Source organism: Pseudomonas kermanshahensis (genome assembly GCF_014269205.2).
Taxonomy (GTDB): Bacteria; Pseudomonadota; Gammaproteobacteria; order Pseudomonadales; family Pseudomonadaceae; genus Aquipseudomonas; species Aquipseudomonas kermanshahensis.
The window spans coordinates 1,937,837-1,995,507 of record NZ_JABWRY020000001.1 but is presented as its reverse complement, the minus strand read 5'-3'; the positions used below and the strand labels follow the sequence as shown (position 1 = coordinate 1,995,507).

Annotated in this window: 42 protein-coding genes and 1 pseudogene (1 of these 43 cut by a window edge); 21 read left to right on the top strand and 22 right to left on the bottom strand. The window is 63.1% G+C overall.

What is annotated here, in order from left to right; genetic code table 11:
• The 9 genes from HU764_RS09330 to HU764_RS09290 all read right to left on the bottom strand — a co-directional run.
• Positions 1-225, bottom strand: the start of a protein-coding gene (locus HU764_RS09330; RefSeq protein ID WP_186704219.1) for a 5-guanidino-2-oxopentanoate decarboxylase. 1,383 nt of this gene lie to the left of the window's left edge; 225 of the gene's 1,608 nt are visible here — the first part of the coding sequence; it begins with the start codon at positions 223-225; the stop codon falls past the left edge of the window.
• Positions 218-2,335: an acetate--CoA ligase family protein gene (locus tag HU764_RS09325; protein WP_186704220.1), complete on the bottom strand. Its 2,118-nt coding sequence runs from the start codon at positions 2,333-2,335 to the stop codon at positions 218-220. The genes HU764_RS09330 and HU764_RS09325 overlap by 8 nt, the downstream gene beginning before the upstream one ends.
• Before the next feature lie 18 nt (positions 2,336-2,353).
• On the bottom strand, positions 2,354-3,514 hold the full coding sequence (locus tag HU764_RS09320; protein WP_099453726.1) for an acyl-CoA dehydrogenase family protein: 1,161 nt from the start codon (positions 3,512-3,514) through the stop codon (positions 2,354-2,356).
• Between the two features lie 27 nt (positions 3,515-3,541).
• Complete coding sequence (locus tag HU764_RS09315; RefSeq protein WP_186704221.1) at positions 3,542-4,336, bottom strand: enoyl-CoA hydratase/isomerase family protein; 795 nt, start codon at positions 4,334-4,336, stop codon at positions 3,542-3,544.
• 229 nt (positions 4,337-4,565) lie between these two features.
• A complete protein-coding gene (locus HU764_RS09310) occupies positions 4,566-5,975 on the bottom strand; it encodes an amino acid permease (protein WP_027593672.1) in 1,410 nt (469 codons plus the stop codon).
• 196 nt (positions 5,976-6,171) lie between these two features.
• Complete coding sequence (locus HU764_RS09305; protein WP_186704222.1) at positions 6,172-8,424, bottom strand: ATP-binding protein; 2,253 nt, start codon at positions 8,422-8,424, stop codon at positions 6,172-6,174.
• Complete coding sequence (locus HU764_RS09300) at positions 8,421-9,194, bottom strand: substrate-binding periplasmic protein (protein WP_027593674.1); 774 nt, start codon at positions 9,192-9,194, stop codon at positions 8,421-8,423. The genes HU764_RS09305 and HU764_RS09300 overlap by 4 nt, the downstream gene beginning before the upstream one ends.
• 5 nt (positions 9,195-9,199) lie before the next feature.
• Positions 9,200-9,916: a response regulator gene (locus HU764_RS09295; RefSeq protein WP_186704223.1), complete on the bottom strand. Its 717-nt coding sequence runs from the start codon at positions 9,914-9,916 to the stop codon at positions 9,200-9,202.
• Positions 9,917-9,990: 74 nt separating this feature from the next.
• Positions 9,991-10,635 (bottom strand): TetR family transcriptional regulator C-terminal domain-containing protein, encoded by a 645-nt coding sequence (locus HU764_RS09290; RefSeq protein ID WP_027593676.1) that lies wholly within the window; start codon positions 10,633-10,635, stop codon positions 9,991-9,993.
• Between the two features lie 130 nt (positions 10,636-10,765).
• On the opposite strand from HU764_RS09290, the gene HU764_RS09285 reads away from it, so the two are divergent.
• The gene (locus HU764_RS09285) at positions 10,766-11,512 is read left to right on the top strand and encodes an enoyl-CoA hydratase (RefSeq protein WP_186683226.1); all 747 of its coding nucleotides are present in this window, start codon (positions 10,766-10,768) and stop codon (positions 11,510-11,512) included.
• A 308-nt stretch (positions 11,513-11,820) separates the two neighbouring features.
• Here the strand turns inward: HU764_RS09285 and HU764_RS09280 are convergent, their stop codons facing one another.
• From HU764_RS09280 to HU764_RS09270, 3 genes are read right to left on the bottom strand one after another with little or no spacing between them, the layout of a single operon-like run.
• Positions 11,821-12,882 (bottom strand): lipocalin-like domain-containing protein, encoded by a 1,062-nt coding sequence (locus HU764_RS09280; protein ID WP_217835004.1) that lies wholly within the window; start codon positions 12,880-12,882, stop codon positions 11,821-11,823.
• Entirely contained in the window at positions 12,872-15,334 is a 2,463-nt protein-coding gene (locus HU764_RS09275) for an ABC transporter permease (RefSeq protein WP_186703183.1), read from the bottom strand. The genes HU764_RS09280 and HU764_RS09275 overlap by 11 nt, the downstream gene beginning before the upstream one ends.
• Positions 15,331-15,999 (bottom strand): ABC transporter ATP-binding protein, encoded by a 669-nt coding sequence (locus HU764_RS09270; protein ID WP_186703184.1) that lies wholly within the window; start codon positions 15,997-15,999, stop codon positions 15,331-15,333. Before HU764_RS09270 ends, HU764_RS09275 begins: the two co-directional genes overlap by 4 nt.
• A gap of 246 nt (positions 16,000-16,245) precedes the next feature.
• Here HU764_RS09270 and HU764_RS09265 point away from each other — a divergent pair, with 246 nt between their 5' ends.
• Positions 16,246-17,313: an aromatic ring-hydroxylating dioxygenase subunit alpha gene (locus HU764_RS09265; protein WP_186703185.1), complete on the top strand. Its 1,068-nt coding sequence runs from the start codon at positions 16,246-16,248 to the stop codon at positions 17,311-17,313.
• A gap of 12 nt (positions 17,314-17,325) precedes the next feature.
• Entirely contained in the window at positions 17,326-18,276 is a 951-nt protein-coding gene (locus HU764_RS09260) for a PDR/VanB family oxidoreductase (protein ID WP_186679727.1), read from the top strand.
• 6 nt (positions 18,277-18,282) lie between these two features.
• Here HU764_RS09260 and HU764_RS09255 read toward each other — a convergent pair whose 3' ends face one another.
• Together HU764_RS09255 and HU764_RS09250 are read right to left on the bottom strand one after the other, a co-directional pair.
• Complete coding sequence (locus HU764_RS09255) at positions 18,283-18,996, bottom strand: GntR family transcriptional regulator (protein ID WP_027593685.1); 714 nt, start codon at positions 18,994-18,996, stop codon at positions 18,283-18,285.
• A 189-nt stretch (positions 18,997-19,185) separates the two neighbouring features.
• Complete coding sequence (locus HU764_RS09250; protein ID WP_186679731.1) at positions 19,186-20,517, bottom strand: MFS transporter; 1,332 nt, start codon at positions 20,515-20,517, stop codon at positions 19,186-19,188.
• A 563-nt stretch (positions 20,518-21,080) separates the two neighbouring features.
• Here HU764_RS09250 and mrdA point away from each other — a divergent pair.
• The 6 genes from mrdA (at position 21,081) to HU764_RS27935 (ending at position 26,733) form a co-directional block, all read left to right on the top strand.
• Complete coding sequence (gene mrdA, locus HU764_RS09245) at positions 21,081-22,973, top strand: penicillin-binding protein 2 (protein ID WP_186703186.1); 1,893 nt, start codon at positions 21,081-21,083, stop codon at positions 22,971-22,973.
• Positions 22,974-23,310: 337 nt separating this feature from the next.
• Positions 23,311-23,871: an FMN reductase gene (gene msuE, locus HU764_RS09240; RefSeq protein WP_186679739.1), complete on the top strand. Its 561-nt coding sequence runs from the start codon at positions 23,311-23,313 to the stop codon at positions 23,869-23,871.
• Positions 23,872-23,880: 9 nt separating this feature from the next.
• Positions 23,881-25,068, top strand: coding sequence for an acyl-CoA dehydrogenase family protein (locus HU764_RS09235; protein WP_186703187.1), 1,188 nt, complete (start codon positions 23,881-23,883; stop codon positions 25,066-25,068).
• A gap of 9 nt (positions 25,069-25,077) precedes the next feature.
• On the top strand, positions 25,078-26,175 hold the full coding sequence (sfnR, locus tag HU764_RS09230) for a sigma54-dependent transcriptional activator SfnR (protein WP_186679743.1): 1,098 nt from the start codon (positions 25,078-25,080) through the stop codon (positions 26,173-26,175).
• Between the two features lie 150 nt (positions 26,176-26,325).
• Entirely contained in the window at positions 26,326-26,520 is a 195-nt protein-coding gene (locus HU764_RS27940) for a hypothetical protein (RefSeq protein WP_186703188.1), read from the top strand.
• 27 nt (positions 26,521-26,547) lie between these two features.
• A complete protein-coding gene (locus HU764_RS27935; protein ID WP_217835003.1) occupies positions 26,548-26,733 on the top strand; it encodes a hypothetical protein in 186 nt (61 codons plus the stop codon).
• 244 nt (positions 26,734-26,977) lie between these two features.
• Here HU764_RS27935 and HU764_RS09215 read toward each other — a convergent pair whose 3' ends face one another.
• Complete coding sequence (locus HU764_RS09215) at positions 26,978-27,622, bottom strand: glutathione S-transferase family protein (RefSeq protein WP_186679751.1); 645 nt, start codon at positions 27,620-27,622, stop codon at positions 26,978-26,980.
• 190 nt (positions 27,623-27,812) lie between these two features.
• Here HU764_RS09215 and HU764_RS09210 point away from each other — a divergent pair, with 190 nt between their 5' ends.
• The 5 genes from HU764_RS09210 (at position 27,813) to HU764_RS09190 (ending at position 32,221) form a co-directional block, all read left to right on the top strand.
• Complete coding sequence (locus tag HU764_RS09210) at positions 27,813-29,132, top strand: NAD(P)/FAD-dependent oxidoreductase (RefSeq protein WP_186679753.1); 1,320 nt, start codon at positions 27,813-27,815, stop codon at positions 29,130-29,132.
• Between the two features lie 12 nt (positions 29,133-29,144).
• Positions 29,145-29,915: an NAD(P)-binding domain-containing protein gene (locus HU764_RS09205; RefSeq protein ID WP_186703189.1), complete on the top strand. Its 771-nt coding sequence runs from the start codon at positions 29,145-29,147 to the stop codon at positions 29,913-29,915.
• 213 nt (positions 29,916-30,128) lie between these two features.
• Positions 30,129-31,508, top strand: a complete 1,380-nt coding sequence (locus tag HU764_RS09200) for an MFS transporter (RefSeq protein ID WP_099453710.1) — start codon at positions 30,129-30,131, stop codon at positions 31,506-31,508.
• Between the two features lie 12 nt (positions 31,509-31,520).
• Positions 31,521-31,871, top strand: a complete 351-nt coding sequence (locus tag HU764_RS09195; protein ID WP_186679760.1) for a cupin domain-containing protein — start codon at positions 31,521-31,523, stop codon at positions 31,869-31,871.
• Positions 31,872-31,882: 11 nt separating this feature from the next.
• Positions 31,883-32,221: a RidA family protein gene (locus tag HU764_RS09190; RefSeq protein WP_027593698.1), complete on the top strand. Its 339-nt coding sequence runs from the start codon at positions 31,883-31,885 to the stop codon at positions 32,219-32,221.
• Positions 32,222-32,298: 77 nt separating this feature from the next.
• Here HU764_RS09190 and HU764_RS09185 read toward each other — a convergent pair whose 3' ends face one another.
• The 4 genes from HU764_RS09185 to HU764_RS09170 all read right to left on the bottom strand — a co-directional run bounded on the left by HU764_RS09185 (position 32,299) and on the right by HU764_RS09170 (position 48,405).
• Positions 32,299-33,354: a GlxA family transcriptional regulator gene (locus HU764_RS09185; protein ID WP_186679763.1), complete on the bottom strand. Its 1,056-nt coding sequence runs from the start codon at positions 33,352-33,354 to the stop codon at positions 32,299-32,301.
• Positions 33,355-33,456: 102 nt separating this feature from the next.
• The gene (locus HU764_RS09180; protein WP_186703190.1) at positions 33,457-36,276 is read right to left on the bottom strand and encodes an RHS repeat-associated core domain-containing protein; all 2,820 of its coding nucleotides are present in this window, start codon (positions 36,274-36,276) and stop codon (positions 33,457-33,459) included.
• Between the two features lie 81 nt (positions 36,277-36,357).
• A complete protein-coding gene (locus HU764_RS09175) occupies positions 36,358-40,695 on the bottom strand; it encodes a SpvB/TcaC N-terminal domain-containing protein (protein ID WP_186703191.1) in 4,338 nt (1,445 codons plus the stop codon).
• Between the two features lie 96 nt (positions 40,696-40,791).
• Positions 40,792-48,405 (bottom strand): Tc toxin subunit A-related protein, encoded by a 7,614-nt coding sequence (locus HU764_RS09170; protein ID WP_186703192.1) that lies wholly within the window; start codon positions 48,403-48,405, stop codon positions 40,792-40,794.
• Between the two features lie 168 nt (positions 48,406-48,573).
• On the opposite strand from HU764_RS09170, the gene HU764_RS09165 reads away from it, so the two are divergent.
• Genes HU764_RS09165 through HU764_RS09155 form a run of 3 tightly spaced genes read left to right on the top strand, consistent with a single transcriptional unit; the run spans position 48,574 to position 52,390 of the window.
• A complete protein-coding gene (locus HU764_RS09165) occupies positions 48,574-49,965 on the top strand; it encodes an NAD(P)/FAD-dependent oxidoreductase (protein WP_186703193.1) in 1,392 nt (463 codons plus the stop codon).
• 11 nt (positions 49,966-49,976) lie between these two features.
• Complete coding sequence (locus HU764_RS09160) at positions 49,977-50,945, top strand: NAD(P)-dependent oxidoreductase (protein WP_186703194.1); 969 nt, start codon at positions 49,977-49,979, stop codon at positions 50,943-50,945.
• Positions 50,942-52,390: an aldehyde dehydrogenase family protein gene (locus tag HU764_RS09155; protein WP_186703195.1), complete on the top strand. Its 1,449-nt coding sequence runs from the start codon at positions 50,942-50,944 to the stop codon at positions 52,388-52,390. Before HU764_RS09160 ends, HU764_RS09155 begins: the two co-directional genes overlap by 4 nt.
• 156 nt (positions 52,391-52,546) lie before the next feature.
• Here HU764_RS09155 and HU764_RS09150 read toward each other — a convergent pair whose 3' ends face one another.
• Positions 52,547-52,705 carry a DUF2986 domain-containing protein gene (locus tag HU764_RS09150; protein ID WP_081717545.1) on the bottom strand — a complete coding sequence of 53 codons (159 nt, stop codon included), beginning with the start codon at positions 52,703-52,705 and terminating at the stop codon, positions 52,547-52,549.
• A 59-nt stretch (positions 52,706-52,764) separates the two neighbouring features.
• Entirely contained in the window at positions 52,765-52,926 is a 162-nt protein-coding gene (locus HU764_RS09145) for a helix-turn-helix domain-containing protein (RefSeq protein ID WP_338109066.1), read from the bottom strand.
• A 9-nt stretch (positions 52,927-52,935) separates the two neighbouring features.
• Between HU764_RS09145 and HU764_RS27930 the strand changes: the two are divergent.
• Positions 52,936-53,235, top strand: a pseudogene (locus HU764_RS27930) (DMT family transporter); the annotation flags it as partial.
• Positions 53,236-53,376: 141 nt separating this feature from the next.
• Positions 53,377-55,155, top strand: coding sequence for a phosphoethanolamine transferase CptA (locus HU764_RS09135; RefSeq protein ID WP_217835002.1), 1,779 nt, complete (start codon positions 53,377-53,379; stop codon positions 55,153-55,155).
• Between the two features lie 54 nt (positions 55,156-55,209).
• Here HU764_RS09135 and HU764_RS09130 read toward each other — a convergent pair whose 3' ends face one another.
• Positions 55,210-56,421 carry an MFS transporter gene (locus HU764_RS09130; RefSeq protein ID WP_186703196.1) on the bottom strand — a complete coding sequence of 404 codons (1,212 nt, stop codon included), beginning with the start codon at positions 56,419-56,421 and terminating at the stop codon, positions 55,210-55,212.
• A gap of 103 nt (positions 56,422-56,524) precedes the next feature.
• On the opposite strand from HU764_RS09130, the gene HU764_RS09125 reads away from it, so the two are divergent.
• Both HU764_RS09125 and HU764_RS09120 read left to right on the top strand, forming a co-directional pair.
• Positions 56,525-57,112 carry a TetR/AcrR family transcriptional regulator gene (locus tag HU764_RS09125; RefSeq protein WP_027596221.1) on the top strand — a complete coding sequence of 196 codons (588 nt, stop codon included), beginning with the start codon at positions 56,525-56,527 and terminating at the stop codon, positions 57,110-57,112.
• A 58-nt stretch (positions 57,113-57,170) separates the two neighbouring features.
• Positions 57,171-57,644 carry a YMGG-like glycine zipper-containing protein gene (locus HU764_RS09120; RefSeq protein ID WP_085273138.1) on the top strand — a complete coding sequence of 158 codons (474 nt, stop codon included), beginning with the start codon at positions 57,171-57,173 and terminating at the stop codon, positions 57,642-57,644.
• Positions 57,645-57,671: the final 27 nt, after the last annotated feature.

Sequence of the window (57,671 nt, the reverse complement as noted above, 5' to 3'; positions counted from 1 at the left end):
GATGACAAAACACACGCCCGGCCTGCCGCTGACCCGGGCGTAACCATCGGCCATGAAGCCCGCGCCCTGCTCATGCCGCGTCAGCACATGGCGGATGCCACTGCCGGGCAAGCCGCGGTACAGCTCCAGCGTGTGCACCCCTGGGATGCCGAACACGGTATCCACCCCATAGTTGGCCAGCAACCGTACCAGCGCCTGGCCGGCGGTCATCGAGTGCTCATTCATGCTGATCTCCTTGCGGCTGGCCGAGGCGGATCAGCGCATCGACCGCGGTGGTGCCGTGGGCACCGACCATCAATGGGTTCACATCCAGTTCCAGCAGCTGCCCGGCGTTTTCGCAGGCGTAGTCGGCCACCGCGCGGATCGCCGCCACCAGGGCATCCAGGTCGGCAGCCGGGCGACCCCGAAAACCCTGCAGCAGGCTGGCGCTGCGCAGGCGAAGCAGTGCTGCGCGAATGGCGCTGTCGGTGGTGGGTAGCAACAGGCTGACGCTGTCTTTAAGCAGCTCCACCAGCACACCGCCCGCCCCGATCACCAAGGCCAGGGCAAAGTCGTTTTCACGCTTGATGCCGACGATCAACTCGGCCAAGGGCGGCGGCGCCATGGGTTCGAGCAAGACCTGGTCGAACGCTACCCCCGGCGCCCTGGCGCAGATGCGCTGGCGCATCTGCGCCAGGGCGGCCTGAAGCGCTGCGGCATCACGCAGGTTCAGCGCCACCGCACCGGCTTCGGTCTTGTGCGGCAACTGCGCACTGACCGCCTTGAGCACCAGCGGGTAGCCAACGCGGGTGGCATCGTTTAGCGCGTGCTCCGGGGTACTCAGCACCCCGCCCGGCACCGGCAGGCCAAACGCACTCAGGGCCTGCTTGGACTGCCATTCGTCTAGCAGGCGGCTTTCACCTGCGAGGGGCCGTGGGCACAGCGGCACCTGCGCCGCCTCGCCCTGTTCCAGCAGCCGCTGGCGGTTGCGCTGATACGCCACGATCCGCCCCCACGCTGCCAGGCCATCTTCCACGCCTTGCAGCGCGGCGATGCCATGGGCATGCAGGCGCTCACGGGCCGAGGCTGGCAACAGCTCGGGGAACGCCGAGGTGACGAAGCCGATCTTGCCGTGGCGCGCCAGGGCGTCGCAGTAAAGCGCCAGCAACAGGTCGCATTCCTTTCGCTCACCGGTGAACGCTGCGGGGTAGTCGAGCACCAGCATGGCGGCATCGGCGTCAGCGCCCAGGGTGCTGTCGAGCATCTGTTGCAGGGCCACTTCATCGCCCCAGATCGCTGTTGTGAAGTCCAGCGGATTGACCAGGTTGGCGTAGGCCGGAAGTACCTGGGCCAGTGCCCTCACCTGCCCTGGCGCCAGCGCGGGCAGGCGCAACTGGTTGCGCTCGGCGTAGTCGGCGATCAAGCCCGCATCGCCGCCCGAACAGGCCAGGGCGATCAGCCGGTCGCCGGCCGGCAAACGGCCACAGGCGGCAGCCTTGAGGGTCTCGACGAAGCTCACCGGGCCACTCACGCGGATCACGCCCAGGCGCTGGAACAGGCTGTCGTACAGGGCATCGGAGCCTGACAGCGAACTGGTGTGGCTGAGCGCCAGTTCAGCGCCGATCTGCGACACGCCGGTTTTCAGGGCAATGATCGGGGTGCCCTGTTGCAGTGCCTTGTAGGCGGCGCGGGCAAAGCCCGGCACGTTTTTCAGCCCCTCGAGGTGCAAGCCGATGGCGGTCACCCGTGGGTCGTCGAGCAGCACGTCCATCAGTTCGGCCACGCCCAACTGCGCCTGGTTGCCGACCGATGCCATGTAGGCCACCGGCAGCGAGCGGTCACTCATGGACAGGTTGTAGGCAAAATTGCCGCTCTGGGTCAGGATCGCCACGCCCTGCTCCACCTGCTTGCCGCCATGGGCCACCGGCCACAGGGCCGCGCCATGCAAGTAGTCGAGCAGGCCATAGCAGTTGGGGCCAAGCAAAGCCATGCTGCCAGCGGCCTCAAGCAGGCGCTGCTGCAACAGACGGCCTTGTTCACCGCTTTCGGCGAAGCCCGAGGCGTAGCAGATGGCGCCACCGGCACCGATGGCGGCCAGTTCCGCGACACACTGCAAGGTCAGCTCACGGTGGGTGGCGATGAACACCGCGTCTGGGGCGCATGGCAGGTCTGCCACCCGCGCCACGCAAGGGATGCCCTCCAGGCTCGCGTGTTGCGGGTTGACCAGCCACAGCGGGCCGGCAAAGCCACCTTCGGCACAGCGCTTGAGGGCACGGGCCATGCTGCGCCCACCCACGAAGGCCAGGTGCCGTGGGGCCAGCAGGCGCTTGAGGTTGTCACGATTGGAATGCGACATGCTGAGTCTCCAGGTCGATCAGCGCAGCAACGGGCGCAGCAGCTCACGGGAAATGATGTGCCGCTGGATTTCCGACGTGCCCTCCCAGATCCGCTCGATGCGGGCGTTGCGCCAGATGCGCTCGACCGGCCCCTCATCCATCAGGCCCATGCCGCCAAAAATCTGCACGGCTTCGTCAGCGACCTTGCCCAGCACTTCGCTGGCAAACAACTTGGCCATGCCCGCCTCGCCATCGGTCATGCTGCCCTGGTCCATCTTCCAGGCGGTGTGCAGGGTGAGCAGTTCGGCGGCGCGGATCTGCGTGGCCATGTCCGCCAGCTTGAACGACACACCCTGGTAGCTGCCGATGGGCTGGCCAAATTGCTTGCGGTCAGCGGCCCACTGCAGCGATGCGTCCAGTGCTCGCTGGGCCTGGCCGACGCAGTTGGCGGCGACCATCACCCGGCCAGCGGTAAGCCAGGCGTTGGCCACCTCCCAGCCTTTGCCGACTTCGCCCAGCACGTTGCTGGCTGGCACCCGGCAGTCGTCGAAGAACAGCTCGTAGGTGTGGTAGCCGCGGTTGCTCACGCACTTGGGCCCGCGGCGGATGGTCATGCCGGGGGTGTCCCGGTCGACCAGCAAGGCGGTGACCGCATTGCGTTTGCGCCCGTTGTGCTCGTAGGTGTCGGTCACCGCGAAGACGATGGCGAAGTCGGCATGCCCGGCGTGGCTGATGAAGTGTTTGCTGCCGTTGATCACGAAGTCATCGCCCTGGCGCACGGCGCGGGTCTTGATGGCGTTGGCGTCAGAGCCCGCGCCAGGCTCGGTAAGGGCGAAGCAATCGGTCTTTTCGCCCTGCACGCACGGCAGCAGGTAGTCGGTGATCTGCTGGTCCTTGCAGGCCATGAGAATCTTCGAAGGGCGCGCTACGAATACGTGCAGCGCCCAGGAAACCTTGGACAGTTCGCGCTCGATCAGCGCTTGGGACAGGTAATCGAGGCCACCGCCGCCGACTTCTTCAGGCATGTTGAAGGCATAGAACCCGGCGGCGATGGCCTTGCCGCGGATCTGCGCAGCCAGTTCCGGCGACACCGCGTCGGCACGGTCTACCGCTTCTTCATGGGGCAGCAGTTCCTTGGCCACGAAGCTGCGTACCGCATCCACCAACATTTCTTGTTCTTGGGTCAGTTGGAAATTCATCTGCGAAGGTCCTGAAGAGGTAACGGGTTATTGGCCGACGAAGTGCGCTGGGCGCCGTTCTACCGAAGCCTTGAGCGCCTCGGCGCCGTCCTGGCTGCGCCCGCATAGCAAGCCGGCCTGGCGCTCGGCTTCGAGTTGCTCGGCCAGGGTGCGCTGGGCGCCTTCGCGGATCAGCCGCTTGGTCTGCGCGTAGGCGAAGGTCGGGCCGTTGGCCAGGCGGCCCGCCAGTTCAGCGGCCACCGCAGGCAATTGCTCGTCGGCGCAGACCTCGCTCACCAGCCCTGCCGCCAAAGCCCGTTCGGCGCCCCACAGTTCGTCGAGGAACAACAGCCGTTTGGCCTGCTCGCTGCCAATCAGCCGTGGCAGGTGCCAGCTGGCGCCGGCATCGGGGCTGTAGGCCATGCTGGTGTATCCGGCTTTGAAGCGTGCCGAGGCAGCAGCGATGCGCAGGTCACAGCACAGGCTCAGGTCCATGCCGCCGCCGACGGCGGTGCCGTTGATGGCGGCCAGGGTCGGTTTATCCAGGCTGTGCAGGCGCAGCATCAGGGCGTGGGCGGTCTCGGTCCAGCCGTAGCTTTCCAGTGCCCCACGGGCCTCGGCCTCGGCCCATTCCGCCACGTCGGCGCCGGCACAGAAGCTGCGCCCGCTGCCGGTCAGCACCACCACACGGACGGCGGGGTCGCTGTTGCAGGTGTCGAGCAGGGCATGCAGTTGCTTGAGGGTGGGAATGTCCAGTGCGTTGCGCTGCTCGGGGCGGTTGAGGGTGAGCCAGGCAACGCCGGCTTCGACCTTGCTCAACACTGACGATGACGGGGTGGTCATGGGAGGCCTCGCTGTTGTTATTGGGGTGGAGGACGTGATGAAGGTGATACTAAACGAGTGTTCAACAAGGCGGGATGGGTTGTTACAACTTTGCACAACTCGGATCACAACCCTGGCGCTTCCCTTGTAGGAGCAGCCTTGTGCTGCGAAGAGGCCAGTGCAGGCTCAAAACAATGTCGATGCCTGCACCGGCCTCTTCGCAGCACAAGGCTGCCCCCAACAAGCGGCGTCAAACCCCAGGCGCACTCGGCGCAAAAGCCCCTTGCCGCCGGCGGTTCACCCCGTAATACGCCGCATAGCACAGGGCAATGAAACCAAAGCCCCAGTACAACGAGGGCCGCTGGGTCTCATCGATGGCCAAAAACACGAACAGCGAACAGCACAGGGTGATGCACAGCAGCGGCACCAAGGGGTACAGCGGCGCCTTGTACTTGAGGTCCTGCAATTGCCCGCCATCACGCAGGTACGCCTTGCGGAACCGGTACTGCGCCAGGGCGATGACGATCCAGGTCACAGTGCCCGACATACCGCTCACGGCCATCAACACCATGAACAAGGTGTCGGCAGCCACGAAGCTGGTCATCAGCGACACCAGGGCAAAGCACAGGGTGATGCTCAGGGCACGCAGTGGCACGCCGCGCTTGCTCAGCGGCGACAGGCTCTTGGGTGCCATGCCGCTCTTGGACATGGCCCAGAGGATGCGCGTGGAGGCATACAGCCCGGAGTTACCCACCGACAGGATGGCGGTGAGGATGACGAAGTTCATCAGGTCGGCCGCATAGGGAATGCCGACCATGTCGAACACCTGCACGAACGGGCTTTCCATCAACCCGGCCTGCTCGAACGGCACAATGGCCGACAGCACGGCAATCGCCAGCACGTAGAAGATCAGCACGCGGAACACCACGTTGCGCACGGCCCGGGGGATGCTCTTTTCCGGGTGCTCGGTCTCACCGGCCGCCACGCCCATGATTTCGCAGCCCTGGAAGGCGTACACCACGGTCATCATCACCGCGAACACCGCCGACAGGCCATGGGGGAACAGCGACTCGCCCACCAGGTTGTTCAGCATCGGTGCCGGCGCCCCGTTGTTCAGCGGGATGGCGCCGAAGATCACCAGCAGGCCGACCACGATAAAGCCGAGGATGGTCGCCACCTTGATCCCCGAGAACCAGTACTCCGCCTCGCCAAAGGCCCGTGTGGCCAGGGCATTGAGGCCGAACAGCACAACCACGAACAACGCCGACCAATACCAGATTGGCACCTCGGGGAACCAGCGGGTCATCAGCATGCCCGCAGCGGTGAACTCCAGGCCCACCGTGGTGGCCCAACTCATCCAGTACACCCAGCCAATCATGAAGCCCGTGGCTGGGCCGATGAACTTGGTGGCATGGGCCTGGAACGAACCGGAAACCGGCATCTGCACCGACAGCTCGCCCAGGCAGACCATCACCAGGTACATCAACAGCCCCGCCACCAGGTAGGCCAGGATCGCCCCCACCGGCCCGCCCTGGTTGATGGTGACGCCCGAGCCCATGAACAGGCCGGTGCCGATCACGCCGCCCAGCGACAGCATGAAGATGTGCCGGCTTTTCAGCGCGCGGGTCAGCTGGATTTTGCCTTCGTGGGTATCAGTCATGGTTCACCCCGCTGTAGCAGGGGGTGCAAAACGATCGTTCAAGGAGGGGCTGAGCGCTACGGCATGTCATTATTGTTATCTCCAATAAGCCTCATGGACCGCGTGCAACACGGTTGCCATCGATTATTGGAAACGGATGTAAGGTGCCGTTGTACGAACCGATCAAAGATGTAAAAAGTCGTAAGTTTTTTGTACGTCAGCTCTGGATCAAGTGTTTCAGGGTGGTGCGGGCCTGTTCCAGTTCTGCCGCTAGTGGCTCGCTGAGCGCCAGCAGCGCCTGTTCATCTTGGCCTTGGGCAGCGTCTTCGAGGCGGCGCAAAACGCCAGCCAGGCCAGCAAAACCGAGGGAATCGCAACTGCCCGCCAGGCGGTGCGCCAGGTGCGACACTGCAGCGCAGTCGCGTGCCTGCAAGGCTTCGGCCAGCGCCGTGGCGTGCTGCTCGATCGATTGGCGCAGCACTGCCAGCAGCGCCTGCAACTTCTGTTCACCCAGCAAGCTGCGGTGGGTTTGCATCAGTGACCAGTCCATGCCCGAGCCAAGAGCAGCCACCGGGGCAGGCGCAACCTCGGCCAGGGCCTGGCGCAGGTGCTCCAGGCGCAGCGGTTTGGCCAGTACCCCCTGCATGCCTGCGGCCAGGTAGTCGGGGACTTGCGCCGGTTGCACCCCGGCAGTCAGCGCCAGGATCCGGCTGCCACGGTTTGGCCCTGGGATGGCGCGGATGCGCCGGCACACCTCAACCCCGCTCAAGCCGGGCAAGTGCACATCCAGCAAGATCAGGTCGAAGCGCTGCTGGGCACAGGCTTGCAGGGCTTGCTCGGCATCCTCGGCAAAGCACACCTGGTGGCCATCGCGTACCAGCAACCCACCCGCCACCTCACGGTTCAACGCCACGTCCTCGACCACCAGGATACGCAGGCTGGCCGACGCCGAGCAGGCCGGCTCATGGGCAACGGCAGGCTGCCCACGCGCTATGTCGAGCTCGAACCAGAAGCAACTGCCCTGCCCCGGTACGCTATTCAGGCCGATGCGGCCGCCAAGTTTTTCCACCAGGTGCTTGCAGATCGCCAAGCCCAGGCCAGTGCCACCATAGCGCCGGGCCACCGCTTCGCTGGCCTGCACGAAACGGTCAAAAATCTTCGCCTGCATGGCCGGTTCGATGCCAATGCCATTGTCACTGACCGACACGCGCAGGCGCTGCCCGTTCTGATCGCTGGCCAGCACCTGCACCCTGAGTTCGACCTGGCCGTGCGCGGTGAACTTGATGGCGTTGGCCAGCAGGTTGCTCAGTACCTGGCGCAGGTACTGCTCGGCGCCATGCTGATGCGCCGCCAGTTGCTCATCGACCTCCACGTGCAGGGTGTCGCCGCGTTCCAAGGCCATTGGTTCGAGCAATGCCAGCACCTCCGTGCACAACTGGCGCAGTGAGAAACCGAGCATTTCGGCCTGGCTCTCGCCCTCTTCGAGACGGGCAAAGCAAAGCACCTCGTTAAGAATGGCCAACAGCCCTTCACCCGCCTTGTACAAAGCCTGTAGGCGTTGCCGGTCGAGCGCATCGAGCCTGGCGCCACGTAGCAGTTCAGCCATGCCGAGGATGCCATTGAGCGGCGTGCGCAGCTCATGGCTCATGGTCGCCAAAAAGCGTGACTTGGCCAGGTTGGCGGCTTCGGCCTCGTCCTTGGCCCGGGCCAGGCTCGCGGTACGCCGCTCGACCATGGCCTGCAGCTCGTCACGTTTGTCCTGCAGGGCCACGCGGTCAAGCTCGCGGCGCTCGATGTCGCTGAGGATGGCCCGGCGCATGTCGTCCAGGGCATGCGCCACGGTATCGATCTCATCGGCATGCGCCGAACGGCGGCGATCCAGGCGCAGCGGCTCCTGCCAGTGCCCGGCCCCGATACGCCGGGCAAACTCGGCCATGACTTGCAAATGGCGGGTCACCAAGCGGTAGAACAAGCCAGACAACGCGACCGCCAGGCCACACAGAAACACCCCCATCCACAACAGGCTGGCCAGGCCCGTGGCATACAGCCGCCGGTGCACCGCGCCCAGGTCGATGCTCACCTCCAGCTCGCCAAGGTGCCGTGCCGGCCCCGACGGTGGCTGGTAATCCAGCGGAAAACGCTCGATGCGCAGTGGCCCCTTAGGCTCGGCTTCACCGCGCAACAGGGTGAAGTCATCGCTGAGCAGGCGTACCCGCGCCACATCTGAAAAGTCCACCAGGCCACGCAGTTGAACATCCAGTTGCGCTTCGTCGAGGTCCCACAGGCTGCGTTCCAGGCTGGCCAGGTAACCCGCGCGGATCAACGCCATGCGCGCCTCGATGTCGCGCATCTCGCGGCGGTACTCGAAATACAGCTGCACGGAACTGGCCAGCACCGTGAAGCACAGGCTGAACAGCAGGATAAACAGCAGCAGGCGGCGCAACAGGCCGTCGGTGCGCAGGCGGATCATCGGGCATCCGCCGGCAGGTTGATCATGTCGCGGTAGGTCACTTCGCTCTGCTCCAGCCAGCGGTCGATCTCGCCAGCTTCGTGCATGCGCCGCAACTGGTGGTCGATCTCGTCCATGTGCTGGCTCAGGGAGGACTGGCGCGACACCGCCACGCGCAGGTAGTCCACGCTCAGCGCGGCCGGCAAGGCGCGGATGTCTTCGGCGCCGGGCAGGTGCTCGATGAACAGCTCGCCGGTACGCCGCTCCTGGATCACGAAGTCGATGCGCCCACGGATCAGCTTGCCGAAGTTCTGCTGGCTGGACGAGACCCGCTCGATGTTCTGGTGGCGCGCGACAAAACGGTCGAAGTCGGCGCCGTAGCTTTCACCGTAGAGCAAGCCGCCACGGTACCCGGCCAAGTCTTCCAGGTGCTGAAACTGCACGGGCCGGCGGCGATTGAAAAACACCGCCACCTCTTCACGTATCACCGGTACCGACGAAAAACGCATGCCTTGGTCACGTTGGTCGCTGTCGTAGGCCAGCACCACGTCCACCCGCCCGGCGGCAGCGTCCATCAGGCAGCGCTTCCAGTTGCCCAGCACCACGGTTTGCACCTCTCGGCCCATGCGCGCAAACAGCTCCCGCACCACCGTCGGCGCCAGGCCGCGCACCTGGTGGCCATCGCTCCAGGAAATCGGCGGGTACACGGGGTAGTCGCAGTAGCGCACCGGCTCAGCCGCCGCTGCTGGCAAGCCTGGTACCAGCACCGCCAGCGCCAGCAGGCGGCGCAGGGTGCTCACGCGGCCACGCTGGCGGTGAACAGGTAGCCGGTGCCATGAATGGTGATGATCAGTTGCGGCTCGGCCGGGTCGTCATGCAGCTTGCGGCGCAGGCGGCCGACCAGCACGTCGATGGAGCGGTCGTTGGGTACCCACTCACGGTTGCGGATCTGGTCCATCAACTGGTCGCGGCTCAGGGTGTGGCCGCTGTTGCGCAGGAAGACGCTGAGCAGTTGGAACTCGCCATGGGTCAGCAGCGTTTGCCCGCCACGCGGGTCGATCAGGCGTCGACGGTCAGTGTCCAGTGCCCAGTCGGCAAATTGCTTGAGCGAGTGCGCGCAGGCGGGCGCCGGGTGCACCTCGCGGGCATGGCGTACGCGGCGAATCAGGTTCTTGGCGCGGGACACCAGCTCGCGGGGGTTGAGCGGTTTCATGATGTAGTCGTCGGCGCCGCACTCCAGGCCGACGATGCGGTCGATGTCGTCATTGCGCCCGGTGATGAGGATGATGCCGACTTCCGAGCGCACCCGCAGCTCGCGGGTCAGGGTCAGGCCGTCCTTGCCGGGCAGGCGAATGTCCAGCAGCACCAGGTCGACGTCCTGGCTGCCGAGCAATGCCTCGGCCTTTTCTGCGGTGTCGGCGCAGTGCACGTCATAGCCTTCCTGGGACAGATAGGCCTGCAGCAAGTCACGAATAAGCGGATCGTCATCGACGATCAATACCCGAGGCGTCATTGCGTGAAGTCTCTTTTTTTATTGGTTTGTTCTACACACTCGCGACAGCAGCCTACTCGTTACTGAACAGACGATCAACAGCCCTTGGGCAGGCTGAAGCGTTGCCGACCACCGGCCTGCAAGCCATCCACCCAGGCCTCGCAGATCTGCACGCCTTGGGCCGGCGTAAAGGTGCCCGGGTTGAGGCCCGACTCCAGCCACAAGCCATCGAGCAACGCGCTCAGGCTGATCGCCGCCAGGTCGGCGTCAAAGCCCTGCCAGCCCTCTTCCACCGCCAGCGTGGCGAGCAGCCGGCTCAACTCGTTGCGGTACTCACCGTAGGAATGGTCGTGCACCTGGTTGATCGCATCGGCGGTCTTCACCGCGCCCCAGAACGCCAGCCAGGCATCGAGCAGTTGCGGGTCGAGCAGTTCGGCGCAAAACGAGGCACGGAAGAACGCCGACAGCCGTTCGCGGGCCGTGGGCGCGGCCTGGGCCATGGCTTCGCGCAGCAAGCCCATGACCCGCCCGGTGACCGCCATGTAAGCTTCGGCCACCAGTTCGTCCTTGCCCGCGTAATGGTGGCTGATCAACCCCACCGAAACCCCCGCCTCGGCGGAAATCTTGCGGATCGAAGCCCCCTGAAAACCATGGCGTTTGAGGCACACCAAGGTCGCCTCGACCAGGTTGGCTTTGCGCAATTCCGGCAGCATGCGGTGGTAGCGGGCTTCCTGGCTCATCGGCGATTCTCGGGCAGTAGACTGGGCTGAACGACTGTACAGCAAGCCGAGCGCCATGATAAACCCTAGTGGCCAATGCCCGGTGTGCACCCTGTTGCCGGGCCTGACCACAACAACAAAAGCGGCTGCCATGAACGACCTGATCACACGCGACCTGGACCAGGGCCTGCTGACCCTGACCTTCAACCGCCCCGACAAGCTCAATGCCCTGAACATCGCCATGTACCGCCAGTTTGGCGACCTGCTGCTGGCGGCGGGCGAAGACCCGCACGTTGATGCGGTGCTGATCACGGGCGGCCCCCACTGCTTCAGCGCCGGCAATGACCTGCGCGATTTCCTCGACAACCCGCCCAGCGACAGGGACAGCCCGGTGTTCCGCCTGATGCGCATTGTGATGGGCCTGGATAAACCCCTGATCGCTGCCGTCAGTGGCGCGGCGATCGGCATCGGCGCCACCCTGCTGCTGCATTGCGACCAGGTGCTGGTCAGCCGCACGGCCAAGCTGCGCATGCCGTTTGCGCCGTTGGGGGTATGCCCGGAGTTCGGCTCCAGCCTGCTGCTGCCGCGCCTGCTCGGGCACGCCCGCGCCGCCCGCTTGCTGATGGGCAACGCGTTGCTTGAGGGTGAGCAGGCGGTAGCCTGGGGCTTGGCCAGTGAGCTGCATGACGATGGCGAACAGTGCTTGGCAGCCGCCCGGCAGCTGGCGCGGCGGCTGCAAAGTTACCCGCAAGAGGCGCTGCGTATTAGCAAGCGCCTGCTCAAGGAGGGGGGGCGCGCGGAGCTGGAGGCCACTGTGGAGCGGGAGAGCCAGTTGTTTATCGAATGCCTGCGTACGCCTGAGGCCAAGGCGGCGTTACGGGGGTTGATCAAGGATTGAGGTGATCGGGTTGAGGTTTGCGGCGCTGTCGAGATCGAGCGCCGCCCGCGCGGCGCATCGCGAGCAACGCTCGCTCCTACGTTTGTTTCGGGCCAGTTTCGCCTGTGCAATTTGCGCGCGACCGCCTTGTTGGTCCGACGTAATATCGCGCCATGCACCAAGACGGTCGCGCGCGTTTGCCCCAGGAAAAATTGGCCCGAAACAAACGTAGGAGCGAGCGTTGCTCGCGATGCGCCGCGCGGGCGGCGCTCGATTTCTGGCGCCACCCCATCGCCATACACCTGGCAGCCCCACACCCTGCATACGCCCTAATACCCCGTCATCTCCAGATACCCCCGCCCGCCCGCACTCCCCTGCAACCTCACCGGCCCCTCCCAGTATGGAAACCGGGTGTTCATCCAGGCACGCGGCTCGACGGCATCAACTTGCACATCAACGCCGTACGCCAACACCCGCACTCGCCAACGTGTCGGCACCTCCTTGCCGTTTTCCTGCCGCGTCCAGGCCAACGCCTGAAGCTGAATCTGATCGCTTCGCAGCGCTACCCCCTCACCCTGGGCACTGACCCAGGTCCCCGCCCGATACGGCAAACCCTTGGCCTCGCGCACCTGAAACAGCATCAGCTTCGCGCCGCTGTCCAGGTGCAGTGAAAACCAGTCCCAGCCCGTTTGCCCGGCCGCCAGCGGCTGGCTGCTCCACTCCCGGTCCAGCCAAGCCTGCCCGGTGACCGCAATGCATAGGCCATCGCGCTCCACCTCGCCGCTGACACGGTAGAACGGCTGGCTGTAGTAATACGACGCTTGCCCCTTGCCCGACTTTTCGCTGTAGCCCTGGCTGCCGTGCAGCACCAGCGGCCTGTCACTGCGCAGATTCAGGTCGTAACCAAAGCCTTGGGCGGCAGCCTTCATGTGCAACCCTGCAATGCCCTCATCACCTTGCAGTGACCAGTCATTGATCCAGGCCCTGAACGGCTGGACTTCGACGCCTGCTTGCCCGACACCGCCACGCGCCAGGGTCTCGCCAGCGCGATGCCCACCCGGCCCTGTCAGGGCAGCATGCCCCATCCACAGGTTCGGGCTGTTCCAGTCGGCCGTTTCCGCCCCCGGGCGCAAGGCCGAACGGAACAACGTCCACTGCGCGCCCCAGTCCCGCCCTTGGGCGTCTTCAAGGTTGGCGGTGACATACCACCATTCGATGCGAAACCCCTCATGAGCCCCGTGATCACGCGGGAACACCAAGGGGTGATCGCGGGTCACCTGGCTGAACCCACTGGCCTGCTCGCCCAACCCGGCAAAACTCTGCGGCGCTGGCGCAGGCTGGTCGCAGCCGCTCAGCAGCGCGCACAGCACGACACAGGCTTTAACGTTCATCGGCAAACTGCCTCAACAGATCGCTGGGCTGGCGCCGCGCCAGTTGCCACAGCGGCCAGGCACTGGCCAGCAGGCTGGTGAGGATGCCCAGCACCGCCAGTTGCACCAATTGCCCAGGAAACACATACAGCGGCAACCGCCAGCCAAATGCCTGCACGTTCACCACCGCCACCAGGCACCAGGCCAACACGACACCGACAGGGATCGCCAGCAGCACGGTGAGGCTGCTCAGCATGAGCGTCTGGCCCAGGGTCAGCCAAACCAGTTGCGTGCGCCGCACACCCAATGCCCAAAGCGGCGCCAGCTGGCCCAGGCGGCTCTGGCTCAGGGTCAGCAGGTTGATGAACATGGCCACGCCGGCGACACCCAGTGTCAGGCTGTTGAGGGCGGCGGTGGCGGCAAAGGTGCGGTTGAACACCTCGGTCGACCAGCGCTTCAGGCGCGATTGCTCGACCACCCGGCTGTCGTCCAGGGCAAAGCGCTGCTGCAACGCAGCCTTGAGGGGTGCCAGGTGCGTGGGCGCGACATCCACGCTCAGGCCGGTCAATGTCGCCTGCGGCCAATGCCTGCGCAGCCAGTCGGCATTGACCAGCACGTGGCCCTTGGGGTTGCCATAGTCGGCATACACCCCCACCACTGTCATGGGCGGCGCAGCGTCGGCCGCCAGCATCAAAGTGTCGCCCACCGCCAGCCCTAGGCGGCGGGCCAGTTGTTCACTGAGCATCACCGCCTTGCCCGCCGCCAACTGCTGCCAGGCCTGCGCGTGCTGGTCCAGCAACGGCCAGCGGTCGCGGTAGGCCGGGTGGTCGATAACCCCCTGCACCTGCACTGGCCAACCCTTAAGGTGCGTTTCCACACGCCAGCCTGGCAGCACCGCCGTGGCCACAGGTTGCTGCTTGAGCCACTCACTGATCTGCAGGCCCTGCGCAGTGTCCCGAGGCGTCACGTAAAGGTCGGCGGACAAACGCGCATCGAGCCAGCCGATGAAGGTCTTGCGAAAGCCCTCGGTCATGCTGCCCACGCCAACACTGGCGGCCAGTGCCAGCAACAAGGCCATCAGCGCCAGGCTCAACCCGGGTAATTGCTGGCGGCTGTCGGCGACGAACCACTGCGACAGCGGCCGTCGGCGCCCACGCGCAGCCCAGGCCAGCACGCCGTCGAGCAAGGGCGGTAACAGCAACGCCGAGGCCAGCAACAACGCCGCCAGCAAGGCGAAAGCGCTGGCCAAGCCCTGGCCCAGTTGCCAACAGCCAAGCGCCACCAGCAGCAACAGCAGTGCCCCCCACGTCTGGCGCCGCAACCAACGGCCTTGCGCCAAGCGCCAGGCCTGGGGTTGAGCCAGCGCCAACAGGGGCAGGCGCGCGGCCTGCAAAACACTGCTCAGCCCCGCCAATGAGGCCCCGAGCACACTCACCAGCACCCCAGCCAACCACCACCCAGCCGACAGGTGCAACACGCTGGCGACCTGGGCGCCATACAAACCACGCAAACTCGCGGCAACGTCTGGCAACAGCAACGCGGCCAGCCCATAGCCGCCCGCCACCCCGGCCAGCCCGCCCAGCACCGCGAACAGGCCCAGCTCCAGCGCCAGGCCGAGCAACAGGCAGTGCAAACTGACGCCACAGGCCCGCAGGCTTCTGATCAAGCCACGGCGTTGCTCCAGTGCCAGGCCAATGGCGGCGTGGGCGATGAACAGCCCGACCACGAAGGCCAGCAAGCCGAGGGCGGTGAGGTTCAGGTGAAAGCTCTCGGTCAGGCGTTGCAGGCCACCGTCATCACTCGGTGTTTGCAGTTCGAGCCGCGCAGCGATGGCTGCGGGCAAGGGCGCCGAAGGCCCTGTCAGTAGAAGCCGCGACAGCTGTCCGGGTGCCTGCAGCAAGGCCTGCGCATGGCCGATGTCGACCACGATCACCCCGGGCGCCAGCTCCGGCTTGAGCACAAAGGGTGGCAGCCGCTGCCCTTCGCTGCTGACGGCCACGTCGCTAACGGTTTTGCCCAGTTGGCGCAAGGTGTCCGGCCCTACCCAGGCCTGCCCCGGCTTGCCAATAAAGGCCTGCAGGTCGAAATCGGCCACCCGCACACCGGCCACGGCAGTGGAAACTGGCAAGCTCAACGGCTCGACGCCAATCAGCCGGACAGTCACCGGCTGCTCGCCAGAAAACCGCAGCCGCCCCTCCAGTACCGGGGCAACCGGCCAGCCCAACTGGCGCAATTGCACATACAGCGCCTGCTCGAAGCGTTCGCCGTCACGCGGCACCAGTTGCGCCTGCATCGGTGCCGCCAGTACCGCACTGGCGCGGGCGTAGTCGCTGCGCGCCTGGCTGTTGAGTGCCTGGACGCCGGTCCATAACGCAGTGGCCAGCCACAACCCGGTAAAGATGCTAAGGCACTGCACGCGATGGCGCCGCCAATGGCTCAGCAGCGCCTGCAGGGTCAGCAGCAATGGGCTCATAGGCCGTGCTCGGCGCGCACACGGCCCGCCTGCAGGTAGCAACTGTGCGCTAGCCGCGCCGCCAGGCGCTGGCTGTGGGTCACCATCAGGACACTGCTGCCGGCCTCGGCGACCAGTTGCAAAAACAGGCCTAACACCTCATCGCTGCTGGCTTCGTCAAGGCTGCCGGTCGGCTCGTCTGCCAACACCCAGGCGGGGCGACCGGCCAGGGCGCGGCCAATGGCGACCCGCTGTTGCTGGCCGCCAGATAGCTGTTCCGGGTAGCGCGTCAATAACGCAGCCAGCCCCAGGCGCTCTGCCAAGTACGCCAGCCAGTGCGGGTCATGCCGGTTGGCAAGCCGGGCTTGAAACGCAAGGTTGGCCGCCACGTCCAGGCTGCTGATCAGGTTGTACTGCTGAAACACCAGGCCAATGCCATCCCGGCGCCACCGCGCCAGTGCCGTCTCCGAACGGCCATCGAGGGGTTCGTCATCAATCAAGATGCGCCCGCTGTCGGCCCGGTCCAGGCCGGCAATCAAATGCAGCAAGGTGCTCTTGCCACTCCCCGACTCCCCCATCAGCGCCAGGCTGCTGCCGCGCGCCAGGCGCAGGTCGATGCCCTGCAGCACAGGCAGCGGGCCTTGGGGTGTGATGAATGACTTGTGCAGTTGCTCGACGACCAGCATTGCGGGGGTTCCTCGTGGCACCACCTCGCACGAGGTGACTGAGCGCCTCATAAGGAATAGCACAAGCAGGCCATTAGACCGTCAGCCACCCACTTAGTGGATCCACTAAGCAACAAACCAACGAGAGCAAGTTCGATAATCGCCCAAAATACCAAGACAATTGCGCGCTTCCGTTTGACCCAGCCGCCATCCTTCTTATTTAATGGATCCATTAAATAAAAACAATCGCTACCCCGGAGAGCCTCCATGTATCCCAAAAACACGTGGTATGTCGCCTGCACCCCCGATGAAATCGCCGAGAAACCGCTGGGCCGACAGGTCTGCGGGGAGCGGATCGTGTTCTATAGAGGCCACGAAAGCCGGGTAGCTGCGGTGGAAGATTTTTGCCCGCACCGCGGCGCCCCACTGTCGTTGGGCTATGTCGAAAACGGCAACCTGGTGTGTGGCTACCATGGCCTGGTGATGGGCTGCGACGGCAAGACCGTCGAGATGCCAGGGCAGCGGGTCAGGGGCTTCCCTTGCAACAAAACCTTCGCGGTGGTCGAGCGCTACGGCTTCATCTGGGTCTGGCCCGGCGACCAGGCGCAAGCGGACCCAAGCCTGATCCCACACCTGGAGTGGGCGGTGAATGACGCGTGGGCCTACGGCGGCGGGCTGTTCCACATTGGCTGCGACTACCGGCTGATGATCGACAACCTCATGGACCTGACCCACGAAACCTACGTGCATGCCTCCAGCATTGGTCAGAAGGAAATCGACGAAGCCCCGCCCGTGACCACCGTCACCGGTGACGAAGTGGTGACTGCCCGGCACATGGAAAACATCATGGCACCGCCGTTCTGGCGCATGGCCCTGCGCGGCAACGGCCTGGCCGACGATGTGCCGGTGGACCGCTGGCAGATCTGCCGCTTCACCCCACCCAGCCATGTGCTGATCGAAGTTGGCGTGGCCCACGCATGCAAAGGGGGTTATCACGCCGATGCGCAGCATAAAGCCTCGAGCATCGTGGTCGACTTCATCACCCCAGAGACCGACACCTCGATCTGGTACTTCTGGGGCATGGCGCGCAACTTTGCAGCGCACGACGAAACGCTGACCGCCAACATCCGCGAGGGCCAGGGCAAGATTTTCAGCGAAGACCTGGAAATGCTCGAACGCCAGCAACAGAACCTGCTCGCCTACCCCGAGCGCAACCTGCTCAAGCTCAACATCGATGCCGGCGGGGTCCAGTCGCGCAAGATATTGGAGCGCCTGATCGCCAACGAACGCACGGCCCAAGCCCAACTGATCGCGACCAGCGCAAGCCCAGCCTGACGAGGAACGGACATGATCGATGCCGTAGTGGTTTCCCGTAACGACGAAGCGCAGGACATCTGCAGCTTCGAGCTGGCCGCACTCGATGGCAGCCTGCTACCACCCTTTAGCGCAGGCGCGCACATTGACGTGCACCTGCCGGATGGGCAAGTCCGCCAGTATTCACTGTGCAATCACCCCGAAGAACGCCACCGTTACCTGATCGGCGTACTCAAGGACCCTGCCTCACGTGGCGGCTCGCGCAGCCTGCACGAGCAGGTGCACAACGGTGCCCGCTTGCGTATCAGCGCACCGCGCAACTTGTTCCCACTGGCCCTGGGCGCCCGTCGCAGCCTGTTGTTCGCAGGTGGCATCGGCATTACGCCGATCCTCTGCATGGCCGAGCAACTGGCCCACAGCGGCGAGGACTTCGAACTGCATTACTGCGCCCGTTCCAGCGAACGTGCAGCCTTCGTCGAACGCATGCGCGGTGCCGCCTTCGCTGACCGCCTGTTCGTGCATTTCGACGAGCAACCCGAGACTGCACTGGACATCGCTCAGGTATTGGCCAACCCGCAAGACGATATGCACCTGTATGTGTGCGGCCCAAGCGGGTTCATGCAGCATGTGCTGGAAAGCGCCAAGGCGCAGGGCTGGCAGGAGGCCTGCCTGCACCGCGAATACTTTGCCGCCGCGCCGGTTGATACGCAGAACGACGGCAGCTTCTCGGTGCAGGTGAACAGCACCGGCCAGGTCTTCGAGGTGCCCGCCGACCAGAGTGTGGTGCAGGTGCTTGAACAGCACGGCATCGCGATCGCCATGTCGTGCGAGCAAGGCATTTGCGGCACCTGCCTGACGCGCGTGCTGGCAGGCACACCGGAGCATCGCGACCTGTTCCTCACGGAACAGGAGCAGGCGCAGAACGATCAGTTCACGCCCTGCTGCTCGCGTTCGAAAACGCCGCTGCTGGTGCTGGATATCTGAAGCGCTTTAAGACGAGGGCAGGATGACCTTCATGCGCGCATCGGCCGTGGCCGCGCCGAACGTCTCGGCGTAGCGTAATGTGGCATTGGCGTGCTCGCGCATGATGGCCTCGGCGCGGGCGCCCTGCCCGCTGACCAGGGCATCGAACACCGAATGGTGCTGCATGTGTGCATAGTTGAAGCGCCGGTACTCTCGCGCCAGGTCGTGGCGGTCCACGGCCAGCGCAGTGACCGAGGCAAACGGCAGGTGGTCATTGCGCGCCAGGGCATCGGCAATCGCCGGGTTGTGGCTGGCCGCGATGATCACCTGGTGGAAGCGCATGTTGAGGTCATGGTAGGCCTGCAGGTCTTCCTCGGTGACAAAACCCTTGTCGAACAGCTGGTCGCCTTCGACCAGGCAGCGCTGCAGCGCTGCGCGCGCTTCAGCGGACAGCCCACGCTCTGCCGCTTGGCGCGCAGCCAGGCCTTCCAGCACGCCACGCACCTCGACCGCACCGGCGATGTCGTCTGCGCTGACGGAACGCACCTGAAACCCACGCCCGCCAAAACGCACCAGCAGGCCCTCCTGCTCCAGGGTGCGAAATGCCATGCGCACCGGCATCCGCGAGACACCGAACAGTTCGGCGGTGGGGATTTCCATCAGACGCTCGCCGGCCGCCAACTCGCCGGAGGCGATCATCTTGCGAAGCGTAACCAGCACCAATTGACCGGGCTTGCTCATCCAGGCAGTTTCCAGAGACATGAGCGGTAATCTTATCGCAGTGCTCGCCACGACGCATTGGGTGGCCATGAGATCGAGCGCCGCCCGCGCGGCGCGCGATCTCAATGCCGGCAAAATTGCTGCGGCGTACACCTGCCAGCCACACCCATTCTTGGCAAAATTTTGCTGGGATGCACGGCAAGCCCGACCCTAGGCATCGGCCATCACTGCCTGCCCCGGCCGCGACGCTGGCTTGAGCAACAGCAGGCAACCAGCAGCAAGCACGAAGACACTGGCAAACACCCCATACAGGTGCAGCGGTTGCCAGCCGCCGTCGAGCAGTACGCCGGCCACGGTCGGCGACAGGATTGCGCCAATCCGGCCAATGCCGATGCCCCAGCCCACCCCAGTGGCGCGCACCGACGCGTCATAGACCACCGGTGACAGCGCATACAGCCCAGCCACGCAACCGTTGGCGAACAGCCCGATCAGCAAGCCCAGCGCCAGCGCGGCAGTGACCGATGACCCGCTGGCCACGAACAGCACCAGCAGCCCGGCCGTGACCAGCATGAACATCGCCAACACGCGGCTCAGTGGCCAGCGTGACGACAGGCCGCCAATCAGCGCCGCACCAAGGATGCCGCCAACGCTCAGCAACACTCCGCCGGTAATGCCCTGCTGCGCCGACAAGCCAGCCGCGACCAGCAGCTTCGGGGTCCAGCTCATGACGAAGTAGAAGCCGAACATCACCAGGAAGAACAGCAACCAGATCACCAGCGTGGTGCGACGCATGGCGGGGGTCAGCAACTGCCTGAACCCTGTGGCGGCACCGGGCACGCTTTGCGCGGGCGGCGGCAGCTGGGACAGTGCTGGTTGCCCGAGCTTGTCGGCCAACCGATTGACCCGCGCCAAGGCATTCGCCGGGCGGCGTGCCAACAAAAAGTCCAGCGACTCCGGCAGCCACAGCAGCACCAACGGGATCACCAGCACCGTGACAATGCCACCGAACAGGAACACCGAACGCCAGCCCCAGTGACCCAGCAGCCATACCGCCAACAAGCCGCCCAAGGTCGCGCCCAAGGCATACCCCGTGGACTGCAGGCTCACCGCCAGGCCACGCCAGCGTTTGCTGGCATATTCACTGGCGATCACATTGCTGCTGGCCAGGATGCCGCCGATGCCAAGGCCGGTCAGCCCGCGTAGCAGCGCCAGTTGCAACGGGCTCTGGCTCAACGCCGAGAGCAACATGCCGACACCGGAAAGCGCCAGACAGAACAGAATCAATGGGCGCCGGCCAACGCGGTCGGCCCACGGCGCAATAAACAGTGACCCTGCCGCCATACCGAACAGGCCGGCGCTGAGCAGCAGCCCCACCTGCGCCCCACTCAGGCCCCACTCGGCAGACACCGAGGCGGCCGTGAAGGCCATCACCAGCACGTCAAAGCCATCGATCATGTTCAGCACGATGCAAATGCCGATGGCCAGGCACTGGAAGCGGCCCATCGGGTCATTGTCCAGACGTTGCTTGAGATCGATGTTCATGGGGCCACCTGCAGGCCGATGCGGGCCACAGGCGGGAGGACAGGCGTGCACACGCAAGCAGAGCAGAAGGAACGTTGACAGTTCCGTGCCCGAGATAAGCCATTCATGACTGGACCCTTCTTGTAATTGTCGTCGCGCACGGCCGGAGGGCTGGCCGTCGTCAGGCGCTAATCAACCAGATAATGGATCCACAGACAACCGTGTGTGATTTGCTAAACACCAATCCGACAACCCAAAGCGGCAAGCGCACAACGAATTAATACAATAATCCGTTAATTTTCAATATCTTATGAATTTATCGCCTGATGATTATTTCGTTCGCTTATCGCACAGCAGTTGTTTTGTGGATCCACAAACAACTTTCTACGCCCCCTCTGCGCAGCCATGCGAGTGCCGGCATGAACAAATCTTCATGTTCGCCGTGAACACCCTGATACCGGGGCCAACAGCTGATCGCCAGCCCCTGCCCAAGGCCGCCTGCCTTGAGCGAAAGGGAGGGGTTGCGTAGCATCGCCGGCCCCGGGGCCGCCGCCCGGCCACACCGCCACCCCACAGAGCCACCCATGCCGCAGCCCATCCCCCTCAAGGACCACGAAAAGGAAAAGCACCTGGTCAACCGCCGGCTGATCGCCTGCGCCACCCTGGTCTTCACCCTGGTCGCCGTCCTCGTGGGCCGCCTTTATGTGCTGCAGGTGCTGCAACATGACCAGCAGACCGCCGTGTCGGAAAACAACCGCGTACACGTGCTGCCCATCGCCCCTGAGCGCGGGCTGATCTATGACCGCAACGGTGTGGTGCTGGCCGACAACAAGCCCAGTTTCGACCTGACCATGACCCGTGAGCGGGCCGGCGACTCAGCCAAAGTGCTGGATACCCTGGCGCAGGTGTTGAGCCTTTCGGAGGATGACCGCCGGCAGTTCGACAAGGACCTGCGCCGCGGCCGCAAACCCTTCGAGCCGGTCACCCTGATGGTCGGCCTGAACGAAGAACAGATCGCCCTGGTTGCGGTCAACCAGTTCCGCCTGCCCGGCCTTGAAGTAGAACCGCAGTTCATCCGCGAATACCCACTGGCCGAGCATTTCGCCCATTCGGTGGGTTATGTCGGGCGCATCAACGAGAAAGAAGCCAAGACCCTCGACAGCACCGAGTATCGCGGCACGCAGTCGATCGGCAAGACCGGTATCGAGCACTTCTACGAACGCCAGCTGCACGGCCAGGTGGGCTATGAAGAAGTCGAGACCAACGCCCAGGGCCGGGTCATGCGCGTGCTCAACCACAAGGCCCCGATCCCCGGCAAGGACATCATCCTGAGCCTGGACAGCCACTTGCAACTGGCGGCCGAAAAGGCCCTGGGCGACCGCCGCGGTTCGGTGGTGGTGCTGGACCCTGCCAATGGCGACGTGCTGGCGATGGTCAGCAACCCAAGCTTCGACCCCAACCTGTTCGTCAAAGGCATCAGCTTCAAGCAGTACGCCGCCCTGCGCGATTCCATCGACCGGCCGCTGTTCAACCGCGTGCTGCGCGGTTTGTATGCGCCGGGCTCGACGGTCAAGCCGGAAGTGGCCATCGCCGGCCTGGACAGTGGCGTGATCACCCCCGGCAGCCGGGTGTTCGACCCGGGCTACTACGAGCTGCCCAACTACGAACACAAATACCGCAACTGGAACCGCAGCGGTGACGGCTGGGTAGACATGTACACCGCCATCATGCGGTCCAACGACACCTACTTCTACGACCTCGCGCACAAGCTGGGGATCGAGCGCCTGCACGACTACATGGCCGAATTCGGTCTGGGGCAGAAGGTGTCGCTGGACATGTTCGAGGAAGCGTCCGGGCTGATGCCTTCCGCCGAATGGAAGCGCGCCACGCGCCGCCAGGCCTGGTTCCCGGGCGAGACGTTGATCCTGGGGATCGGCCAGGGCTACATGCAGGTCACCCCGCTGCAATTGGCCCAGGCCACCAGCCTGCTGGCGAGCAAGGGTGTATGGCACCGCCCGCACCTGGCCATGACAGTGGGTGGCGAGACCCCGGTCGACCCCAACCCGATGCCCGACATCGTGCTGCATGACAAACGCGCCTGGGACCAGGTCAGCCAAGGCATGCAAATGGTCATGCACGCCCCCCGCGGCATCGCCCGCGCCTCGGCAACCGGCGCCCAGTACCGCATCGCCGGCAAGAGCGGCACGGCGCAGGTGGTGGCGATCAAGCAAGGCGAGCGTTACAACCGCAACAAGACCCTGGAACGGCACCGCGACAACGCCCTGTTCGTCGGTTTCGCACCGGCCGATCACCCAAGCGTGGTGGTGGCGGTGATGATCGAGAACGGCGAAGCGGGCGGGCGTGTGGCGGGGCCGGTGGTGCGCGAGGTGATGGATGCGTACCTGCTGGATGAGCAGGGGCACTTGAAGCCTGAATATGCGGGCAATGCGGCGACCAAGGCAGTGCCGCACGGTTAGGGGTGGATGTGGCGATGGGTTGCTAGGGGTTCGCCATGGGATTTGCAGCGCCTAGGAAATCGAGCTTCGCGCGCGCCGACTGGTTCGTGGAATAAGAATATGAGTTCTTATTCTTTTTTAGCCGCACCCAAATTCCTCTATAACACTCCCAACTGTACAGCCGCCAACACCCGGCCAACTGTCTGCAGCGCAACATCCGATCAACAGCCAGCGCCCGCACGGCAACATCGCCCCGGGCGCTATAACGCGTAACCCGTTGATCTAAAATACGTTTTATAAACGGCACGACGATTGCTCCAGCAAAGTCCCCCGCTCAACCCGAACCGGAGACTTGCCCATGAGCACCCCACTGAATGTCGTCGCCCTGTCTGGCGGTACTTCCCGCCCTTCGCGCACCTTGGCCCTGACCGAGGCGATCCTCGCGGAACTGGCCGAACACCTGAACATCAAGCCTCACCTCATCGACCTGGGTGACATTGCCCGCCCGTTGGGCAGTGCCCTGTGGCGCAGCGAGCTGCCCGAGGCGGTGGAGCATCAACTGCGGCTGGTGGAAAAGGCCGACCTGCTGGTGGTGACCACGCCGGTGTACCGCGGCAGCTTTACCGGCCACTTCAAGCATCTGTTCGACCTTATTGGTCAGGACGCCCTGGTCGACACCCCAGTGCTGCTCGCCGCCACTGGGGGCAGTGAGCGCCACGCGCTGGTGCTCGATCACCAGTTGCGCCCGCTGTTCAGCTTCCTGCAGGCCCTGACACTGCCGATTGGTGTGTTTGCCAGCCAAGCGGAACTGGCCGACTACCGCGTTTCCAGTGAGGCCCTCGCCGCGCGTATCCGCCTGGCCGCCGAACGTGCCGTGCCTCTGTTCGGCGCCCATCACGCGCTGCGCAAAAGCGCCTGAGGAGCGGCCATGAATGCACCGGTAAACACGGCACCACGCCCTGCCCTGGCCATCGCCCGCGAGTTGGCTGGGCAGTTCGCCCAGACCGCCGTCGAGCGTGACGAGCGCGGCGGTACGCCCAAGGCTGAGCGCGACGCGCTGCGTGGCAGCGGCCTGTTGTCGCTGGCTATCCCACAAGCGTTCGGTGGCCAAGGCGCGAGCTGGTTCGATACTTTCGAAGTGGTGCGCGAGTTCGCCCGGGTCGACAGCTCCATTGCCCACGTCTTCGGTTTCCATCACCTGATGCTGGCCACCGTGCGCCTGTTTTCGCGCCCAGACCAATGGCAGCCGTGGTTCGAGCAGACTGCACGCAAGCAGTGGTTTTGGGGTAACGCCCTCAACCCGCTGGACACACGCACCGTGGTCAAGCACTTCGACGGTTGGTGCGAATTCTCTGGCAAGAAGAGCTTCTGCTCCGGTGCCAGCGACTCGGAAATGCTGATCGCCTCCGCCGTGGACGCACGCGCGGGCGGCAAACTGCTGATCGCCGCGATCCCCAGTGGCCGTACCGGTATCAGCCTGCACAGCGACTGGCACAACATCGGCCAGCGCCAGACCGACAGCGGCAGCGCCACGTTTGAACGGGTGCGGGTCGAGCACTCTGAACTGCTGCTCGACCCAGGGCCGCTGAGCACGCCCTTCGCCGCCTTGCGCCCGCTGATCGCGCAGCTGCACTTCGCCAACCTGTTCCTGGGTATCGCCGAAGGCGCGTACGAGGAAGCCCGCCAGTACACCCTCAAGGAAAGCCGGCCGTGGTTCCGCTCAAACGCCACCACCACTGCCGAAGACCCTTATGTGCTGCGCCATTACGGCGAGTTCTGGATCGGCCTGGAAAGCGTCCGTTTGCTGATCGAACGCGCTGCCCGCCAGCTCGATAGCGCCTGGGCCAAGGAGCATGCCTTAAGCGCAGAGGAACGCGGCGACCTGGCCCTGGCCATCGGCACCGCCAAGGTTGCCGCCAGCCGCCATGGCCTGGATATCTGCAACCGGCTGTTCGAGGTCACCGGTGCCCGCGCTACCCACGCCTCGCTGCGCTTCGACCGCCACTGGCGCAACCTGAGGACACAGACCCTGCACGACCCCGTGGACTACCGCATCCATGAATTGGGCGAGTGGGCCCTCAACGGCAAGCGCCCTGACCCATCCTTCTACTCCTGAGGATTGCCCATGCAACTGCTGACCCTCCCCCCGTCCCCGACACTGGCCACCTCGATCAGGGCGACCGCGCAGGTTTTCGAAGACCCCAGGTCACAGGCGCTGCTCGCCCACCTGCAACAGGTCGCGCCGAGTGAGGCGAGCGTGCTGATCATCGGCGAAACCGGCACGGGCAAGGAGCTGGTCGCACGCCATATTCATAACCTCAGCGGCCGGCGTAACGGCCCATTCGTCGCGGTCAATTGCGGGGCGTTTTCCGAGTCGCTGGTGGAGGCCGAACTGTTCGGCCATGAAAAAGGCGCCTTCACCGGCGCCCTGGCGGCCAAGGCCGGCTGGTTCGAGGAGGCTGACGGCGGCACGCTGTTCCTCGATGAGATCGGCGACCTGCCCTTGCCGATCCAGGTCAAGCTGCTGCGGGTGTTGCAGGAGCGCGAAGTGGTGCGGCTGGGTTCACGCAAAAGCATCCCGATCAATGTGCGGGTGCTGGCGGCGACCAACGTGCAGCTGGAGAAGGCCATCAATGCCGGGCATTTTCGCGAAGACTTGTATTACCGGCTAAACGTGGTGACCTTGCAGTTGCACCCGCTGCGTGACCGGCCAGGTGACATCCTGCCATTGGCGCGGCATTTCATTCGTAGCTACAGCGACCGGCTGGGCTACGGGCCGGTGGAACTGAACCCGACGGCCCAGGCCAAGCTGGTTGACTATGCGTGGCCGGGCAATATCCGTGAGTTGGAAAACGTCATTCACCACAGCTTGTTGACCTGTGCTGACGGGGTGATCCAGGCGGAGGATTTGCGGCTGTCCAACCTGCGTATCGAACGGCAGGAGGAGCCTGCCAGCAATGCCGTGGAAGAACTGCTGCAGCGGGCGTTTAGCCAATTGTACGAGGAGCAGCCTGGGGGGCTGTACGAGAAGGTCGAAAATGCCCTGCTGCGCTCGGCGTACCGTTTTTGCCATTACAACCAGGTGCATACCGCGCAGTTGCTGGGGCTGTCGCGCAACATCACCCGGACCCGGCTGATTGCGATTGGCGAGTTGGTGGTGAACAAAAGGCGGGGGCAAGCATCGCAAGTTCTAGATAACCGGGTGGTGCGGTTGTCGATTTGAAATGTGCAGTGCCCGTACCGGCCTCTTCGCGGGCAAGCCCGCTCCTACAGGTATTCCACTGCTTTCAAGGCCAGTGAAGATCCTGTGGGAGCGGGTTTACCCGCGAAAAGGCCGGTACGGGCCACTCAAATGCTAGGTGCGGTCACCGCCATGATCATCGCCGACATCATGATCGGCCCCATCATCGGCGCCATGCCCTACACCGTGGGCCTCGCCAACACTGTGATTCGCTTCGTGATTCGCTTCGTGGTTGGCCTCATGGTTGGCCTCATGGTTGGCCTCATGGTTGGCCTCATGGTTGGCACCATCATCGGCGCCATTGCGTCCACTTTCACCACGGCCTGAGCTGGCATGTCCGCCGCCATCGCCGCTGTGTCCGCTCCCACTGCCGCCGTGGCCTCCACCACCGCCACTGCCGCCGCCTCCACTGCCACCACCATGACCACCTCCACCACCGCTGCCGCCGCCGTGACCGCCGCCACCTCCACCACCGCCATCCTTCGCATACGCGCTGGACGCACCGCCAATGGAGTCAGGCACCAACACGGCCGACGCTGACAAAACCGCGCCGATTGCCAAAGCCAACAAGCATTTTTTGAGCATGTAGAGCCTCCGCTTGGAGTAGCACGGGGGTTGCACATGACCCCCGTGAGTTCCGGCCCCCCCATGGGGCGACCTGCAAACCAGTGCGGCCTTCCATCTGCAGCGGGTGAGCGAGATCCATCAGGGCCAACTGGCCAGTTGTTGCAGAATGTGTCTTACGTCCTGAGCGTAGTCATGCGCTAGCGCTTGTCACGACCAGTCATCCGAATGGCACTTGAACAGGCGCTGTCCGCGGCATCAGGTCATAGGGGTGTTTCCAGCCTGGCGTGCCCTTGATCCGCGCTTTCCAGGCCTCGATATGAACGAATTCGTCCAGCGCGATACCCGTGTCTTCAGGCATGAACACATACCCCGCCAACGACAGGTCGGCGATGGTCAAGCGCCCGCCGACCATGAACGGCGTCTTCGCCAAATGTGCATCAACGATGCGATAGGCCGCCGTGGCGCGATCACGCAAAAACTTGGTCACATCGGTTTCGCCCATCTGTTTCAGGCAATAGATAAACCGCAGCGCCGCGTAGTAGCTGGTGAACTTGTGGTTGTCGAACAGCATCCACCGCCAGATCTCGCGCTTTTCGTCCTCATCGCGTGGGCCAAACTGGCCGGTTTGCTCAGCGAGGTATTCCAGGATCAAGGCCGATTGGGTGAACGACTTGCCCGCGTGCTCGAGCACCGGCACCTCGCCCTGCTCGTTCACTTCATCGCGCCAGGCCTGCTCGCGGGTTTGGCCGTTGAAAAAGTCGACGAACACCGGCTGCCAAGGCTGGCCGGTGAGTTCGAGCATGAGGGCGGCTTTGTAGGCATTGCCGGATTCGGCGAAGCAGTGGAGCGTGTATTCGGACATGGCAGACCTTCAGTTTCCTTTGAATGATCGTTAGGTGCCGGGGCCTTTGCACGGGCCAATCACCGGCAAACCGAGCAAATCATGCAGGGCTTGCCGCGGTCAATCCAAAACCTCCCACGACCCGTCATTCCCGTTATATGCCCCCCGCCCTGGCCATGCGACAGTGAAGAAAACAACACGGATAAAACCCATGTACAGAAACACCTCTACCCCCGCGGACGACAACGGTTGCGGCTGGTTCCACCTCAGCCCCCTGCGCCAGCCACGTGCCGCGCACCGGGGGCGGAGCGAAGCGCGCTGGGTGGTGCTCGGTGCTGGCTTCACCGGCCTTGCCGCCGCACGGCAGCTGGCGCTGCATCACCCGAATGACGAGGTGATCCTGCTCGAAGCCCAGGAAGTCGGCTTTGGCGCCTCGGGGCGCAACTCGGGCTTTGCCATCGACCTGCCCCATGACATCGGCGCACCGGACTACATCGGTGAGCTGGCCACGGCGCGGATGAACCTCAAGCTCAACCTGCGCGCGCAGTCGATACTGCACACGCTGATCCAGCAGCATGGCATCGACTGCCAGATCCGCCCGGACGGCAAGTACCAGGCGGCGGTCGAAGACAAGGGGTTGGCGGTGCTCGAAGCGTACCGCAGCGGCCTGGAGAAACTCGGCCAGCCTTACCAGATGATCGATGCCCGTGACCTGCCCGAGCACTTCGGCACCGCGTTCTACCGCAAAGCGTTGTACACCCCAGGTACCCAGTTACTGCAGCCGGCCGCCTTGGCCAAAGGCCTGGCAGACAGCCTGCCCAGCAACGTGACGCTGTACGAACACACCACCATCACCCGCATCGAACAGGGCACGCGCATCACCCTTACGCATGCCCATGGCGAGATCGTTGCCGAGCAGTTGCTGCTGACCAACAACGCCTTCGCCTCGTACTTCGGCTTCCTGCCGGGGCGGCTGCTGCCGATTTTCACCTACGCCAGCATGACCCGGCCCCTGAGCGAAGACGAACAAGCACGCCTGGGTGGCAAGGCGACCTGGGGCATCATCCCCGCCGACCCGTTTGGCAGCACCCTGCGACGCACCCCGGACCAGCGCCTGCTGGTGCGCAACAGCTTCAGTTTCAACGCCGATGGGCGCGCCAACCAGCGCCACCTGCAACGGGCCGGACGACAGCACCGGGCGTCGTTCGAGCGGCGCTTCCCGATGCTTGCGGGTACACCGTTCGAATTCACCTGGGGCGGTTCGATGTGCCTGTCGCGCAACCACCAATCGCACTTCGGCACGCTGGCACCCAATGTCCATGCGGCGCTGTGCTGCAACGGCCTGGGAATTACACGGGGCACCGCCACCGGGACCCTGTTGGCCGACTGGCTGAGTGGCGAGCGTGACGAGCTGATCGACTTCCTGCTGGGCGCGGCCGGGCCCAACCGCAACCCGCCGGAGCCGCTGCTGAGCCTGGGCGTCAACCTGAACCTGCACTGGGGCCAGCGCCGCGCCGGCCTGGAAAGCTGACAAGGAGGCATCATGCATAGCCTGGGCATCCTCGGGGTCGGCGAGCTGACCGAAAAAGTCGTTATCGGCCTGCGCCGCGGTGGTTTCGACGGCGCGATCCTGCTGTCGCCACGCAACGCCCAGCGCGCCGAAACACTGACCCACGCACACGGTTGCCAGGTACTGCCGAGCAATCAGGCGGTAGTCGACCAGGCCGAGGTGCTGATGCTGGGCGTGCGCCCGGAATCACTGGCACACCTGGCCGGCGAGGTACACCTGCACCCCGGACAACGCCTGCTGTCGTTCGCAGCAGGTGTGAACCTGCAACAGCTGCAAGCCGCCTTCCCCGCCGCTCACTGCGTGCGCGTGATGCTGTCTTATGCCGCGCAACACAACCAGTCCACAGTAGTGGTCTACCCCCCGGATCCCCCCGCTGAGCGATGCCTGGCCGGGCTGGGCAACCTGGTGGTATTGCAGGATGAAGCGGCGTTCGAGCTGGCCACGGTGGCCGCGTGCATGAATGGCTGGTTCTACTTCCTTTTGCACGACCTGCAGCAGTGGCTGACTGACAAAGGCTTGCCCGCAACCGACGCACGCGCTTTGGTACTGGGCAACCTGCACGACTGTGTGAGCAGTGCCCAGCGCCAACCCGAACACACGCTCAAGGCCCTGGGGCAAGCGATTGCCACGCCGGGCACCTTTACCGCCGATGGGCTGGCCGTGTTGATGCATCAACCGGTAAGTGCCAGCTGGGGCGCGGCCTGCGAAGTGGTGCTGGATGCGCTATTGACTCGGTCGCGGTAGGCGCAGCCTTGATCTGCGAAGAGGCCGGTGACAACGCCGTAAATCTTGGCTGATGTCGCCGGCCTCTTCGCAGCACAAGGCTGCTTCTACAGTGCCATTCACACTTCGCAATGCCATCCCACGACCCGTCCGAATCGTTATAGGGAACCCCTGCAACCCGGTGCCATAGTGCCGCCACGCAAGTGCGTCAAATAACAACAAGAGGTAAGTCCAATGTCTGTCCCGAAACGCTCCGTCGAAGATGCGCCACTCAATGCGTTCCACCGCAAACTGACGGTCTATTCCGCCGGTGGCCCGTTCCTCGACGGCTATGTGCTGAGCATCATCGGCGTGGCCATGCTGCAGATCACCCAGGCCCTGCAACTGTCGGCCTTCTGGGAGGGGCTGATTGCGGCTTCGGCGCTGATCGGGGTGTTCCTCGGCGGCTTCCTGGGTGGCTGGTTCACCGACAAATACGGGCGCAAGGTGCTGTACCTGGTCGACCTGATCGCCATTGTCGGTTTTTCGGTGGCGCAGTTCTGGGTCGAGTCGGCCTGGGCATTGTTCGCCTGGCGGTTGTTGATTGGTATCGCGGTCGGCGCCGACTACCCGATCGCTACCTCGCTGCTGGCCGAGTTCCTGCCACGCAAGCAACGCGGGCCGCTGCTGGCGGCGATGGTACTGATGTGGTTCGCCGGGGCCGCCGTGGCCTACGTGGTCGGTGAACTGTTGCTGCGCGTCGGCGGCGATGACGGCTGGCGCTGGGTATTGGCCAGTGCGTTGGTCCCGGGTGCGTTGTTCCTGATTGCCCGTAGCGGCACGCCAGAATCGCCACGTTGGCTGCTGAGCAAGGGCCGCACTGCCGAGGCGGATGCCGTGATCAAACGCGTCTATGGCCCGGATTACTCCATCGCCGATCTGCCCGAACACGTCAGCGGCAAACCGGTGTCGGTGTGGTCGCTGTTCCACTCCGGCTACGGCAAGCGCATGGCCTTTGTCACCCTGTTCTGGACCTGCGCCATCGTCCCGCTGTTCGCCATCTATGCGTTCGCCCCAAAGGTGCTGCAGGCGCTGAAGCTCACCGGCGACTGGGCCGCCTACGGCTCGATCGCCATCACCCTGCTGTTCACCCTTGGCTGCCTGCTGGCAACCAAGCTGATCAACCGCCTGGGGCGGCGCAAGATGCTGATCCACAGCTTCCTCTGGTCGGGCATGTCGCTGGTGCTGCTGGGCGTGTTCCCCGACGCATCGCCCACCACCGTGCTGGTGCTGTTTGGCGCCTACGCGGTGTTGATCGGCGGCGCCCAGGTGCTGGAATACGTCTACCCCAACGAATTGTTCCCCACCGAGATCCGCGCGTCTGCCGTTGGCCTGGCCACTTCGCTGTCACGTATCGGCGCGGCCGTGGGCACCTACCTGGTGCCTATTTCCCTGGCCACCTATGGCATTGCCAACACCATGTTCGCCGCCGCGTTGATCTCACTGTTCGGTGCACTGATCTCGTGGTGGCTGGCCCCAGAGACCAGCAAGCTCGACCTGCAGCAAGCCGCCGCATTGGGCGGGGCCGCCCCTGCACCGTCACCGTCCTACAAAAACGTTGCCCGAAAAGCCTGAAGGAGCCACACCATGAATCAAGTGCTTACCGTTGTCCGCAATGCCGCTACCTCGCCCCTGGGCACGCCAGCCCCTGCCCGGCTGCCGATCGGCGAACCGATCGCCCACGCCGCCAGCGCCCAGGACCAGACCGATGAAGCGGTGGGTGCCAGCATCGGCATCTGGGAAAGCAGCCCCGGGGTATTCCGCCGCTTCCTGAAAAACCGCGAATTCAGCCATATCGTCAGCGGCAGCTGCACCTTTACCCCCGACGGTGGCGAGCCGGTCGAGCTGCGGGCGGGCGATGCGGTGCTGTTCCCGGAGAACTGCGAAGGCGTGTGGGAGATCCGCGAGACCCTGCGCAAGACCTACGTACTGTTCTGAGGAGCGCGCGGATGATCGAACGTATCAACCCCGGCAAACGGGCCAGCCAGATGGTTCTGGTGGATGGCCGCCTGGAAACCTCCGGGATCGTCGCCCTTGCACCGGGCGATATCGCTGCGCAGACGCGGTGCGTGCTGGCGCAGTTGGAGCAGTGGCTGGCACAGGTTGGCGCAGGTAAGGGCAACCTGACCCGCGTGCAGATCTGGCTGGCTGACATGGGGGAGTTTGCGGCGATGAATGAGGTGTATGACGCTTGGGTCGGGCAGCAGCCACCGGTACGGGCGTGTGTGGGGGCTGCGCTGGCGGCGCCTGAGTATCGGATCGAAATTCAGGCTTTTGGTCAGCTTTGATAGCGCCAGGGCCGCTTTGCGGCCCATTCGCAGGCAAGCCAGCGCCTACACGGGTAGCGCTGGAGATGTGTACACAGCTACAGCTCCGGGTCCAAGCCTACTTTGTCCCCATGCCAGTCAAACCGCTCCACTTCATGCCGCCGTTTGCGGAAGCTGTAAGGCGTCTCGCCGTACTGCTTGCGGAACCACAAGATGAAGTGCGACGCATCGGAAAACCCACACGCCAAGGCAATGGTGGTGATGTTCTGGCTGGTATTCACCAGCAAGCGCCGGGCGTGGTCCAGGCGCAGCTTGCGCCAGTAGTTGGCCGGCGGCTCTTGCGTGTTGGCAACGAACTCGCGGTGCAACTGCCGCGGGTGTGTGCCCACTGCCTCGGCCACCGCCTTGAGGGTCATCGAGGCATCCAGGTTGGCGCGCATGAAGGCAATGGCCCGTTGCACACGGTCGTTCTGGTAAACGCTTTCGCTGGCGGCCTTGTCCTCTTGCGCGTCGGCACGCTCGTCCACCAGCAGGTACTCCAAGCCCTTCTGCGCACGCACCGCGCCGCAGTGCCGGCGAATCAGGTTGGCCGCCAGGTCGATGGCCGTGCCGCCCGGGCAAGTGATAATGCCGCGGTCATCCACATAGCTCTTGTCGATCACGGCGGTGGACAGCGGGAAACGCTCCTTGAACTCATCGCGCAAGGTGAAATGCAACGCGCACCGCCGGCCATCGAGCAGGCCGGCCTTGCCCAGCACGAACGAACCTGAACACAGGGCGATGATCGGGATATTGGCCGCATGCACCTCACGCAGGGCATCGAGTAGCCAGTCTGGGGGGTTACGCGTTTCGCCCAGCAGCCCGCCCGCCAGCACGATGTAGTCGTACTGGGCAAACAGGTTGAGCGGTTTGGTCGGCGAAATGGGCATGCCGCAACTGGCGGTGATCGGCTGGTCGTCCAGGGTCATCCAGTCCCATTGGCAATACACTTGCTGGCTGCGGAACGACTTGTCGGCAGCGAAGCGCAGCGAGTCGACCAGGCCAGCGACCGGGACCAGGGTGAACTGGTTGAGGAGCACGAAGCCAACCCGCAGTTCCGGTTTTATCTGCGAGGTGGCTTCGGGGGGCTGTGGTTGTTGTTGTAGGGCGACCATGGACGCTGCTCACATGACATCCGAAGTGGGTGTCATTCTAGGCGTCTTCAGGCGTCCGCCATATCATATTTAGCGCCAAGAATAGTAGATTTCCGACACGGGTTACTTTTTACGTGACCTCGCAACAGCATTTCTGGCGGAGTAGTGCTTCTCACTAGGGTTAGCGCCTATCACGCTCTCTGCTTTATCGTAGCCGTCAGTTGAAAGTTGTACTGCAACGAAGTGCTGTTCGTTGTTGAAAGTGACCTCGTAAATTGGACGTTTACCCATGAGTGGCCGGGGGTTTTGAATGCCTATTACTTTGCCATGGGCCAAGGCGGCCATCACCAAATCAGCGATGTCCTTATCCCTCGTTATGCCCTGATCAGCGAAGTCGGCACGGTGCCGAGTGGTCACATGCTTGAAGCCCCGAGATTCTGTACCTCTTTCCAAGAAGAAATATTCTTGCTTCGTACCATCACTCTTTGGCCTTTGGCCAATAGCCATAACACCATAACCCGATTGCCTGTCTGTCGGTAGATATCGTTTCAACTTCTCATACACTGGACTATCTGTTTTGCCAGCCTCCCTGACTGCCACGGATTCTTTCTTCGGCGACCTGCTTGCCTGCTTACTCTTAGGACTAGGAGCTTGCGACCAGCCATCGTCGTCTTGGGTATCTGCTGCAGAGGGCTCTAATTGAGAGGATGAAGCGAGCAGACCAGCACCATCTCGGCTCGCCCCTGCAGAAGCTGAAGTTGATGCGACTGGGTCATTAGCAGCGTCACCGGCCCCGCTGGCAACCGACGTGCCTTGTGCTCCGGAGCTGTTCCCCCCGCCCTTGTTCTTTTTCCCTTTGCCCCTCAACCCCAACTCATCAACCAATGTCATCGGGTTGTTACGCACCATCGCGTACAAGTTCAAGCCATCCACCGTACCTGCCGGGTCCGCACTCAACCACCGCCCCAGCCAAGGCTGGTAATAGCGATACCCGTAGTAGTACAGCCCTGTCGCATCGCGCTCCTTGCCCGAATAACGAACAAACTTGTAGCGCCCCTGCACTTCACTGCGAGCGGCCCATACCGCCGTGCCGCCGTACGGGTAGTACTCCTCTCGACTAATCACCGCACCACTGCCATCGACCTCCAGGCAACCGCTGCCCAGTTGGTCGGCATAGCTGTAACGCAGTTGCGCGTTGGCAAGTTCTGGGGGTTTGCCTGCAGCCCAGTGCAAGGCCCGCACCTGGGCGTGCCCAGCGTCGCCCACCAGCACCACCTGCAACTGTTCGGTCAACGTGCCGCCCTGGGTTGTACTGCGCAGCTCCAGGCCTGGCAGGTACTGCACACGTTGCGTGCGCATGTGGGCCGCGGTCTTTTGGGTACTGACCTTGAGCACGCGTTGGTTGCCAATGTCATAGCGATAACTTTCGCCATCGTCCGCCGCCCCTTCGCGCATGACCTGGGTAACGGCGTGCAACTCACCGCGCGGTGTCCAGCTCAGTTGCTGGCCCGGCAACAACGCCTTTTGCTGGCCACTGGCGTTGAACAACGCCTCGACGGCGGTCGGGTCCTGGGTTAGCGCGCTGTCCACGGCCCGGTTGCTGCGGTCGCTGACGGTGATATCGGTGGTGTAGCTGTGGTTGGTGGCGGGCGCGCTGTGGCGGATGCGGGTCAGGTTGCCCGCCATGTCGTAGGTATAGGTGCGGTTGTAGCAGCTGTAGGTGACGTTATCGAGGATCGCCATATCCGGCAGATTGACGCCCTGCTGGCCGGCATTGGCCATCTCGCGCCCGGTGGCGCTGGCCAGCCGGTACAGGCTGTCATAGACATAGGTGCTTAGCGGTTCGACTTTCTGATTGCGCCAGAAGCGGGTTTCTTCGGCGTCGTTGCGCACACTGAGCACATTGCCCACCGGGTCGTAAGCGTAGCGCAGATCTTGCAGCACCTTGGCCCCTTGCGCGTGCCCTGTCGGGCGCTCGGTGCGTACTTCTGCCAGCAACTGTGTGCGCGGTTCGTAGCAGTATTGGGTGACCAAGCCGTTACCGTGCTCCTCGCGCAGCTTTTGCCCAGCCGCCGAATAGCTCAAGGCGTTGAGAATGACCTGCTCAGGGCCGCCCTCGAGCGTCAGCCAACGCTGCGTGAGCAGGCCCGCCACGTCGTAAGCCTGGCGACGCAGATGGCCTGCGGCATCACGCGTCGTCAAGGGTGCACCGGTCGCATCCACCGTGCTCAGCGTGGTGCTGGCTTCGCTTTCCGGCTGCAGTTGGGCCTCCCAATCGGCAGGCTGTTCACTTTGCCAATCCGCCTCCACCTGCGGGTTATCGGCATCCACCAGCAAACGCTGCGTGGTCGCTAGGGGTACACCGGTCAAGCCAACGCCATGGGTCTGCAGCACACCGGCGGTGTGGTAGTGCCGGCTCGCCTGGCCCGCCAGATTGTGGGCTTTTTCTGCGGCGCTGTTGCCGGCATATACCACCCGCTCCAACCGACAAGCCGCGTGGCCATTGACCTGTTCGCTAATGCCCACGAGGCGCCCAGGCAGGGTGGCGTTCTCGTAGTGCCAAGTGCGGGTGACCGCTTCACTGCGCACGTGCTCGCCGCGCTCATCAAGCGCGATTCGCGACACGGCAAGCAACGGGCGCCCCGCTGCATCGCTCAGGTTGATCGACACGCCGGCGTCGGCGCTTTGGGTGCACACCGGGGTGCCGGCCAGGTCGGTCAGCCAGGCAAAGTTACCCCGGCCGCTGGCGTGCAGGCGCGGGTCGCAACTGTGGGTCATGAAACCCTTGGCGTCATGCTGCTGGCGCGTAATCCGAGGTTGCGTCAGGGTCGGCGTGTCCGGGTGGCGATGGTAGTGGATGGTCCGGGCCACCAGGCCGCGGTTGTCCACGACCGTGACGGTAGGGGTATTGCGATGGACAGCGTTGTCCGAAAGAGCAGGCATCGCGTGCCTCCTGTTCTTGAATTCTGCATTGGGTTGAGTGGCATGGCGTGCGCCAGGTAGCGCGCGCCATCAGGGTCGCGTTCAGGCCGTGTCGTTCTCGTCCTGCGCTACCGTGAACCAGGGGTAGTACTCGGTACGCCGTTCCCAGCCCGCAGCGGTGAGGACGCGGTAAACGCGCCCCATGGCGTCATACAGCTGGGTATCGGCATACAGCCCGGGGTGGTCGCTGTCATCGCTTACAGGGCGCCAGTCATCGAGGTAGTACGGCAACCAGGTGCGCACGGGCTGGCCTTTGTTGTCGTACTCGGTCTTACCTGTCACCGCCCAGCGCCGCGCTGCGGGCTGCACGCGTGCAGCACCGTTGGCATCGCGCTCGAGGCTGCCTGCGGCGGTACGCACCCACGCATCGCCGGGCGCACTCAGCACGGCGGTCTGCAACAGGCGGCCGGCGCCATTGCTGTGCGCCACGTTTACGCGCAGCTGCTGCGCAGGGTCGCCGTCGTAGCGGTCGGTCTGCAGGCTGATGATATGTGGCGGCTGGCGGCTTTCGCTGTCGTCCACAGCGGGCAGGCCTTTGGCCTTGAGCAGGCGACGCAGCGCCAGCTCGCCCATGCGGGTAGCCAGAGGACGCCCTTGGCTGTCACGTGCCAAGGGCATCCAGCTGTCGGTCACTACCCGGTGCGCCGTGGCCACGGGTACCTCGCCTCCTTCGAGTGCCAGGATGCCCTCGACCGTTGCCGGCAGCGTGAATGCCTTGCTGCTATAGCCGGCCGACTGGCCCTGTTCCGTGCCGTAAAAGCGGGTTTGTGTCACTCGCCCCAAGGCATCGAGGCTGACCTGGTGCTGGTTGTCGTTGGCATCGGTCATGGCTACAGGCGTGAGGAAACGCCAGTCATACTCGAAGCCGGTTTCCAGGCCAGCGGCGTCGGTTATCTTCAGCACTTGCAGGGCGTGTGGGCTCCAGTCAACACGCTGCTCGCCAAGCAGCTCGCTGGCACGCAGCGTGGCCTGCCGATAAAACAGTGGCGCACCCTGGTGCCTGATCAAGTCGTGGCGGCTGACGTACACCCGCTTGCCGTCCTCGGCCAAGGCGATGAGGTGATAGCCGCCATTGGCCTGCCACTGTGCCAGCTCGTGCGGCAACAGCGTTGTCTCGAGCGCAGCCAGGGTGGCGTGTTCGAGCATGGCGATTTCGCGGTAGGCCACCAGCGCCTGGCGGGTTGGCGCCGTGGTCAGTTGCCCCTGGGCATCGCACCATTGCTTGCGCTGGTAGCCCGACAGCGTGGCAGCATCCAGGCCCTCCAACGGGCCGTCGGGTGCCAGCAGATGCTCCACGCTGAAGCCGCCCTGTGGCAGCGCGTGCGCTGACAGCGCCAGCACATCGGTACGGGTCGCTTCGATCAGCCCGGACACGTAATCATGGCCGTCCTCCAGGTTGCGTACCCCATGACGCGCGTGCTCAAGCCAGGCCATGTCCTGCTGAGGGTCGCGCGCATCGTCCAGCAAACCGGCTGGCAGCAAGGCTGGATAAGGCGATGGGGAGACTGTAACCCGGCGCGGGTAATGCACCTGCACCTGCTGCAGGACATGGCCGTACTTGTCCTGGCCAATCACCAGTGTCTGCGTGATAACCGGGTCCTGGACAATGCGCTCGGTGGTGAAGGCCAGGGTCTCTACTGGCGTTACCAAGGCGGCGGGCCGGTCGGCGTGCGCGGTCTCGTAAACCCGCACTTGCCAGCGCTGACGGGTGATGCTGTACGGCAGCCCCGCGTGTTCAGTGCCGTCAAGGCCGTAGGTTTCACTGCGCACTTGCGCCCCTTTCAAGGCACAAAGCAGCCAACGCCGGGCTGCACCTTGCGGCGAGTAGGGCACATCGCAGTCACCTTCAAGGCGAGTGAAGCGCACCGGTTGCAAGGGAAAGTCCGCCTCTGCGCTGCCCTGCCCATCAAAGCCCTGTGGCGCGATGCTATCCAGGTCTTCGATGCCACTGAGGAACCACTGGCGTATTTGCGCCGGCGGCGAACGCTCGGCGGCCGTGCCCTGGGCGTCGCTCAGGGTGTCGGTCTGGATCAACTGCCTGAAACCGCGAAACTCGCGCTCGACTGGGTCCCAGACCGGGCTCTGATAGCGCATGCCACTGACAGTACGCAGGCCACTGATGTCGTCCACAAGGGTCACCTGGGCCAAGGTGTGAACCGGGAACGGCAAGCGACTGATCGCCGTCTTACCTTCCCCTTGCAGAACACGCTTTTCATCCAGCCAACTCTGCGCAGAACTGCGGTAGTCGAACAGCGTACGACCACCGGTGTTGCTGCACACCTCGGCCAGCAACCAGGGGCGTCGGTCGTTGAAGCGGTACGCCCAGCTACGTGGAGAGATGTGTGGCACAGTCAGCACCAGCTCTGCACAACCCTGCCCGCGCAAATCGACCAGTTGCAGCTTGCAGCTGGCATCGAGCACAACCCCCTCTGGCGCCGGCACGCAATGGCTTTCGACGAAGCGATTGCCGTTATGGCTGACGAATACCCGGATGCGGTCGGCGTCTACATAAAGGATATCGGTAGTACCACTGCCATCGGTATCGCCAAGCAATACCCGCGCGGCGTTGAAGTGTTCGATAGCAAAACCCGACATCTGCACAGGGTTGGCAAAACGACCGTGGCCAAGCATCGGCCAATAGGTGACGCCCTCGGCCGTAACCTCGATCAATTGCTGCAAACCTGTGCCCGCAAGATCGGCGAATGCCACCAGCCGGTGCTCGCCGCCAGGCAATGGCAGCGCGGGGCCTGGCACGATGTCGCTGGCAGGCTGCCAGCCGGCACCACGCACCCTGGCAGACAAGCGCACGCTACGTGGCCCGATCATCACCAGGTCCTGCTGCCCGCCACCGCTGAAGTCGACCAGTTGCGCATCCCCATGGGCCAGCTCGCTGGGCATGGCGTCGGCGGCAATGAAGTCACACCATTGCCCATCCGGCGTCAGGGTGAAGCTGCCGCGAACACCCGGCAGGTTGACCAGCCATTGTGGCTGACCGTCACCCTCGAGGTCGGCCAGCATTCCTGTGCCTGGGCGCGGCGCTCCCGGTAATACCTGTGACTCGCCCCACGTGATGGCATCGCCACCCAGGTCACTGTTGCGTTCTGGCGCGCGATACCACCAGGCACCTGCATCCTGGAACAGCAAACCCGGCAGCCCCTCACCGTGTAGATCTACCATCTGCCAGTGCGGTGCACTGAAACCATCGAGGTCGGGCAATGCCTCCCAGTCTGAGTGCTCACGCCCTGGGCGACTCAGCTCGAATTCCACCGGCGGCAGCAACAACGGCGTGCCATCGGTTTCGTAAGCGATCTGTTGCGCGGCGACCAGCACCGAGGCGACGCCCGATGTGTCATACCCCAGGTGCAAGCGCGAAACCAGTTGCGGGCTTGGGTCAGCGTTCCCGGCCATCATGCGCGTACGGTGCCACAGCAGTACCTCGTGGCAAAGCCGCCGCACCCGTTTATCGAAGCCCCAGCGCCAGTACGAAAAGCAGTCCTCGCGCACCGGCCAGGGTGCCTCCACCTCGAACGCCGGTGGGGTGTTCACATCCACGCCGCGCTCGCCGTAATCCAGCTGCATCACGGTCATGAAATCGTCTGGGCGAAAGGCCTGCTGCGGTATCAGCAGCGCTGCGCTTGGGGTTGCATTCATGGCGTGGACGGCAACCAGGTAGGTGTTGGCAACCTGCGGGTGCATGGCCAGTTCGTGCGCATCACACCCCGCCTGGTCTTCGCTGCGGTAGGTGTAGACCACATGCTCACCCGTGGCACTGACAGTCTCTTCGGCATACCAGCAGGCGACCTCTGCCGGTTTGCCGGGCTTGGCCAGGCGAGCTGAGGCCGACCAGCCAAACAAGGTGATGCTGCCGTCGGCATGGTATTGCAGCCAGAAGCCCGGCGAGTCGGGGCTTTCTTGCGCTTGCCAATGCTCCAGGCGCTGGTCGCGGCCGCCACTGCGCTGCACCCAGGCGGTTACCGTGTGAGCAGCGGGGGTATCGGAAAACGGCAAACCGGCGACAGTGCGCGGCGCACCGCGGTCGAGTAGGATTTCCTCGCCATCTGGGCCCTGCCAACGGTCACTGCGGGTGTATCGGGGGACACCCAGGCGGTCCAGGCGGCAGACAGTGGGCGGGCTACACTGCCAGCCAGCACCGAAGGCGCCATTACCTGCCGAAGAACGGTAGGCCAGGCTCAACGACGGCGACAACGCGCGGCCGACCGGCAATGGTAAAGGCAGCGACCAACCTGCGGCGCCGTCGGCGCTGCCGACTGACAGCATGCCTCCGCCCGCCGAAACCGTACCGCCGCCCTTCGGCAGCGAGGGGGGGCTGAACACAGGTTCACCGCCGGCACCCGAAGGGGTGACAGACATATCATTCATGATGTTGCTCCTTGACGACCCCCGCGCCTGGGCGTAAGGGTCGGGAATAGGAAGTCGGCCTCAGCGGGAGGGCACCTGGGTACCCTCCCCTGCTCCTTAGCGGACGGTGAACTGCACGTGCAGAATGATGTCGTTGAGGCGTTCCAGCAGTGCCCGCTGATTACCCTGGGCCTGGGCGAAGTTCAACGACATCTGGGTCTGGTCGTCGCGATCATCCGCCTTGGCGATGTGCAGCCCTTCGAACGGCAGCAACTGGTTACCTGGGCGAAATGCCGGGTAACCATTGAGCTGGCTGAACTGGCCGTTGTCCTGCATGGCATGGGAAACGTTCATTTGCTCACAGCCCGCAGGCAGGCCTTGGGCACTGGTCAGCAGCCGTGCATGCACATCTTGATAGGGGCCCAGCAAGGCCGGCAGAGAGACCGCAATACTGCGGATACGTCGCGAAGCTGCAGTTTCGAAGCCTGCTGCCAGGTTCAACGCTTTAAGGCCGAACTGCACCGACAGCATGCCGTTCGCCGCCAGTGCCAGGCTGCTGTGTTCAAGCTGGTCATCGACCTCAACTGTTTTACCGTCAAGCAGCACCTTGACCGCCTCACCCAAGGTGACGGGTTGGCCTTGCGAGCTGAGCTTGCCGTCGAAGAGCCTGGCCAGTGATACCGTGCGCGTAACCTCAAGCTCGCGCTTCTGCCATTTGACCCAGGCCGTTTCCATCTGCCCCAGTGCCAGCATCAGCCCCTCACCACACAGCAAACCCGACCAGGCGCTGTTCCAGGTGCCGGTGCGCAGGTACACATCCGTGTCGCCTTTTTCCCACTGCAGGGCCTTTTGTGCCATCAAGCAGCGCGACACAGTGAGGTCGTAATAGGTGTAGAAAATGCTCGCCAGGCGTGCGCGCAGCCAGCTGTACATGGCCTTCCCAGTGTACTTGCCTTGGTACAAGGCAAGCTGGGCCTGTGAATGGGCAGCTTGGGTGTTCAAGTGGGCAATGTGCATCTGGGCGGAGGTTTCACGTACTGTAAGGGCATCAAGTTGAGCCTGTATGGTCGCCATCTGTTTCTCTGCCGACTCATACTGGAACTTCCACTCAGCACGGCGGCGCGCGAAGACCTCCTCTTGGCTAAGGCGCGATGCCTTGATCCCATACACTTTCGAGCGCGCGCCAAAGCCGTAGGCAACGGCTTTCAATACATCTTCCGGTTTACCGCCACCGTTGGAGAAACCAAAGATCTTGGGGAAGGCGGCAATGATCGAAGCCCCTGCCATGAGGGCAGATTCAGCCGCACCTGCCTGTTCAGACTCGGTTCGCAACTTCAGCGCAAGGTGCTCGCGATCAGAGATGTTCCTTTGGTAGAGGTTCAGGTAGTGATTCCGACTGGCCGTGGCCGCCACCAGCGAGCTTTGCAAGGTCACGCGGTCGGCTGCCAGCTCCTTGAGGGTGTGCTTGAACAGCGCCACATTGCTCTCGGCAAGCTCCGCACCTTGGCTGGCCAGCAAGCCTGCCAACGCCTCGGCATCCTGGCGCTCGAGAATCCATTGCATCTCGCTGCCAAAATGAATCAGCTGGGCGGCCATGCTGCGGGCACCGTCGAGCAACACGGTGAAGCGCAGCGCCGGCACGTCGTTGACTTCCGTCAGGCCACGTTCGCCACTGGCCTCTGCTGCCACTGCCGCGGCCAGCAACGCCTTGGGATCGGCCGGTGTGGCGTAGAGCGGCAAGCTTAGCGGCTGGCCATCGAGGGTCAGGTTGTGGCGCAGGTTGTACTGTCGAATGCGCAGCGCCTCCCAGTAACCGAGCATAGTCCGGTTAACCTCTGGCAGAAACGGGCTTTCGCCGGGCGCTGCGGCCTGCCCCAGCACGGGTTCGTTCCAGCCCGTTGCCGGCGGTGCCCAGGGGGCGTCGCCCAGCAGGCTCACCGCGCGCTGATACCAGACGCTGGCTTCGCTGAGGGTGTCGCGCTGCAGCCTGCGGTAGGCGGCATCGCCGCGGCCGATGCAAATGTCCAGCAGGCGCATGAAGACGTTGTACTTGTAGTGCATCGGGTCGTTCTGCGCCACGGCATCCGGGTCGACCGACTTCAGGGGGTCGTCGTTCCAGCTGGTGTCTTCTTCCAGCGGCCGTACATTCCACATCCGCTGTGTGCCTACGCCGGATACTGAGTAGCCAGCCGGGTTGAACACGTACTTCAGCCACTGTTCGGCAAGGTCAAAGCGTTCTTCCTGAAGAAAGCGCTGCATGACCAACATTGGGGTGTAGTAGAACAACTCCCAGAAATACAGGGCATTGGCGCCGGTGAAGTCCATGCTTTCAGTGTCGTTCCTGCCAAATACCTGCACACTGTCCACATTGTCCTTGAGCAGCACTTGGCCGGTAGATGCCGCATCAGAGTCACGCTGAATTGCCAGGGTCTCGCTTGAGATCATGATGCTAAGGCCTGATATGGCCTTGTTGTGTTTAGCGCTGTATTTCGTCTCCAAGTGGTAGGACTGTTGCCCGACATAGCTCTGATCCGACTCGAACAACATGCTGGCGAGCACCTTGGTGTTGTCGCTGAGCTGGCCCCTCCAAAGCAAGGTGCGCGCCTCTTTGTCGGTAGCAAGCCAGACTTCGGCCCAGCGCTCTGTGCCGTGATACGTTTCCTTGTACACCGGAAGTGTCAGACGCACAACGACGCCAAGTTTTGGCTCAGGTATGTGCTGGGTGTCGTAGTTCAGGATAGCGTCGATCCCCGACACCGCCTTTACTGTCAGCTCTCGAGCGAACAGGGTGTTGAGGCGGGTTACCTGCCCTCTGTGCGCCAGATACTGAGCGCCTTGATCAGTGGCACCGATGATGGCGGTCTTGAGTACATCGGCATCTTTGTAAACCTTGAGAGTGTAGTTGCGGGTGTTGCCGTTGCCGAACTGGAACTCGATGCGGTGCAGGGCTTCGCTGCCACCCTCCCACTCGCTGATGTCACCCATAGGTGCGGTGGTGTTCAACTGTACCTGCGCCGGCCCTTGTGACAGATCGTACTCCTGGTTGGCCTTTACGGTTTTCCAGCGCGTGCCATCGACGCTGTAGATGCGGCACAACACTTCCTCAGCACGAACTTTGCCAAGCAGGTTCAGGTAATCCTGAGGGTAGAGGGTGTCGTCATGTTGGTCATATGGGTAGCCCAAAACCCCAAGTACATTTCTGGGTGTAGGATTTGAGCTCGAGTCCTCATTAAAGTAGAGACTCATGCGCCTTAACTGACCCTCTTGCGTAATAGTGACGCGTGCGACCACTGCGTTCCCGGCACTGCTCTCAACCCTCTTCAAACCAGTCCAATAAAGCAAGCGCACATCGTTAGCGACGCGTGTGATAGAGCTACTGTTATGCCCGAAGTAGGCACTCATTTGTGACTCACTGATGACCAGATACCCCACAAACCAGCCATTTTCATGACGCGTCAGCAATGCACCCTCATTACTGCGTATCAGGCCGCGTATTTGATTTGTTTCTGCGCCCAATTCAGGGTATTGCGCAAGGAGTACCTCAACCCATTTATTTTCAATGGGTGGCCGCTTTGACGTTACCGACAACTGGCTGCGAAAATACAGGCTGTAAGTGTTCCCAATCTCCCCTTCACCACCGATAACCTTGGCTTCATCGAGCCTTGCATCAAATTGCGTAAAACCGATGGGCGTACCACTCCCGGCACTGACCGGCATGCGATTTTCCGCACTTGGTAACTCCAGCCCTTCGAAAACCGCGCACATGCCGGTATCAAGGGTGGTATCCAGCCAGTGCTGCACCGGCCCCAGGAACAGTTCGACACTGCCCAGCGGGCAGCTGCTGAAGTTCTCGGAAATCTCCAAGCCGGTAACAGTAGAAGCTTCGCTAACTTTCTCTGCAGCCCGATCATAGATGGCTGCCAGCAGCCCATCACGTTGCGGCCAGGCGGCAAGAAACAACGAGAGGTCTTCCAGAACTGTATCTTTGCCAATATCGACCACGAGCGGGTACTCGATGGGCACGCTCCACTTGCCGTCATAACGCAGCCAGGCCAGCTTGAACGTCCAGTTCCACTCACGCAGTTCTGGCTGCCCTTTGTCATCACGGGTGATGATGTGCTCCTGGCGCTCCACCCAGCCCAGGTGCAAACGCCCGCGGAACACCACAGGCCGAATCAGGCGCCCTTGCACTTGCGGGGCCAGTTCGATTTTTGTCCAGGCGGTCCAGGCATTGGCTGGCAGCACGCCTTCTGGGGCACGCTTGGCTTCGTCTACCGTGCGCCACCAGTACTGGTGAGGCTGGCTGCGGCTACGCCCGATAAACCAGGATTTGCCCGTGTCGGCTTCGCGGTTGTCGTGATAGCCACTGATGGTCTCCAGGTTGGCCACTTCCTCGAACGCACTCAGGTAGCCCTGGAAGGCATCGCCCACTGTATCGTCATTGACCTGCGCCTGCCCCAGCGTTTGCAGCATGTCGTCCATTGCCGGGGTTTGCCCCAGGCGTACCGTCGGGTCGATGTAGTTTTCTGGGTAGTACATCAGCATTTGCCCTGCAGCCCAGTTGGCATAGCTAGCGTTCCAACGCGTCCAGTCCTTGAAAAACTGGCGACCCAGCACAACATGGCGCACGTTGGCCGGGTCTTCTGGCGTCGACAGGGTGCAGTGGATGAACTGCTGCAGGGCCGACATCGCTTCGGCGATACGGCTGCTTATCACCTGTTCGGCGTTCAGCACGTCGATCAACAGGTGCTTGTTCAGCGCTTCGACAGAGAAGTTCTGTTTCGCGCCCAGCACGCCGGTCAGCGCCAGGCTAAGCGGCCGTTCCGTGGCGGCATGGGCCGCCGTGACCTGCGACGGTTTCAAGCCTGCATGAAAAGCGTCTGCCATCTGCCGCCATGCGGCCCACTCGTCGTCCTGGGCCAGTAATTTTGCCAGCGTGTCTGGCATCACGGCATAGGCTTCGGCCAGTTTCGCCCACTGCATCAGCAGTTCGATTTCCTGCCAGCTGTGGACCTTTGTCGGCTCTTTCAGCTCGTCTTGGTCATGTGCATGCACAGCCGCCTGCGCCAACGTCGCTTGAGCAACACCGGTAGTCATAGAAAGCTGGGACAACGATACGCCTGCACCTTCACCAAGTGCCGCCAGCAGTGCGCCGCCTGCGCCTGACGGGTCCGCTAGCGTGCTTAGCCAGTCACTGAAGTTGCCGAGCGCCATGAGGGTCTGCACATCCCGCAGCAAGCCAGCGGTGCCACTGTGCCCGGCGTTGGCTGCCAGCAACTGTGGCTTTTCCACCAACAGGCGCAGCGCATCGCCTGTGACGCCGCATCCATGCGCGATGAGTGTCATTTGCGCGAGGGTGTAGGCAAAGTCGACCAAGACACGTTCATGCGGGGCCGAAGGGTCGGCCTTGCGCAGGCGTTCGCAGGCCTGCTGCAGCGTGAGCCCACTCGGCTCGGCACGGTTTACCCAGTTCAACAATGCTTGCGCCAACGCATCACCACTGAGGTTGAACGTGGAGGCGGTCAAGGGCGAAAGCACGCCTAGCAGATCCTGCACTGTCGGTGCTTCGGGTAGTTGCGCGGCGCTCAAGGCGGCTCGCATGTCGTTGAGCAGATTGCCGACTTCGGTACTGGCTGGGATGGCCTCGACAGCGCGGGTCATCAGTTGCAGATCGTGAACGGTCCAGCCACGGGTAGCCATCCAGTCGGTGGTGCTGCGCAGCTCCTGCAACAATAGCTGCCATCCGCTGTTGTCCAGCGAGTGCATCGGATGCGGCGCACCCATCATCTGCAGCAGTTGGCGCAGCTCAGCAAGCGTCAGACCGTGATGCCGAGCCCACAGGCTCAAGGTGTACAGCGCGGACAAATGGGACATGATGACATTCATGCCAACGTCGGCATCCGCAAGGCCACTGATAAGCCGGCCCAGCTCGAACAGCCCTTCGTCATCGGTTTGGCAGGCACGCTTGAGGGTTGCCTTGATGTCGGCATGCTCGCTGGCATGGTCCGGGTGCAGGCGCAGCCGCGTATTGTCTCTGATCAAACCGCCTGCAACCAGTGGCGGGTCATTGAACAGGCGGTCGAACTGGCTTTTTTCAGTGCCGTCGGACGCTTCGGAGATAAACCCCCTGGCCATGAGCAGCGCGTCCTGGTGATCGATGCCGTAACGCTTTACTGAATGGGCGGTGCGCAAAACAATGGCCAGCGTCTGGTCAGTGATCTGGCTTGGCTCGACGCTATTAATGATGTCTTGCAGTGCCCGTGGGGACAGCTGGGTCACTTTGTACAGGCGAACGATTTTGTTCAACTGAAGCAGGTACGCAGCGATCGACAACCGCGTGCAGGTAACATTTAACGTGCTTTCACGGCTCTCATGGTCAGCGCTAGCGGACCGCGTCCATTTAGCGGTGAGCGCGGCCTCGGCCGGCACGTCGGCCCATTCGAAACTGTGGCGATACTCGACATCAGGCGCACAGTGGTCGAGCCCATAATCTGCCGCTTTCAATTCAAACTCAAAAGGACCGCTGAGTTCAAATTTAACAACGCGATTGATCTGAAACTTGAACGCCAACTGCCAGGTGTCGTTATGCAATGGATACAGTCGAACATAACGCATATTGGGAGGCGTATCACTCAACGTCAACTGGATCATTTCGTCATCGGCACGTGTCGTCAGCGTGCGCCCAATGTATTCAGCTTTATCCATTTCCCCCATGAAGCCTTGCAGTTCAGCATCTGTCAGGCCAAACCAACTGCGCAAGCGCGCGGGCTGCATCATGGCGGTTGGCGTCATGCCAGGGAAGTACTTGGTAAACTGCTCTTCAGCATTTTGCTCGTTGATGTCGTCCGTCAATAAACGGCGCAACGCGGGCGATATATCATAGTGAAGGCAGGCCAGTGCAGCGTCATCCAGATGCTTGGTGAAGTGGGGTGCCGCCAGCAGGTGCGACAAATCCGCATCGTTCTGGACAAACACCTGGCGCAGGCGATTGTGATGATGATGGTACGGCGTAGTGCTGTTGCCGACATCGGTCGACAGCGTTTCAAGAAGCTGGTCATGGTTCAACGCCGGGCTGCCCGGCGGGGTAAGCGCCTCAATCGCCCGGCTCAGCAATATCTCATTGGACAGGCTGAGGGCATTGATCGGCGTGTCCAGATTGTTCTGGCTAAGTACCAATTGCCGCAGGTCGGGGCGGCGTTCGTCGATATGCCAGGGGTTTTTCGCGGGATACAACTCCTTCGCCTGTTTATACAGCTCTGCCAGATAAGCCGCCGGCGAAAACATCGAGGCTACATCCCCAGGGGCACAGTATCGTCCTGGGCGCTCGATCGGCCGATCGTTAACGTGCTGGAGACGCTTCGGCACAAGCGGAGAATGACGGATGATGATATTTTTCTCATCGAGCAGGGTTCGGTTGCGTGCCCGGCGTACTTGGTCGTGCAACTGGCGAGCTTCGTCAATATCAACCATATCGCCCAATTGCTCACGCAGTTCTTCGACAGATAGATCGCCCAAGGACGCCAGCGAATCGACCTTCAACTTGCTCATGAGAGACTTACTCTGTTCAGAAAAATTTTGAATCATTAGATAACCTTGCCGCAATAAACCACTGGACAAGCCCACCCCGCAGGGTGAGCAACTTTTTAACTTGGCGAGCCCATTCAAACGCGGCAACACTAATGGATCACTCCTAAAAAAAGACCTCTCAGAACTGCTAGCTAGTAACTGCAACCCTCGAAAACAAGCCGTCAGTTTTATTCCCTCATGATGTAAGGGTTTTCAGAACGCCTCCTCCAGGCACGCGCCCACGTCCTATCAATTGTCATGACTGTAATATCGCGCCCCGGCCGCACTGAGCATCATGTGTACACAAGACAAACATGCTCAGAGGCACCCCTCATGTACCGTGGATTCTGGTATGCCCAGGCGCTGGACCTGGACAGCGACCTCGCCCCTGCCCTGCAGGACTCGATTCAAGCCGACGTGTGCATTGTCGGCGGTGGCTTCCTTGGCCTGTGGTCGGCCATCCGCCTGAAACAGGCCCACCCGGAAAAAACCATCGTCATCGTCGAACGCGACCGTTGTGGTTCAGGCGCAAGCGGACGTAACGGCGGCGTTGCCACCAACTGGTGGGGCAAGTACCTGTCGGTGCGGACCATTTGCGGCGACGTCGAGGCGCGGCGCATCTGCGAGGCCGCAGAGTCGGCCATCGACGAGATCGGCAGCTTCTGCCGGGAACACGGCATCGACGCGCAGTACCGCAAGGATGGCTGGTTGTGGACGGCCACCAACCAACGCCAGATGAATTCCTGGCGGGTGCTGACCGATGGCCTGGAAAAGCTAGACGTCAACCCGTTCCAAGAGCTTGACCGCCAGACCATTCGCGGGCGCGTCGGCTCACCGCTGGTACTGGGTGGCATCTACGACCCCAACGCCGCCACCGTGCAGCCCGCCATGCTCGCGCGGGGCCTGCGCCGGGTGGCGCTGAAGCTTGGTGTGCAGATCTTCGAGAAATCGCCATTCACCCACCTGCAACGTGGCGCCAACCCGGTGGTGCACACCGCCAAGGGCCATGTGAAGGCCAAGCACGTGGTGCTGGCACTCAACGCTTGGGGCGCGCAGTTCCCGGAGTTGCGCCGGATGATCGCGATCATGTCCAGCGACATGGTGGCGACAGCACCCGTCAAGGCCAAGCTCGATGCCATCGGTTTCAGCCGCGGCGAATGCATGACCGACTCGCGCACCGTGCTCAACTACTGGCGCAACACCCCTGATGGCCGCGTAGTCTTCGGCAAGCCGCTGGGCCAGTTCGCGTATGCCGGACGCATCGGCAACCTCTACGAGAAGCCTTCCCCTGCTGCCGACAAAGTGGCTGCCGAGCTGCGCCGGCTGTACCCGCAACTTGCCGATGTACCGGTCGTCAGCAGCTGGACCGGCCCCATCGACCGGGCCATGAAGGGCTTGCCGAACTTCGGCTACCTCGATCACCACCAGAACATCAGTTACGGCATCGGCTTCTCTGGCAATGGCGTGGCCACCACCGTGTTTGCCAGCCGCATCATCAAGTCGCTGGTCGAGCATGCCAATGACGAATGGGCCAACTGCGGCCTGGTCAACCAGAAGATGAAAATGCTGCCACCAGAGCCGTTCCGCTTCTTTGGCGCGCACATGGTGCGTGACGCCCTGGTCCGCAAGGAATCCCTCGAAGACCATGATCAGGACGCCGGTTTCCTCACCCGTCGCCTGGTGGCCATGGCCCCGGCCGGCTACGTGCCGGCCCAGAAAAAATAAGGAAACGGACCGTGAGCGAACACATCGTACTGCTCGACGACGAGGGCCTGGCGCCCTCCACCCGCCTTAAGCGCCCGGCCTGCGAGCACACCTGGCAGCAGTTTGCGTACACCCACCCCGAGCAGGTGCTCGAACACCTCAAAGACGCAACCATCGCCTTTACCTGCAGCGTGCCACTGCGTGAGGAACACCTGAGCCAGTTGCCAAAACTGAAGATGATTTCGCTGGCCCTCACCGGCCGCGATATCGTCGATGTCGATTACTGCAATACCCATGGCATCGAAGTGGCCAGTGTACCGGGCTATGCCGCCAATACCGTGGCCGAGCACAGCCTGGCGATGATTCTCGAACTGTTCCGCCGCCCGGCCGCGTTCACGCGTTTGATGCGCCAAGTGCATGCGGGCGAGAAGCCGCAGCAGAACATCTACTTCAACCACCGCATCCGTGACGTGCGCGACAAGCAACTGGCAATCATCGGCAGCGGCCCGATCGCCCTGCGCCTGGCGCACCTGGCGCGGGCCTTTGGCATGCAGGTGCTGTTCGAAGACCGGGGCGGCAAGCGCCAGGGACTGGACTGCCGACCGCTGGCCGAACTGCTGCGCAGCTGCGACGTGCTGTCGATCAACTGCCCGCTGACGCCCGACACCTACAACCTCATTGGTGCCGAACAACTGGCCTTGATGAAGCCCGACGCCCTGGTGGTCAATACCGGCCGTGGCGGCGTGGTCAACGAAGCCGCGCTGATCCAGGCGCTACGGGACGGCCGCCTGGGCGGTGTGGCGCTGGATGTGGTCGAACATGAGCCGCTGCACCCGAGCAACCCGCTGTTCCAGCTGATCGAGCGTGATGATTTCTTGCTCAACCCACACATCGCCTGGAGCAGTGAAGATGCCATGCAGCAATTGATGGACAGCGCCGTGGACAACATCAGCGACTTCGTCGCCCGCCAAGCCAACGTAAAAAGGAGCCGAACCGCATGACCCTGGTCACCAAGAGCAGCTATGTCGATGGCGCCTTCGTCGCCCCAGGCGGCAACGATGTGCTGGAAAACCGCAACCCGTCCAACCCGAGCGAAGTGGTCGAGCGCTTCGCCCGCGCCGATCAGGCACTGACCGAACAGGCCCTGCTTGCTGCCCGCCGCGCCGCTCCCGCCTGGGCGCGCAGCAACCCGCAGCAACGCGCCGATGCGCTGGACTTCATCGGCAGCGAAATCCTCGCCCGCCGAGAAGAACTGGCCACACTGCTGGCCCGCGAAGAAGGCAAGGTGGTGCGTGAGGCACTGGGCGAAGTCGACCGTGCCGGCCGCTCGTTCAAGTTCTATGCCCAGGAAGCTCTGCGCGCCGAAGGCGAGAAATACCAGTCTGTACGCCAGGACGTGGGCATCGACGTGTTCACTCAGCCGCTGGGCGTGGTCGCCATCATCGCGCCGTGGAACTTCCCGATCGCCATCCCGGCCTGGAAGATTGCCCCGGCCCTGTGTTTCGGCAACTGCGTGGTGTTCAAGCCGGCCGAATTGGTGCCCTCCTCGGCCTGGGTGCTGGCCGAAATCATCTCACGGGCAGGTTTGCCCGCCGGTGTGTTCAACCTGCTGATCGGGCCGGGGCGCAGCGTCGGTGACACCCTGATCCGCTCGCCGCTGGTCGATGGCATCAGCTTCACCGGCTCCGAGCACACCGGTCGGCAGATCGCCAGGCTGGCGGCCGATGGCATGAAGAAAGTGCAATTGGAGATGGGCGGCAAAAACCCATTGATCGTGCTGGACGATGCGGACCTGGAGCAGGCCGTGGAGGTGGCATTGAACGGCTCGTTCTACAGCACCGGCCAACGCTGCACGGCTAGCTCCCGGGTGATCGTCACCGCGGGTATTCATGACGCGTTCGTGGCGCGCCTGGCCGAGCGTACCCGGGCGCTGAACGTGGGCGATGCATTGCAGCCCACCACCGACATCGGCCCCGTGGTCGATAGCCGGCAGTTGGAGCAGAACCTGTCGTACGTGGCCTCAGGCCTTGAGCAAGGCGCGAAGCTAGTGTGTGGCGGGGAGCGCATCGACAACGAGGCTGGGGCATACCTGTTCACGCCCGCACTGTTCACCGACGTGACGCCACAGATGCGCATCTACCGCGAAGAAATCTTCGGCCCGGTGCTGAGTGTGCTGAAGGTGCGGGACTATGACGAGGCGTTTGCGGCTGCCGAGGACACCACGTTTGGTTTGTCGGCCGGGATCGTCACCACGTCGCTGCGCCATGCCGAGCATTTCAAGCGCAACAGTTCGGCGGGAATGGTCATGGTCAACCTGCCCACGGCGGGCGTGGATTACCACGTGCCATTTGGTGGCAATGGTGCATCGAGCCTGGGCTCACGAGAGCAGGGCACTCACGCACGGCAGTTCTTCACCCGGGTAAAAACCACGTACCAGTTGGCCTGACCTTACGCACTGTGTAGGAGCAGCCTTGTGCTGCGAAGAGGCCGGTGACAGCAGCGAAGATTTACTGTGCTGTCACCGGCCTCTTCGCAGCACAAGGCTGCTCCTACAGGGAAATGCATAACGGCCGATGGTCGGGCCGGGTTCCATTCTGTTTTATCAGCTCGGCGATTCGACAACTGTGGTTTCGGCAGCCTCTGCCAGCTTCAACCGGTCAGCTTTGCTGATGTACTTGGGCTTGCTTTTCGGCGCCAGCTTGGCACTGGCTTTCTTGGCATGCGCCTGCATCAACTGTTTGATCTTCTTACGACGGTTCATGGTCCAATGGCCTGTAGGTCTGGTTACGCTGCAGTCATCATACCTGTACGCCTGAGAAATCAAACCCGCGAATATCCGCTACGAAAACTGCCCGGCGTCAGCCCCACCACCTTTTTGAATGCCCGGTTCAAATGGCTCTGGTCGAAGAACCCGCACGCGATGGCGGCATCGGCGATGCTCAGGCCTGCACGCAACAGGCGCTGGGCGTGGGCGACACGCACCTGGATTCAACGGGTACCCAGGTGTTTTTCATGACCATCCTGGGTTTTTACCTGCTCAAGGAACGCCCCTCGGCCAACTTCCTCGTCTCGATCACCCTGGCCTTTATCGGGCTGTACCTGCTGCTGATGCCCGAAATGAGCAGTGCGCTGGGCATGAAGGGCGTCATCTATAGGGTACTGTCGGGGCTGGCCTATGCCGTCTGTGTGTACTTCCTCAAGGTCAACACCCAGTTGCCCGACGGCGGTGGCGACAAGATCGCGCAGATGCTCAACCTGAGCCTGTGGGCTGCACTGGTCTTGCTTGGCTACCCACCTGAAACGCCCCGGACGGGCATGCCTCCCGTCTCGTTGCGCTGCGCCTTGACGTTATTTTCACAACCTTCAGATTAGCGTCACGCCCTTTCCGGCCACGCGCACATTGGGTGGCTGCCAAGGTTCTACGAGGCATACGTGTCAGCTATTAAAAAAAACCTCACGCGCAAAGGCGTGGACTGGGCCGGCCTGGGCTGGCTCCTGCTGTTCTTCTGGTATTTCTCCGGCGTTACCCAGGCGCTGCTGCTGTTCAGTGGCACCACTGGCTTTGCCGGCTTTCGCGATGCGCTGTTTCTCAGCAGCCTGTGGCTGGCCCCTGTACTGCTGCTGCCGCGCTTTACCCGCGCCACCGCGGCAGTCATCGGCCTGGTGCTGTGGGCCGCCTCGCTGGTCGGCCTGAGCTACTTCGGCATCTATCGCCAGGAGTTCTCGCAAAGCGTCATCTTCGTGATGTTCGAATCCAATACCGCGGAGGCTGGCGAGTATTTCAGCCAATACTTCAGCCTCTGGCTGGGCCTGGCGCTGCTGCTGTATACCGTGGTGGCCGTGCTGCTGTACAAGCGCGTGCGCCCGGTCACGCTGCCCTTGCGCAGCCGCATTCCGGTGGTTGTCCTGCTGCTGCTGGCCAACCTGGTATACCCCTTCTACAAACAGATGGTCACCCAGGAACGCAACTTTGCCGACGCTGCCGAAAAGGTTCAGCAGCGCATGGAACCTGCCGTGCCGTGGCAGTTGCTGGTCGGCTACAAGCAATACCGCCAACAGCTGAACAACATGCAGGAACTGTTGGCGCAGAACGCTGCGTTGCCGCCCTTGCAGAACCTGCGCAACAGCAGCGGTGACGCGCCGCGCACGTTGGTCCTGGTGCTGGGCGAATCGACCACCCGCGAGCACATGCACCTGTACGGCTACCCGCGCGATACCACGCCCAACCTCGATGCGCTGGCCGCCAGCGACAAGGGCCTGACGGTGTTCAGCAACGTGGTGTCGCCACGCCCCTACACCATCGAAGTGATGCAGCAGATCCTGACCTTTGGTGACGAACAGCACCCGGACCGCTTCCTCACCGACCCGTCGCTGATCAACTTGATGAAACAGGCAGGCTACAAGACCTTCTGGATCACCAACCAGCAGACCATGACCAAGCGCAACACCATGCTGACCACCTTCTCCCAGCAAACGGACGTGCCGGTCTACCTGAACAACCAGCGCAACCAGAACGCCAGCCAGTACGACGAAGTGGTGCTGGACCCGTTCGAGAAAGCCTTGCAAGACCCTGCACCGAACAAGTTCATCATCATCCATCTGCTGGGCACGCACATGGATTACCGCTACCGCTACCCCAATGCCTTCCAGCATTTCAGCGATCGCCAGGGCGTGCCGGCCAAGCTTTCGCCCAGCGAGGTGGAAACCTACAACTTCTATGACAACGCAGTGCGCTACAACGACCACGTGGTGTCGAGCCTGATCAAGCGCTACTCGGCCACCACCCCCAACGGCTTCTTGCTGTACCTCTCCGACCACGGTGAGGATGTTTACAGCTCGGGCGATCACGACCGCCTGGGGCGCAACGAAGGCGCCCCAACCCGGCCGATGTACACCATCCCGTTCCTGCTGTGGACCTCACCGAGCTGGCAAGCGGCCCACCCGCGCGACCTGCAGGCCACGGCCAACCGTGCCTACAGCAGTTCGCACCTGATTCACACGCTGTCCGATCTGGCCGGGCTCAGCTATGACCTTTACGAGCCTGCCAAAAGCATCGTCAACCCGCAGTTTGAGGTTGTGCCGCGCTGGATCGGTGACCCTTACCGCAACAACGGCCTACGCGAGTTCGATCACCTGCCACAGGACGAAGCCGAACGCGTGCAAGACACCGCCAGCAGCGCCAAAGTCCAGGCGGGCAGTAACATGAACTGATACGCGCCTGCAGCCCCTTGGGGCGGCCTTGCAACGTGCCCGGTTGCAGCCTGATCACCCAAGTGGCATTCGCCTTGCGAAGGCCACTGTGCCCAGCCGTCGGTAGCTGCATAGCGCCACCAACGCGACCGCTACACCCGCGACCACCGCGACTTGGTAACCCGCCTTGGCGCCCAGCAGGTCGACCACCTGCCCTGACGCCAACGCCCCCAGCGCGACACCGACATTCAACCCCGCCAGCAGCCAAGTCATGCCCTCGGTCAGCTGCTGTGCGGGCACACTGCGCTCCACCAGTGACATCGCCACGATCAGCGTCGGCGCAAAGAACAGGCCCGCCAGCAAGACGGCGGCAGCAAGCCCGAAGACGCTGTCAGCCAGCAGCAACGGCAAAGTCGTCACTGCCGTCGCCAGGCCACCGAGCAACAGCAGCCGGTGCAAGGCCGTTGGCAATTTCAAGGCCCCGAATACCAGGCCAGCAGCGCAGGAACCGACGGCATAGCACGCCAATACCACGCTGGCCCCTGCCGGCATGCCGGCCTGTTCGGCAAAGGCCACGCTGACGATGTCGACGCTGCCCACGATCACGCCCATGGCCACCATCAGCAACGCCAGCAGCCGAACATCCCAGTGCTGCAACACCGAGCCCTGGCCTTTCGATGCTCCCGCGTCTGCATCCACGGGCGGTTCGCTACCGGTTTGAGCGACCAAGGCGAACACCCCGATCGCCAACAGCAGCGCCGCGACCAATGGCCCGGCCTGGGGCAGCACGCCCACGCAGAGCCCCACCGACACCGGTGGCCCAGCAATGAACGTGACCTCGTCGAGCACCGTCTCCAGGGAATACGCCACCTGCAACTGCGGCGTGCCCCGGTACAGCGCCGTCCAGCGCGCACGGACCATCGCCGACATGCTCGGCATGAAGCCTGCCAACGCGGCCCCGACGAACAGCCCCCAATCGGGCGCTTGCCACCAAGTACAGGCCAGCAGCACCAGCAGGCCCATTACACACAAGCCTGCAGCGGCGGGCAGCACACGGCGCTGCCCGTGCCGGTCGACCAAGCGGGACACCTGCGGTGACATCAGCGCATAGGTCAACACGAACGTCGCCGCCACGGCCCCCGCCAGGGCATAGCTACCGCGTAGCTGCGAGAGCAGGGTGATGATGCCGATGCCCGTCATCGGCAAAGGCAAACGTGCCACCAGGCCTGCCAAGGCAAAGCCGGCCGTGCCTTTTGCCTGGAACAGCTGGCGGTAAGGGTTGAGCATGATCGACTCTCCGTATCGAAAAAAGCGGCTTACATACAAGCCGTATGATTAAAACCCTATTATCATACGCACTGAATGTAAAGCCGTACTTTCAGGAGCCCCAATGGTCAGACGTACCCGCGCCGACATGGAACAGACCCGAGCCACCCTGCTGGAGACTGCACGCCAGGTTTTCAGCGAACGTGGCTATGGTGAGACATCGATGGACGACTTGACGGCCCAGGCCAACCTCACCCGTGGCGCCCTTTATCATCACTTCGGCGACAAGAAGGGCCTTTTGGCCGCCGTTATCGCGCAAATCGACGCAGAAATGGACGCGCGACTGCATGCGATCTCTGACACGGCCAGCGACCCCTGGGAGGGCTTTCGCAACCGCTGCCGCGCCTACCTGGAAATGGCCCGCGAGCCGGAGATTCAGCGCATCGTGTTGCGCGATGGGCGTGCCGTATTGGGTGCCCCTACCCCGCAAGCGCAGCTGCACTGCGTCGCCTCGCTGCGCAGCATGCTGGAGCAGTTGATGGCGCAGGGCGTGGTCGCCCAGGCCAATCCACAGGCGTTGGCGTCGCTGATCTGCGGGGGCCTGGCAGAAACGGCATTCTGGATTGCCGAAGAAGAGGGCCAAGGCCAACGGCTTGAGCAGGCCCTGGACGCCATGGAACTGATGCTCAAGGGGCTGCGCAACCCCTGCTGAGAATCCGCCCAGGCGGACTATCCTGTGAGAGGGGGTTCACGCCCACAGGAGGTGTGCCATGCGTTCGCTCACATGGAGTTACCTGCTGGTGCTGCTGTGCACAGCACCTGCCGCCCAGGCGCAGTCAGTGGTACCGCTGAAAGGCCAGAGCAGCCAGCAGATGCAACTGGACATCAATGATTGCAATACCGTCGCCACCAATGCCGCGAACAGCGCCTCGACATCCAGCGATGCCCACGTCGGTGGCCGGGTGCGCGGCGCGGCAGCCGGCGCAGCTGCAGGTGCCGTGGGTGCGCAAGTCCGCGGCAATCAGCATGAAGAGCTGTATGACCGGGCCAGTGACGATGCCAAGCAGCAATACCGGCAAAACCGCGCCGGTGAAACCGCCGCTGCCGGTGCGGCAGTGGGGGGCATGCGCCAGCGCCAGGATCGCCGCCAGGACCGGCGTACCCAGGGCGAAGCACAGAGCTCGGCCCATGCCAGCGCGTACAGCGGTTGCCTGCAAGGGCGTGGGTACCAGGTCAACCCTTGAACGTTTGATGCACCAAGGTCAGGCCGA

What these genes read in the sequence shown, in the direction of transcription:
- HU764_RS09130 (WP_186703196.1), bottom strand. Translation starts at nt 56,421, where the DNA reads ATGCTCAACCCTTACCGCCAGCTGTTCCAGGCAAAAGGCACGGCCGGC.
- HU764_RS09310 (WP_027593672.1), bottom strand. Translation starts at nt 5,975, where the DNA reads ATGACTGATACCCACGAAGGCAAAATCCAGCTGACCCGCGCGCTGAAA.
- HU764_RS09120 (WP_085273138.1), top strand. Translation starts at nt 57,171, where the DNA reads ATGCGTTCGCTCACATGGAGTTACCTGCTGGTGCTGCTGTGCACAGCA.
- HU764_RS09165 (WP_186703193.1), top strand. Translation starts at nt 48,574, where the DNA reads ATGTACCGTGGATTCTGGTATGCCCAGGCGCTGGACCTGGACAGCGAC.
- HU764_RS09150 (WP_081717545.1), bottom strand. Translation starts at nt 52,705, where the DNA reads ATGAACCGTCGTAAGAAGATCAAACAGTTGATGCAGGCGCATGCCAAG.
- HU764_RS09200 (WP_099453710.1), top strand. Translation starts at nt 30,129, where the DNA reads ATGTCTGTCCCGAAACGCTCCGTCGAAGATGCGCCACTCAATGCGTTC.
- HU764_RS09285 (WP_186683226.1), top strand. Translation starts at nt 10,766, where the DNA reads ATGAACGACCTGATCACACGCGACCTGGACCAGGGCCTGCTGACCCTG.
- HU764_RS09125 (WP_027596221.1), top strand. Translation starts at nt 56,525, where the DNA reads ATGGTCAGACGTACCCGCGCCGACATGGAACAGACCCGAGCCACCCTG.
- HU764_RS09175 (WP_186703191.1), bottom strand. Translation starts at nt 40,695, where the DNA reads ATGAATGATATGTCTGTCACCCCTTCGGGTGCCGGCGGTGAACCTGTG.
- HU764_RS09275 (WP_186703183.1), bottom strand. Translation starts at nt 15,334, where the DNA reads ATGAGCCCATTGCTGCTGACCCTGCAGGCGCTGCTGAGCCATTGGCGG.
- HU764_RS09325 (WP_186704220.1), bottom strand. Translation starts at nt 2,335, where the DNA reads ATGTCGCATTCCAATCGTGACAACCTCAAGCGCCTGCTGGCCCCACGG.
- HU764_RS09235 (WP_186703187.1), top strand. Translation starts at nt 23,881, where the DNA reads ATGAATGCACCGGTAAACACGGCACCACGCCCTGCCCTGGCCATCGCC.
- HU764_RS09190 (WP_027593698.1), top strand. Translation starts at nt 31,883, where the DNA reads ATGATCGAACGTATCAACCCCGGCAAACGGGCCAGCCAGATGGTTCTG.
- HU764_RS09280 (WP_217835004.1), bottom strand. Translation starts at nt 12,882, where the DNA reads ATGAACGTTAAAGCCTGTGTCGTGCTGTGCGCGCTGCTGAGCGGCTGC.
- HU764_RS09205 (WP_186703189.1), top strand. Translation starts at nt 29,145, where the DNA reads ATGCATAGCCTGGGCATCCTCGGGGTCGGCGAGCTGACCGAAAAAGTC.
- HU764_RS09210 (WP_186679753.1), top strand. Translation starts at nt 27,813, where the DNA reads ATGTACAGAAACACCTCTACCCCCGCGGACGACAACGGTTGCGGCTGG.
- msuE (WP_186679739.1), top strand. Translation starts at nt 23,311, where the DNA reads ATGAGCACCCCACTGAATGTCGTCGCCCTGTCTGGCGGTACTTCCCGC.
- HU764_RS09215 (WP_186679751.1), bottom strand. Translation starts at nt 27,622, where the DNA reads ATGTCCGAATACACGCTCCACTGCTTCGCCGAATCCGGCAATGCCTAC.
- sfnR (WP_186679743.1), top strand. Translation starts at nt 25,078, where the DNA reads ATGCAACTGCTGACCCTCCCCCCGTCCCCGACACTGGCCACCTCGATC.
- HU764_RS09250 (WP_186679731.1), bottom strand. Translation starts at nt 20,517, where the DNA reads ATGAACATCGATCTCAAGCAACGTCTGGACAATGACCCGATGGGCCGC.
- HU764_RS09265 (WP_186703185.1), top strand. Translation starts at nt 16,246, where the DNA reads ATGTATCCCAAAAACACGTGGTATGTCGCCTGCACCCCCGATGAAATC.
- HU764_RS09195 (WP_186679760.1), top strand. Translation starts at nt 31,521, where the DNA reads ATGAATCAAGTGCTTACCGTTGTCCGCAATGCCGCTACCTCGCCCCTG.
- HU764_RS09315 (WP_186704221.1), bottom strand. Translation starts at nt 4,336, where the DNA reads ATGACCACCCCGTCATCGTCAGTGTTGAGCAAGGTCGAAGCCGGCGTT.
- HU764_RS09270 (WP_186703184.1), bottom strand. Translation starts at nt 15,999, where the DNA reads ATGCTGGTCGTCGAGCAACTGCACAAGTCATTCATCACACCCCAAGGC.
- HU764_RS09255 (WP_027593685.1), bottom strand. Translation starts at nt 18,996, where the DNA reads ATGAGCAAGCCCGGTCAATTGGTGCTGGTTACGCTTCGCAAGATGATC.
- HU764_RS09260 (WP_186679727.1), top strand. Translation starts at nt 17,326, where the DNA reads ATGATCGATGCCGTAGTGGTTTCCCGTAACGACGAAGCGCAGGACATC.
- HU764_RS09185 (WP_186679763.1), bottom strand. Translation starts at nt 33,354, where the DNA reads ATGGTCGCCCTACAACAACAACCACAGCCCCCCGAAGCCACCTCGCAG.
- HU764_RS27940 (WP_186703188.1), top strand. Translation starts at nt 26,326, where the DNA reads ATGATCATCGCCGACATCATGATCGGCCCCATCATCGGCGCCATGCCC.
- HU764_RS09305 (WP_186704222.1), bottom strand. Translation starts at nt 8,424, where the DNA reads ATGATCCGCCTGCGCACCGACGGCCTGTTGCGCCGCCTGCTGCTGTTT.
- HU764_RS09155 (WP_186703195.1), top strand. Translation starts at nt 50,942, where the DNA reads ATGACCCTGGTCACCAAGAGCAGCTATGTCGATGGCGCCTTCGTCGCC.
- HU764_RS09180 (WP_186703190.1), bottom strand. Translation starts at nt 36,276, where the DNA reads ATGCCTGCTCTTTCGGACAACGCTGTCCATCGCAATACCCCTACCGTC.
- HU764_RS09295 (WP_186704223.1), bottom strand. Translation starts at nt 9,916, where the DNA reads ATGACGCCTCGGGTATTGATCGTCGATGACGATCCGCTTATTCGTGAC.
- HU764_RS09320 (WP_099453726.1), bottom strand. Translation starts at nt 3,514, where the DNA reads ATGAATTTCCAACTGACCCAAGAACAAGAAATGTTGGTGGATGCGGTA.
- mrdA (WP_186703186.1), top strand. Translation starts at nt 21,081, where the DNA reads ATGCCGCAGCCCATCCCCCTCAAGGACCACGAAAAGGAAAAGCACCTG.
- HU764_RS09290 (WP_027593676.1), bottom strand. Translation starts at nt 10,635, where the DNA reads ATGAGCCAGGAAGCCCGCTACCACCGCATGCTGCCGGAATTGCGCAAA.